General features: G+C 64.2%; 51 protein-coding genes. 19 read left to right on the top strand and 32 right to left on the bottom strand.

Annotation, left to right across the window (positions count from 1 at the left end):
• The 5 genes from JaAD80_RS13200 to JaAD80_RS13220 form a co-directional block, all read right to left on the bottom strand.
• On the bottom strand, positions 1 to 540 hold a 540-nt coding region (locus JaAD80_RS13200), incomplete at its 3' end, for an HlyD family secretion protein (protein WP_146012381.1).
• Complete coding sequence (locus JaAD80_RS13205; RefSeq protein WP_102294689.1) at positions 537 to 2033, bottom strand: efflux transporter outer membrane subunit; 1497 nt, start codon at positions 2031 to 2033, stop codon at positions 537 to 539. The genes JaAD80_RS13205 and JaAD80_RS13200, both read right to left, overlap by 4 nt.
• 16 nt (positions 2034 to 2049) lie before the next feature.
• Entirely contained in the window at positions 2050 to 2811 is a 762-nt protein-coding gene (fabI, locus tag JaAD80_RS13210) for an enoyl-ACP reductase FabI (protein ID WP_219726823.1), read from the bottom strand.
• Between the two features lie 20 nt (positions 2812 to 2831).
• Complete coding sequence (locus JaAD80_RS13215; RefSeq protein WP_102294623.1) at positions 2832 to 3017, bottom strand: hypothetical protein; 186 nt, start codon at positions 3015 to 3017, stop codon at positions 2832 to 2834.
• 427 nt (positions 3018 to 3444) lie between these two features.
• Complete coding sequence (locus JaAD80_RS13220) at positions 3445 to 4893, bottom strand: IgA Peptidase M64 (protein WP_102294625.1); 1449 nt, start codon at positions 4891 to 4893, stop codon at positions 3445 to 3447.
• A gap of 208 nt (positions 4894 to 5101) precedes the next feature.
• Between JaAD80_RS13220 and JaAD80_RS13225 the strand changes: the two genes are divergently transcribed.
• Positions 5102 to 5704: a TetR/AcrR family transcriptional regulator gene (locus JaAD80_RS13225; RefSeq protein WP_102294627.1), complete on the top strand. Its 603-nt coding sequence runs from the start codon at positions 5102 to 5104 to the stop codon at positions 5702 to 5704.
• Positions 5705 to 5712: 8 nt separating this feature from the next.
• Entirely contained in the window at positions 5713 to 6894 is a 1182-nt protein-coding gene (locus JaAD80_RS13230) for a DUF418 domain-containing protein (protein ID WP_102294695.1), read from the top strand.
• An 8-nt stretch (positions 6895 to 6902) separates the two neighbouring features.
• On the opposite strand, the gene JaAD80_RS13235 is transcribed toward JaAD80_RS13230, so the two are convergent.
• The 3 genes from JaAD80_RS13235 to JaAD80_RS13245 form a co-directional block, all read right to left on the bottom strand.
• Positions 6903 to 8156 (bottom strand): cyanophycinase, encoded by a 1254-nt coding sequence (locus JaAD80_RS13235; RefSeq protein WP_102294693.1) that lies wholly within the window; start codon positions 8154 to 8156, stop codon positions 6903 to 6905.
• A 159-nt stretch (positions 8157 to 8315) separates the two neighbouring features.
• On the bottom strand, positions 8316 to 11111 hold the full coding sequence (locus JaAD80_RS13240) for a TonB-dependent receptor (protein WP_102294629.1): 2796 nt from the start codon (positions 11109 to 11111) through the stop codon (positions 8316 to 8318).
• 33 nt (positions 11112 to 11144) lie between these two features.
• Positions 11145 to 12164: a MurR/RpiR family transcriptional regulator gene (locus JaAD80_RS13245; RefSeq protein WP_258002974.1), complete on the bottom strand. Its 1020-nt coding sequence runs from the start codon at positions 12162 to 12164 to the stop codon at positions 11145 to 11147.
• Positions 12165 to 12363: 199 nt separating this feature from the next.
• Between JaAD80_RS13245 and JaAD80_RS13250 the strand changes: the two genes are divergently transcribed.
• Both JaAD80_RS13250 and JaAD80_RS13255 read left to right on the top strand, forming a co-directional pair.
• The gene (locus tag JaAD80_RS13250) at positions 12364 to 13500 is read left to right on the top strand and encodes a succinylglutamate desuccinylase/aspartoacylase family protein (protein ID WP_102294630.1); all 1137 of its coding nucleotides are present in this window, start codon (positions 12364 to 12366) and stop codon (positions 13498 to 13500) included.
• 14 nt (positions 13501 to 13514) lie between these two features.
• A complete protein-coding gene (locus JaAD80_RS13255) occupies positions 13515 to 14903 on the top strand; it encodes a YfcC family protein (RefSeq protein WP_102294632.1) in 1389 nt (462 codons plus the stop codon).
• Between the two features lie 390 nt (positions 14904 to 15293).
• On the opposite strand, the gene JaAD80_RS13260 is transcribed toward JaAD80_RS13255, so the two are convergent.
• Positions 15294 to 15500, bottom strand: coding sequence for a hypothetical protein (locus JaAD80_RS13260; protein ID WP_102294634.1), 207 nt, complete (start codon positions 15498 to 15500; stop codon positions 15294 to 15296).
• A 265-nt stretch (positions 15501 to 15765) separates the two neighbouring features.
• Here JaAD80_RS13260 and argH point away from each other — a divergent pair, with 265 nt between their 5' ends.
• Positions 15766 to 17163 carry an argininosuccinate lyase gene (gene argH / locus JaAD80_RS13265; RefSeq protein WP_102294635.1) on the top strand — a complete coding sequence of 466 codons (1398 nt, stop codon included), beginning with the start codon at positions 15766 to 15768 and terminating at the stop codon, positions 17161 to 17163.
• Positions 17164 to 17215: 52 nt separating this feature from the next.
• On the opposite strand, the gene JaAD80_RS13270 is transcribed toward argH, so the two are convergent.
• Positions 17216 to 17851, bottom strand: coding sequence for a hypothetical protein (locus JaAD80_RS13270; RefSeq protein WP_258002975.1), 636 nt, complete (start codon positions 17849 to 17851; stop codon positions 17216 to 17218).
• A 694-nt stretch (positions 17852 to 18545) separates the two neighbouring features.
• Between JaAD80_RS13270 and JaAD80_RS13275 the strand changes: the two genes are divergently transcribed.
• The 12 genes from JaAD80_RS13275 (at position 18546) to JaAD80_RS13330 (ending at position 31268) form a co-directional block, all read left to right on the top strand.
• A complete protein-coding gene (locus JaAD80_RS13275) occupies positions 18546 to 21077 on the top strand; it encodes a M4 family metallopeptidase (protein ID WP_102294638.1) in 2532 nt (843 codons plus the stop codon).
• Positions 21078 to 21330: 253 nt separating this feature from the next.
• Positions 21331 to 22524 carry a type II secretion system F family protein gene (locus JaAD80_RS13280; RefSeq protein WP_102294640.1) on the top strand — a complete coding sequence of 398 codons (1194 nt, stop codon included), beginning with the start codon at positions 21331 to 21333 and terminating at the stop codon, positions 22522 to 22524.
• Between the two features lie 25 nt (positions 22525 to 22549).
• On the top strand, positions 22550 to 24247 hold the full coding sequence (locus JaAD80_RS13285; protein WP_102294642.1) for a GspE/PulE family protein: 1698 nt from the start codon (positions 22550 to 22552) through the stop codon (positions 24245 to 24247).
• The gene (locus tag JaAD80_RS13290) at positions 24234 to 25022 is read left to right on the top strand and encodes a hypothetical protein (protein WP_146012382.1); all 789 of its coding nucleotides are present in this window, start codon (positions 24234 to 24236) and stop codon (positions 25020 to 25022) included. Before JaAD80_RS13285 ends, JaAD80_RS13290 begins: the two co-directional genes overlap by 14 nt.
• Positions 25013 to 25561: a hypothetical protein gene (locus JaAD80_RS13295; RefSeq protein ID WP_102294645.1), complete on the top strand. Its 549-nt coding sequence runs from the start codon at positions 25013 to 25015 to the stop codon at positions 25559 to 25561. Before JaAD80_RS13290 ends, JaAD80_RS13295 begins: the two co-directional genes overlap by 10 nt.
• Positions 25549 to 26169, top strand: coding sequence for a type 4a pilus biogenesis protein PilO (pilO, locus tag JaAD80_RS13300; RefSeq protein ID WP_102294646.1), 621 nt, complete (start codon positions 25549 to 25551; stop codon positions 26167 to 26169). Before JaAD80_RS13295 ends, pilO begins: the two co-directional genes overlap by 13 nt.
• Entirely contained in the window at positions 26166 to 26705 is a 540-nt protein-coding gene (locus tag JaAD80_RS13305; protein ID WP_102294648.1) for a hypothetical protein, read from the top strand. Before pilO ends, JaAD80_RS13305 begins: the two co-directional genes overlap by 4 nt.
• Before the next feature lie 17 nt (positions 26706 to 26722).
• Positions 26723 to 28621, top strand: a complete 1899-nt coding sequence (locus JaAD80_RS13310) for a secretin and TonB N-terminal domain-containing protein (RefSeq protein ID WP_102294649.1) — start codon at positions 26723 to 26725, stop codon at positions 28619 to 28621.
• Complete coding sequence (locus tag JaAD80_RS13315) at positions 28618 to 29088, top strand: type II secretion system protein (protein WP_102294651.1); 471 nt, start codon at positions 28618 to 28620, stop codon at positions 29086 to 29088. Before JaAD80_RS13310 ends, JaAD80_RS13315 begins: the two co-directional genes overlap by 4 nt.
• Positions 29088 to 29477, top strand: coding sequence for a prepilin-type N-terminal cleavage/methylation domain-containing protein (locus JaAD80_RS13320; RefSeq protein ID WP_102294698.1), 390 nt, complete (start codon positions 29088 to 29090; stop codon positions 29475 to 29477). The genes JaAD80_RS13315 and JaAD80_RS13320 overlap by 1 nt, the downstream gene beginning before the upstream one ends.
• Positions 29464 to 30000 carry a type II secretion system protein gene (locus JaAD80_RS13325; protein WP_258002976.1) on the top strand — a complete coding sequence of 179 codons (537 nt, stop codon included), beginning with the start codon at positions 29464 to 29466 and terminating at the stop codon, positions 29998 to 30000. The genes JaAD80_RS13320 and JaAD80_RS13325 overlap by 14 nt, the downstream gene beginning before the upstream one ends.
• Positions 30001 to 30044: 44 nt before the next feature.
• A complete protein-coding gene (locus JaAD80_RS13330; RefSeq protein WP_102294653.1) occupies positions 30045 to 31268 on the top strand; it encodes a Xaa-Pro peptidase family protein in 1224 nt (407 codons plus the stop codon).
• 237 nt (positions 31269 to 31505) lie between these two features.
• On the opposite strand, the gene JaAD80_RS13335 is transcribed toward JaAD80_RS13330, so the two are convergent.
• From JaAD80_RS13335 to paaA, 20 genes are all read right to left on the bottom strand, one after another.
• The gene (locus tag JaAD80_RS13335; RefSeq protein ID WP_102294654.1) at positions 31506 to 33080 is read right to left on the bottom strand and encodes a methyl-accepting chemotaxis protein; all 1575 of its coding nucleotides are present in this window, start codon (positions 33078 to 33080) and stop codon (positions 31506 to 31508) included.
• Positions 33081 to 33138: 58 nt separating this feature from the next.
• Entirely contained in the window at positions 33139 to 33543 is a 405-nt protein-coding gene (locus tag JaAD80_RS13340; RefSeq protein ID WP_102294656.1) for a hypothetical protein, read from the bottom strand.
• A gap of 10 nt (positions 33544 to 33553) precedes the next feature.
• Positions 33554 to 34816, bottom strand: a complete 1263-nt coding sequence (locus JaAD80_RS13345) for a hypothetical protein (protein WP_102294657.1) — start codon at positions 34814 to 34816, stop codon at positions 33554 to 33556.
• A gap of 416 nt (positions 34817 to 35232) precedes the next feature.
• A complete protein-coding gene (gene paaZ / locus JaAD80_RS13350; RefSeq protein WP_102294701.1) occupies positions 35233 to 37284 on the bottom strand; it encodes a phenylacetic acid degradation bifunctional protein PaaZ in 2052 nt (683 codons plus the stop codon).
• Between the two features lie 82 nt (positions 37285 to 37366).
• Positions 37367 to 37981: a phenylacetic acid degradation protein PaaY gene (gene paaY / locus JaAD80_RS13355; RefSeq protein ID WP_102294659.1), complete on the bottom strand. Its 615-nt coding sequence runs from the start codon at positions 37979 to 37981 to the stop codon at positions 37367 to 37369.
• Between the two features lie 129 nt (positions 37982 to 38110).
• The gene (locus JaAD80_RS13360; protein ID WP_102294702.1) at positions 38111 to 38842 is read right to left on the bottom strand and encodes an ABC transporter ATP-binding protein; all 732 of its coding nucleotides are present in this window, start codon (positions 38840 to 38842) and stop codon (positions 38111 to 38113) included.
• Positions 38842 to 39597, bottom strand: a complete 756-nt coding sequence (locus tag JaAD80_RS13365) for an ABC transporter ATP-binding protein (protein WP_102294660.1) — start codon at positions 39595 to 39597, stop codon at positions 38842 to 38844. Before JaAD80_RS13365 ends, JaAD80_RS13360 begins: the two co-directional genes overlap by 1 nt.
• A 1-nt stretch (position 39598) precedes the next feature.
• Positions 39599 to 40603 (bottom strand): branched-chain amino acid ABC transporter permease, encoded by a 1005-nt coding sequence (locus JaAD80_RS13370; RefSeq protein ID WP_102294662.1) that lies wholly within the window; start codon positions 40601 to 40603, stop codon positions 39599 to 39601.
• Complete coding sequence (locus JaAD80_RS13375) at positions 40600 to 41478, bottom strand: branched-chain amino acid ABC transporter permease (protein ID WP_102294663.1); 879 nt, start codon at positions 41476 to 41478, stop codon at positions 40600 to 40602. Before JaAD80_RS13375 ends, JaAD80_RS13370 begins: the two co-directional genes overlap by 4 nt.
• Positions 41479 to 41551: 73 nt before the next feature.
• Entirely contained in the window at positions 41552 to 42703 is a 1152-nt protein-coding gene (locus JaAD80_RS13380; RefSeq protein WP_102294665.1) for an ABC transporter substrate-binding protein, read from the bottom strand.
• Between the two features lie 76 nt (positions 42704 to 42779).
• Positions 42780 to 43985, bottom strand: coding sequence for a 3-oxoadipyl-CoA thiolase (gene pcaF / locus JaAD80_RS13385; protein WP_102294667.1), 1206 nt, complete (start codon positions 43983 to 43985; stop codon positions 42780 to 42782).
• Between the two features lie 22 nt (positions 43986 to 44007).
• Positions 44008 to 45336, bottom strand: a complete 1329-nt coding sequence (gene paaK, locus JaAD80_RS13390; RefSeq protein WP_102294669.1) for a phenylacetate--CoA ligase PaaK — start codon at positions 45334 to 45336, stop codon at positions 44008 to 44010.
• A gap of 68 nt (positions 45337 to 45404) precedes the next feature.
• Positions 45405 to 45851: a hydroxyphenylacetyl-CoA thioesterase PaaI gene (paaI, locus tag JaAD80_RS13395; RefSeq protein ID WP_258002977.1), complete on the bottom strand. Its 447-nt coding sequence runs from the start codon at positions 45849 to 45851 to the stop codon at positions 45405 to 45407.
• A gap of 1 nt (position 45852) precedes the next feature.
• Entirely contained in the window at positions 45853 to 47421 is a 1569-nt protein-coding gene (gene paaH / locus JaAD80_RS13400; RefSeq protein WP_102294673.1) for a 3-hydroxyacyl-CoA dehydrogenase PaaH, read from the bottom strand.
• A gap of 1 nt (position 47422) precedes the next feature.
• Positions 47423 to 48214 carry a 2-(1,2-epoxy-1,2-dihydrophenyl)acetyl-CoA isomerase PaaG gene (gene paaG / locus JaAD80_RS13405; protein WP_102294674.1) on the bottom strand — a complete coding sequence of 264 codons (792 nt, stop codon included), beginning with the start codon at positions 48212 to 48214 and terminating at the stop codon, positions 47423 to 47425.
• A gap of 126 nt (positions 48215 to 48340) precedes the next feature.
• Positions 48341 to 49420, bottom strand: a complete 1080-nt coding sequence (gene paaE / locus JaAD80_RS13410; RefSeq protein ID WP_102294676.1) for a 1,2-phenylacetyl-CoA epoxidase subunit PaaE — start codon at positions 49418 to 49420, stop codon at positions 48341 to 48343.
• Between the two features lie 40 nt (positions 49421 to 49460).
• Positions 49461 to 50006, bottom strand: coding sequence for a 1,2-phenylacetyl-CoA epoxidase subunit PaaD (paaD, locus tag JaAD80_RS13415; RefSeq protein ID WP_102294677.1), 546 nt, complete (start codon positions 50004 to 50006; stop codon positions 49461 to 49463).
• A complete protein-coding gene (gene paaC, locus JaAD80_RS13420) occupies positions 50006 to 50758 on the bottom strand; it encodes a 1,2-phenylacetyl-CoA epoxidase subunit PaaC (RefSeq protein ID WP_102294679.1) in 753 nt (250 codons plus the stop codon). Before paaC ends, paaD begins: the two co-directional genes overlap by 1 nt.
• Positions 50759 to 50772: 14 nt before the next feature.
• On the bottom strand, positions 50773 to 51057 hold the full coding sequence (paaB, locus tag JaAD80_RS13425; RefSeq protein ID WP_034746356.1) for a 1,2-phenylacetyl-CoA epoxidase subunit PaaB: 285 nt from the start codon (positions 51055 to 51057) through the stop codon (positions 50773 to 50775).
• A gap of 29 nt (positions 51058 to 51086) precedes the next feature.
• Positions 51087 to 52076: a 1,2-phenylacetyl-CoA epoxidase subunit PaaA gene (paaA, locus tag JaAD80_RS13430; RefSeq protein WP_102294681.1), complete on the bottom strand. Its 990-nt coding sequence runs from the start codon at positions 52074 to 52076 to the stop codon at positions 51087 to 51089.
• 266 nt (positions 52077 to 52342) lie between these two features.
• On the opposite strand from paaA, the gene paaX reads away from it, so the two are divergent.
• Positions 52343 to 53272, top strand: coding sequence for a phenylacetic acid degradation operon negative regulatory protein PaaX (paaX, locus tag JaAD80_RS13435; protein WP_102294683.1), 930 nt, complete (start codon positions 52343 to 52345; stop codon positions 53270 to 53272).
• Positions 53273 to 53369: 97 nt separating this feature from the next.
• Here the strand turns inward: paaX and JaAD80_RS13440 are convergent, their stop codons facing one another.
• Positions 53370 to 53624, bottom strand: a complete 255-nt coding sequence (locus JaAD80_RS13440; RefSeq protein ID WP_102294684.1) for a hypothetical protein — start codon at positions 53622 to 53624, stop codon at positions 53370 to 53372.
• Between the two features lie 141 nt (positions 53625 to 53765).
• Here JaAD80_RS13440 and JaAD80_RS13445 point away from each other — a divergent pair, with 141 nt between their 5' ends.
• Positions 53766 to 54890 (top strand): M14-type cytosolic carboxypeptidase, encoded by a 1125-nt coding sequence (locus JaAD80_RS13445; protein ID WP_102294686.1) that lies wholly within the window; start codon positions 53766 to 53768, stop codon positions 54888 to 54890.
• A gap of 93 nt (positions 54891 to 54983) precedes the next feature.
• Here JaAD80_RS13445 and JaAD80_RS13450 read toward each other — a convergent pair.
• On the bottom strand, positions 54984 to 56222 hold a 1239-nt coding region (locus JaAD80_RS13450), incomplete at its 5' end, for an aminotransferase class V-fold PLP-dependent enzyme (protein ID WP_219726822.1).

Raw genomic sequence — 56222 nt, forward strand, 5'->3', positions numbered from 1 at the left:
CTGCGCCGCCGTCACTTGCGCCTTGGCCGCGTTCAGGGCGGCGGCCACGCTGCGCACGCGGGCGCGGTCGTCGTCGAGTTCCTGCACCGAGGAAGCGCCCTCTTTCGACAGGGTTTCGGAACGGGCCAGCCGGCGGCGCGCCGCATCGAGTTCGCTTTCGCGCTGCGCCACCATGGCCAGCGCGGCCGCCTTGTCGCTTTCGCGCACGGCCACCTGCGCTTGTGCGCCCACCACCGCGTCGGACGCCTGCTGCTGGCGCGCGCGCGCTTCGTCGCGCTGGGCCGTCAGCGAATCGACCTGCATGCTGGCCAGCGGCTGGCCTGCCTTGACGAAGTCGCCCTCGCGCACGAGGATTTCCTTCACGCGGCCGGCCAGCTTGGTGGCGACATCGATCTCCGTCGCCTCGATGCGGCCATTGCCGCTAACGAAGCCTTCGCCGGGACCCGTGGGACGCATTTTTTGCCAGGCCACATAGCCCAGCACGAGGACGGCCACGACCAGCGCGGCGGGAATGATTTTTTTCTTCAGTTGTGGAGTCATGGTGTCGGCGATCGCAATGAATTGGTGGACGTGGCGGCGGTGGCGGCAGTGTTGGCAGGCGCGCTGGCAGGGGCGCCGCCGCCCAGGGCCGCATACAGGCTGACCTGGCTGGACAGCAGCGCGCGGCGCGTCTGCACCAGTTGCTGTTCCACCGTCAGCAAGTCGCGCTGTGCGTCGAGCACTTCTAGGTAGGGCGCGGCGCCATTGTCATAGCGCAGTTTGGCCAGGCGCGCGCGTTCGCTCTGCGCGGCCAGGGTCGTCTTGCCGATATCGACCTGCAGCGCCAGCCAGCGCCGATTCGACAACGCATCGGCCACTTCGCGGAAAGCGCCCTGCACGCTTTTTTCATAATTGGCCACGGCCACGTCGCGGCGCACCTCGACCAGGTCCATATTGGCGCGCAGGCGGCCCGCGTCAAAGATCGGCAGCACCAGGCGCGGGGCGAAATTCCACGCGCCGCTGCCCGCATCGAACAAGCCGCCCAGCTCCGCGCTGGCCGTGCCATAGGCGGCCGTCAGGGAAATGGTGGGAAAAAAGGCGGCGCGCGCGGCGCCGATATTCGCCTGCGCGGCGCGCAGCTGATGCTCGGCCGCCACCAGGTCGGGGCGCTGCGTGAGCAAGGCCGATGGCAGGCCCGCATGCAGCGGCTGCAGCACGCTGGCGTCGTCGAAGCGGCGCAGCTCACCAGCCACCGGTGCCAGGTCGACAGGGCCGCCCACCAGCTGCGACAAGGCGTGCGCCTGCACGGCGCGCGCCTGTTCCAGCTGTGCCGACAGCGACAGTGCCTGGCTGAGCAGGGTTTCCACCTGCGTCAGGTCCAGCTTGGAAATCGCCCCCACTTCAAAGCGGCGCGTGAAGATGCGCAGCGATTCGGCGCGGCTGTCGACCGTGGCGCGCGCCAGCGCCACCCTTTCATCGAGTTCGCGCAAGCCCAGGTAGCCATTCGCCACCTGCGCCACCAGGGCCACGCCGACGGCGCGGCGCGCCTCGTCGCTGGCCAGCAGGGTTTGCAGCGCGCTGTCCTTCAGGCTGCGCACCCGTCCCCAGAAATCAAGTTCCCAGGCGCTCACGTTCAAGCCCACCTGGTACTGCGCGCTCGTCATGGGACGGCCCGTCAGGCTCAAGTCGCCGGGCACGCGCGTGCGGCTGCCTTCCGCGCCCAGTCCCACGGTGGGGAACTGTTCCGCGCGCTGGATGCCATACGCGGCGCGCGCCTCTTCAACGCGCAGGGCGGCGATGCGGATATCGCGGTTGCCGGCCAGCGCCTGCGCGATCATGGCCTGCAGGCGCGCATCGGTGTAGTAGCTTTGCCAGGCGATAGCGGCAGCCTGGGCGCCGGCGGGATCGTTTTCCGGATACTGCGTCGCCACGGGCAGCGGCGGCGGCGCGTACGGCGGCGCCATCGAGGCGCAGCCGGCCAGCAGCACAGCGGAGGCCACGGCAGCGGCCAGGGCGGCCACCCTGGCGCGCGGGAAAAAAACGGGAACAGCCATGGTCATCATCTTCCAGTCAGTTCAGAATGTTGTAGCCGCCATCGACATACAGGGTGCCGCCCGTGATGGCGCACGCGCCGTCGCCGGCGAGGAAGGCGCACAGCGCGCCCACGTCCTCGATCGTGGCCAGGCGCCGCAAGGGCGAGCGTTCGATGGCGTCGGCCATCAGGCGGTCGAAATGGGCGATGCCGGAAGCGGCCCGTGTCTCGAGCGGCCCCGGCGAAATGGCGTTGACCCGGATGCCGGCAGGGCCCAGCTCCGCCGCCAGGTAGCGCACGGACGCTTCCAGCGCCGCCTTGACGGGACCCATCATGCCGTAATCGGCAATGACTTCCTCGGCGCCCAGATAACTCATGGTCATCAAGCTGCCGCCATGCGGCATCAGGGGTTCGGCCAGCTTGGCCATGCGCATGAAGGAGTGGCAGGAAATGTCCATCGCCTGCGCGAAACCGTCGGCGGAGCTGTCCGTGACGCGGCCATGCAAGTCCTGCTTCGGCGCATAGGCGATCGAATGGACGACAAAATCAAGCCGCCCCCACTGCCGTTCGATCTGCGCGAATACGGCTTCCAGCTGGCCCGGCACGGACACATCGAGCGGCGCCATGATGGCCGCCTGCACTTGCAGGGCCAGCGGTTCCACGTGCGGGCGCGCCTTGTCATTGAGCCAGGTGACGGCCAGCTCGGCGCCGGCCGCGCGCAACGCGCTGGCGCAGCCCCAGGCGATGCTTTGCGCATTGGCGATGCCGACCACCAGCCCCCGTTTTCCTTGCAAGGGCAGCGACTGCGGCAAGGGCGCGCTCACGGCTTGCTCGGACGCAGCGCCGGCCACGGCGTGGCGGCATTCACGCATTGCACGGCGCCGGCGCACACGGAAGCGGCACAGGTGGCCAGGGTGACGCCGCCGGCGCGCGCATACGGCAGTACGATGGGCGTGTGGGGATGGAGGGTGCTGCATGCGTCAGGCGCGGGGATATGCATCTTCATGGATCTGGCTTCCGTCACTGAAATTCGAGGCCGGCACCACGCCGTGTAGCGGCTGGTACGGGGCGAAAATTACTCTACAGCATTTAGACGCGAGATTTACAAGAAGTCCGATCCGCATGCAGAAGGCTTTGAGCGAGGTCAACTATAAGTGCGATTGCGGCGATGCAACATTGATGTACATCAAATTCTACCTCAATAGTATTTAAATGAAACAAATTGTAAGCAATCGAATCGCGGTATTTATTTAATAACTATTGTAGTCCGGCGAGAAGGAAAATTGCTCGCGCCACGCAAAGTGGTATTGCCGGATAAATGGGGGAAGAAATGGTATTGCAGGAGAAAAATTGTGCGGAGGAAATGAAAATGGGTGCCATGCTATTGCAACGCAACATGGCATCCCATTGATTACTGCAGGAACTATTCTCGCTTAGCGCACGGTGGCCGGACGCGTATACAGGTCGATGATGGTGCTGATGCCATCCTGGCACACGGAGCAGAACGTCTCGCTGCGGTCGAACATGATGCATTGCATTTCGGGCCGGTAGTAGCCGGACGATTCATAATTCGCGCCCTCGAAGGCGCCCACCGCATGGCGCTGCGGCGCCTTGGAAAACAGCTGCTGCGTGTACGCCAGGTCGGCCTTGAACAGCGCACTCATTTCGCTTTCCGGACGATTGGCAGCGCGCAGGGCGGCGCGCTGCTGCTGGTACTCGCGCGCATGGCTGTCGTAGGCTTCCTTCGGCCATGGCGTCGGCAGCGGCGTGCCGGCCTTCACGTGGCTTTTCCATTTCAGCCTGGCCGGATCGCGCAAGGCCGTGGCGTTCGGCTCCCATGGTTCCTGGCGTTCGCCATTCGACTGGTAGGCCACGGGCGAGGTGTAGTACTCGTCCGCCAGGCCGGCGAAATGGTGGCCGAATTCATGCACGAACAGGTAGTCGGCCCAGTCGCTGTTGGCTGCGGCCGTGCTGAACTGGCCGAAGATGCCGCCACCGCCGTAGGTATCGTTGTTGACGAGGATTTCGATGAATTCGTAGGGCGCGTACTGCGCCAGGTCGCGCAGGGCGCGGTTGTCCGTCGTCAGCACATAGCGCTCGCTGCCAAAGATGTCGTAGCGCGTGCCCAGCGGCGAAGCGTGGTGCACGCCCGTCGATGGGCGCGACACGCCCGATTCCTGCGTCGGCGCGGCCATGGCCCACACGTTGAAATCCTTGGCGCGCTCGCGGAATGGCGAGACGGTAAACAGGTGCTCGGCCAATTTGCGCGCCGTCGCCTCGAACTTGCCCATTTCGGCCGCCGTGTAGCCATCGCCCATGATCAGGAGATCGACCTTGTCGGGCGACGGTCCACTGATGCGGATGGGGATCGGCTTGACGGGCGCGGGCGGCTGCTTGCGGATCACGTCCTGCGCGGCCGGGTCGACATCCGTGCTCCACACAATGGAAAACAGGCCGCGCTCGTCGCGCTTGAGGATACGCACGCGCACGGGCTGCTGCGGCTGCGGGAAGCGCACCGATTCCTGGAAGGCGCGCGTGGTGGTCTTGGCTTCATCGGTGCTGGCCCATTCGCCGAAGATGGTGGAAAAACCGCGCGAGTACAGCACCTTGCCCGACTTGATGTCAACCACTTCCAGCAGGTTGTTGCCACGGTTGCTGTCATCGATGGTGCGCGCCATGTTGCCAGGCCATGGCAGCGGTTCGACCAGCACGCGCTCGACCGCATAATGTTCGCCCAGCGCATTGCCGCTGTGCTGGTAGTCGAGGCGCATGGTGGCCGGCTGCGCCGCATTGGCAGCCCCATTGGCAGCCTGCGCAAGGGGTGTCATACCCGCGGCCAGCGCCAGCGCGCAGAGGAAGGATCGGATCGGTGTCAGCTGCATGGCATTCCTAAAACGGTAGAAAAACAGGTGAAGGGAGCGGTTTCCCGAACAATCGGCGGCCCTGCCGGCGGGCCTGCGAAAAACCGCTGCGGCACATTGTAGCGACAGCTTGGAGGCCTGCAAAGCCTCCATTGCAGCAGATGTCCTTGACCTCCCGGCAAGGCCGGATTATATTAGATTGACCAGTCTACTAATGGAGTAAAGCAGCATGCGCACCATCGATCCCGACAAGCACGCCGCGCGCCGCGCCGCCATCCTGGCGGCGGCGCGCCACTGCTTCGCCCGCAAGGGCTTTCACCAGACCAGCACGGCCGCCATTTGCGCGCAGGCGGGCATGAGCCCGGGCAACCTGTTCCACTATTTCGCCACCAAGCAAGCCATCATCGCCGCCATCGTCGAGCAGGAAGGCAGCGAGACGGCCGCGTATTTCGACGAACGCCAAGGCGGCGCCGACGCCTACGGCGCCCTGCTCGACTTCGTGGACGTGGTACTGGCGCTGGCGGCCGACGGCGACTTTGCCGGCCTGGCACTGGAGATTGCCGCCGAAGCGCTGCGCGACGCGGATATCGCCATCCGCGTGGCGCGCAACGACGCCACCTTGCGCGCCGGCGTGCAAGCCTTGCTGGAAAACGCGGTCGCGCAAGGCCAGGCCGATGCCACGCTCGACATGGCGCAAACGGCCAGCTGGATCGCCGCGCTGGTCGACGGCATCTTCAACCGCGTCGCCGTCGACCCGCATTACGCGCCGCTGGCGCAGCGCGACAGCCTGCACGTACTGCTGGCGCGCTTCCTGCGCCCTGCCCTGGCATGAGCGCCGCCATGACGGCCGCACCGGTGCGCATCGCCGACGTCGACGCCCTGCGCGGCTGCGCCCTGTTCGGCATCCTGGTCGTGAATATCTGCGCCTTCGCCACGCCGTGGTTCGGCCTGGGCCTGACCGACCCGGCCTTTCACGGCGGCGTGGACCGCGTCACGCATTTCCTCGTCGCGCTGCTGTTCGAGACCAAGTTCTACCTGCTGTTCTCCTTTTTATTCGGCTACAGTTTTACCCTGCAGATGCAGGCGGCCGCGCGTGCCGGCGCACCGTTCGCGCCGCGCATGCTGCGCCGCCAGACGGGCCTGTGGCTGATCGGCATCCTGCACGCCATCGTCCTGTTTCATGGCGACATACTCACCACCTACGCCGTGCTGGGCATCGTGCTGCTGGCGCTGCACCGCTGCGGCGAGCGGGCCGCCCTGGGCCTGGCCCTGATGCTGGTGGGCGCCTGCGTGGCATTCTGGGCGGCGCTGGCCTGGCTGCAAGGCTTGCAACCGGCGGACGGCGCGGAACATGCCCTGGCGATGGCGCAAAAAGCGGCGGCCGCGCTGGCGGCCTACCGTGGCACGCCGGCCAGCGTGATGGCGCAGCATGTGCGCGAACTCGGTGAAATCTGGATTGTGCTGCTGCTGGTACAGGCGCCATGCGCGCTGGCCATGTTCCTGTGCGGCCTGGCCGCCGGCAAGCGCGAACTGCTGCTGCATGCCGCTGACTATCTGCCGCTGCGCCGCCGCCTGCAGTGGGCAGGCGCGCTGGCAGGGCTGCCTGGCGCCGCGTTTTATGCATGGACATCCGTGTATGGCGACAGCCAGGCATGGCAGGTGGCAGGGCTGGCCGTGGGCCTGGCGACGGCGCCACTGCTGGCCGGCGCCTACGTGGCCATCGCACTGGCCCTGTTCGAGCGCCTGCGCGATGGCGGGCTGTATGCCCTGCTGGCCGACACGGGCCGCATGGCCCTGTCGAACTACCTGCTGCAGTCGACCGTCTGCGCCTGGCTCTTCCTCGCGTATGGCGCCAGGCTGATGGGCAGCGTCTCGCCGCTCGGCGCGCTGGCGCTGGCCGCCGCCATCTTTTGCCTGCAACTGCCACTGAGCCGCTGGTGGCTGCGCCGCAATGCTTATGGCCCCGTCGAATGGCTGCTCAGGGCCTTGACGATCGCCGCCTGGCCGCGCTGGCGGCGGTAAGCTGCCGCTTACTTGTAGCGGTACAGCGGCTGGCGCAGCTGGATCGGGCGGATATCCAGGCGCAGCTTCAGCACGGAATACGCTTCCGCCTCGGTGGAGCTGTAGCCGACGCTGTTGACCGTTTTACTGAAGCGGAACTCGAAGCCCAGGTCCGGATACGGATCGCGCGGGTTGCCGAAAGCGATGCCGATGGCTTCCTGCTGCGCGTTGTCGATCAGGTTGCCCATCAGGTCGAGCACGGCATTATTGCCGAGGATATCGTTGGTAAACACGGGTTCGCGCATGTCCGGCTGATTCGGATCGAGCTTGTTGTCGGCCTTGTCCGGCGACGGCGTAAACACGCGCGTGACGAGGTTGAATTTGTCGCCCCGGTCCAGGTAGCTGATGGCGGCATTGCTGATATTGAAATTTTTCACGCCACGGTCGCTGATGGCGCCCGACAGGTCGATCAGCAGGGCGCCGCTGTAGCCGATGACTTCCACGTCACGCATGGCGTCGACCACCATGGCGCTGTTTTCATCGATACCCAGTCCCAGGTGATAGCCCTTCTTCAGCATCACGGGAATCATGCGGGCGAAGCGGCCTCGCACCAGCAGATGCTGGTCGACGAAGACATCGCTGCCGATGAAGCCCAGGCCAGGCGCGATTTCGCGGCCGTCCGTGACGCCCATCTTGAGCATGTCGAGCACCGGCTTGGCATCGTAGAACATGGTAGTGCTCATGATGGCGGCGCCCGCGCTGGAACCGGCGATCACGCCGCCATTGCGGTAGACCGACCAGATGGCTTCCAGCGCGGCCGTGCGGCTGCCGTCCTGGCGCAGCAAGGCTTGCGTAATGCGCCCCTGGTCGCCGCCAGCGAAATAAATGCCGGTGGCCGACTTGATCTGCGTGACGATGGACGGGTCCTCGGCCGCCTTGCGGTAATCGCTATTCGGCAGTTTCACGGCCAGCGGCACGAAAAACGCATCGGCGCCGTACTGATTGAGCTTCCTGATGATGCTTTCACCGGATTTCTCCGGGTTCATCGCGGCCGAGGCCAGCACGGCGATGCGCGCGCCCTTGCCGCCAGAGAGGGCGACGATGCGCTGCCAGACTTCGGCATTGTCGGCCCGCAGGCCGCCGCCGATGATGACGAGGGTGCCCTGCGGCGCCGTGCCGATGGCACTGCCGGCGGGCGCCGCCACGGCGGGGATACTGCAACACGCCAGCGCGAACAGCAACGCGGCACAGAGTTGTTGATACAGGCTTGCGGATGATTTCATGGTGCCTTTCGAATACAAGGAAAGTGGCGCATGCTGATTGATGCAGGCACGCGCCATTGCTGCCGATACTGCTGCTTGCAACCCAACTCCATCGAACTACGATACTACTTGCCGCACACGGCAGCGTTATTGCGGTATCTCCCGACTTGATGAAACATCCTACTTGAAACTGTAATTGGCGCTGGCATAGAAGCGCCGGCCGCGCGGGTCCGTGTAGGTCGGGTCATAGCCGGAAAGGAAAAAGTACGCCTGGTTCGAAAATGGCGGGCTGGTATTGAACAGGTTCTGTATGCCCGCGCGCAGCTTGAACTGCTTGCTGACGGCGTAGGCGCCCGACATGTCCCAGATCGTGTAGGCCTTCACCCGGTTCTGCTTGACGACGCTGCCGTCGTCGACGTTGATGGCCGAATTCTGGTCGTCGTAGCCGCTTGAATAGGTGTTCGACAGGCTGGCCGAATACGGGCCGTTGTCCCAGTCCAGCGTGATCGTGTGGCGCCAGCGCTGCACCACGCCATCCGTGACGAACTTGTTCAAATTGCTGATAAAGCTATCGCCAGGACTGGTCTGGATCTTCGAGTCGAGCACATAGGTGCCGCTCAGGTGGCCGCCGAAACGTCCCCACGCCGTTTTCACGCCATGCAGGTCGGCCGTGATGTCGATGCCCGCCGCTTTTTGCGCGCCGCGGTTTTCCTTGCGCAGCTCGATATAATCGATCAAGCCGTCTTCATCGCGGTGTACCAGGTCGCCATATTTGGACAGGTTGGCGAGGATGATGTCGTCACCGATTTCACTGATCAAATTCGTGCGCTTGATGTTCCAGTAGTCAGCACTGAGGGTCCAGTGCTGACTCGGTTCGAGTACCAGGCCGGCCGTGAACTGGCGGCTGCGTTCCGGTTTCAGCTTGTCGTTGCTGTAGCGGCGCGTATCCCAGTTGTCGGCGCAGACGGAGTAATCATTGTTCTCGCTGGCGCAATACACGGGATCGGGCAAGGTCGCCGTGCTGCTGTAGGCAGTGGGCCGGTGCAGGTCGGACATCGATGGCGCGCGGAAGCCCTTGCCGGCCGAAGCGCGCAGCAGCACCTGCTTGCTGGGCATGTAGGTCAGGCCGATCTTCGGACTCAGGGCGCCGCCCACTTGCTGGTAATGATCGTAACGGCCGGACAACTGCGCCTGCCACTGTTTGCTGAACGGCAGCAGCAATTCGCTGTAGATCGCTTGCACATTGCGGCTGTCGCTGGTGGCCACGCCGCCCTCGGGCGCCGCGTCGTTGTTGATGTTGTCGCTCATCAGCAAGGCCGATGGGCGGAACTCCGTGCGCTCGCGGCGCACTTCGCCGCCCACGGCCAGCGCCATGTCGCCGCCACCCAGCGCCATCAGCGCGCGCGATGCCTTGAAATCCAGCGAGTCCATGGTGCCGCGCGCATGGCGAACCTCATCGTTCACCTGGATGCTGTCGAGCAGCGCCTTGCCTTCCGCGCCCGATGGGCCGAAGGGATTGATGCGGCCATCGGCGATGCCTTCCAACAGCTTGTCATACAGGACATAGCCATGCGTATCCTTGTCCTTCACCACATTGACGCTGTGGTTCAGGCCCACGTCATAATCCCAGCCCGCGAGCGTGCCGGTGGCGCCCACCACGAAACGCTGGCTCTCGCTGGTCAGCTGGCTGGTGCGCATGCCCGCCTCATTCAGGCGCATGCGCAGTTCCAGTTCGCGCCCAACCGGTTCGCCATCCTCATCGAGCGCCGTATCGAAGCCCGCATTGGCCAGCTGCGGCACCTTGCTGTAATCGAGATAGCCGATGACGCGCGCCGAAGAACCCACGTAGTAACTGCGCGAGCGGCTCAACGCCACCTCCGCATACAGCTGGTGCTCGTTATTCAGTTTCAGCACGCCGCGCGTGAGCAGGTTCTGCTTGTCCGTCTTCGGATACAGCTCCGTGTCTCCCATGTAGTCGTAGGTACAGGCATCGACGCCGCCCGTCCCCGCCGGCAGGTACAGATTGGCCGGCGGCGCGCAGTTCGGGATCGAAAAATTGATCTGCCGGTTGGTGATCGGCTGGCCGTTGAGCTGGAAATCGTTGTCCTGCAAGTGCGTGCGCTGGGCGCCGCTGAGGCGGATATTCGCCGGACTGGTAAAGCTCGACAGCAAATGCCCGAGGCGCTGCGGTATCTGCAGCTTCGGAATGAACTTACGCTGCGAGGAACTGAGGCGGTCGGTTTGCTGCAGGTCGACGACGGCAAAGATATTGTAGCCATCGGCGGCCAGGTCGCCCGTGCCTGCCGTGATGCTGGCAGTGCGCTTGCCGGCGCCGCCTTCCTGCGTGCCGCTGCCATACAGATTCAGTTCCACGCCCTGGTAATCCTTGCGCGTGATGAAATTGATCACGCCGCCGATGGCGTCCGTGCCGTACAGGGCTGAAGCGCCGTCGAGCAGCACTTCCACGCGCTGCAGGGCGGCGGCGGGGATATTGTTCAAGTCCACGCCCGCGTCGTCGCCGGGCGAAGCAAAGTTGGCCATGCGCCGGCCATTGAGCAGCACCAGGGTCGACGAGGTGCCCACGCCGCGCAGATTGGCGCTGTTGAAGCCGCGCTGGTCGCCGCCCACGTTGATGCTGGCGCCATCGGTCAGGCCGCCCACGTTGGCCGAGACGCGCGCCATCAGTTCGGCCGCCGTCGTCACGCCCGCCTTTTCGATGTCGGCGCGCGAGATGATTTGCACCGGCAGCGCCGTCTCGGACTCCAGCCGCTTGATGGCCGAACCCGTGATTTCCACGCGCTGCATTTTTTTCTGTACCGGTTCCGCATCCGTGCCTTGTTCCTGCGCCAGCGCACCATTGCCCAGCATGCCCAGCGCCGCCGTCACGCTCAAGGCGGCCACTGCCAGGCGCACCGCATGTGCCAGTACCGCTTCGCGTGGCAGTGCGCGGCGGCCGTGTTGTTTTTCCCTATGCATTGCAACTCTCCCGATGATGTTAACCCTGATTTTTTATAGTGACTGCTTTTTATGCACTGCCTTGCGCTGCTTGACTGCTGTTTTCCGGGGGCCCTGCATGCCATGCTCGCCGCCATACAGGTAAGCGGCGATCACCTCGCTCAGGCGGGCGGCCTTGTCGACGTTGTCCTTGTTCGACACCATCAGCGCCACGGCCAGCGCCTCGATCATGGCCAGTGCCGTGCTGGCGCTGCTGGGCAGGACGGGATGCGTGCTTTGCGCGTACAGCGCGTGGTCGGCCAGTTCGGCCAAGGGGGATGCGGGTGAGTCGGTGAGCGCCACGATGCAGGCGCCGCGGTCGCGCGCGAAGCTGGCCAGGCCGATGCAGTCGAGCGTGTAGCGGGGAAACGAGATCACCACCAGTACGTCGTGCGCCGTCAGGTTGACCAGGTGGCCAGCCGCCACTTCCGAGCCGCCGATGCCCACCACTTCCACCACGTGCGGGCAAAATGGCTGCAGATGCTGCACCAGCATGCCGGCCAGGTTGGCCGACAGGCCAAAGCCCATCACATACACCACCCTGGCCCGCGTCAGCCGGCGCACCACGGCGTGCATCTCCGGCAGCGACAGGGCGCCGGAGGTGGCGGCGATATTCGCGGCCGCATATTCCAGGCTTTGCGTGATGGGCGAGGTGGCGCGCGCGCGCCGCTCTATCGTATGGCGCAATTTGTCGACCGGCTGCAATAGTGACTGCAGGGTTTCCGCCATGGCGCTGCGCATGGCGGAATAATTTTTCTGGCCGATGTCGCGCGCGAAGCGGCTGATGGTCGCCGTCGACACCTGGCAGCTGTCGGCCAGCTCCTCGATGCCCAGCGCGGTGACGCGCATCTGGTTGCGCAGCAGGTAGTCGGCGATCTGCCGCTGCGACGCCGAGCCGCCACCCAGTACATGCATCAAGGCCTGCCCCAGCGGCGACTGCGCAAACGCGGCGTCGGGCGACGCCAGCGCGCCGGACAGCGCCGGCGTGCGTGGCGTGCGCTTGATGCTGCGGGCAGGACTGGCGGATGCTTTCATATCACTGGCGGCCTGTGCTTGTCTGTGCGGCGCAGCGGTGCCGCTGCATAAAAAATGGATACTGGAACTCACTGTACGCATATCAAAAAGAAAACTCAACAAATTTTTGTAAATGGATTTTCATTGATTTACTTAGTGAAAATAATGCGACATAATCGACCGAAATCCACCAACCATGCACCTTTCCGGGGCACTCACCATGCAAGTACAACAGCATCCGATCTCCACGCCGCACGCCAGCGTGTCCTGCCAACTGAGCAGCTTTCACTTCGGCGGCGCGGCGGCCGACAGCCGCAGCGGCAAGAAAGTGTATATCCAGGCGGCGCTGCATGCGGACGAGGTACCGGGCATGCTGGTGTCGCAATTCCTGCGCCGCGAACTGCTGGCGCTGGAAGCGGCGGGCAAGGTGCATGGCGAAATCATCCTGGTGCCGGCCGCCAATCCGCTCGGCCTGGCGCAAGCCATCCATGGCGCGCCGTTCGGCCGCTTCGACCTGACCACGGGCATCAATTTCAACCGCGCCTACCGCCACGTGGCCGATGAATTGAAAACCACGCTCGCTGGCAAGCTGGGACAGGATGCGCAAGCCAACGTGGCCCTGATACGCGAACACGCGCGCGACGCCGTCGCCGCCTGGCGGCCCGGCACGGACGCGGAAACGCTGAAGAAAACCTTGCTGGGCATGGCCATCGATGCCGACATCGTGCTCGATCTGCATTGCGATAACGAGGCGGCCCTGCACATTTACACGGGCACGCCGCTGGCGGCGCAGATCGCGCCCCTCTCCGCGCTACTTGGCGCGCGCGCCGTGCTGCTGGAACTGGCGGCCGGCGAAGAACCATTCGATGAAGCGTGCAGCCGCCTGTGGTGGGATCTCGACGCGCACTTTGGCGGCCGCTTCCCGATTCCCGCCGCCTGCCTGTCGACCACCGTCGAGTTGCGCGGCGAAGTGGAAGTGAGCTACGCCCTGGCAGAACGCGACGCCACCGCCCTGCTGCGCTTCCTCGCCATCGAAGGCGTGCTGGAAATCGCCGGCGCCGGCGACGGCCTGCCCGCGCCGCAATGCGAGCCGACGCCGCTGGCCGGTGTGGAGCCTATCCTCGCGCCGCATCACGGCGTGCTGGTGTACCTGCGCGAAATGGGCGACGTGCTGGCCGCCGGCGATGCGCTGGCCGACCTGATCGACCCGGTCAGCGGCGAAACGACGACGTTGCGCTGCACCGTCGCTGGTGTATTCTTCGCGCGCAGCGCCCACCGCCACGTCCTGCGCGGCATGAATGTCGGCAAGGTCGCCGGTGCCGTCGCCTTCCGCGGCGGCAGCCTGCTCAGCCAATAAAGAACCCAGGCACCATGAGAAAATTCAAGCTCCCCAATACCTTCGTCCTGCTCTGCGGCATCCTGGCCATGATCGCGCTGGCCACCTGGCTGGTACCCGGCGGCAAATTCGACACCCAGCTGGTGAACGGCAAGCAGCTGATCATTCCCGGCACCTTCCACTATGTCGAGAACAAGCCGCAAGGCCTGGCCGCCCTGATGATGGCGCCCATCAAGGGCTTCGTCGACGCCAGCCTGATCATCGGCTTCGTGCTGATCGTCGGCGGCGCCTTCGCCGTGCTGCAAAAAACCGAAGCCTTCGATTCGCTGATCAAGGCCATCGCCAAGGCGCACACCAGCTCGCGCTTCGTGCGCGCCGCCATCATCCCCGTCTTCTTCACCATGTTTTCGCTGGGCGGCGCCACCTTCGGCATGAACGAGGAGGCCATTCCCTTCATCCTGATCTTCGTGCCGCTGGCCCTGGCCCTGGGCTATGACACCATCACCGGCGTGTCGATTCCCTTCATCGGCTCGCAAGTGGGTTTTTCCGCCGCCTTTTTGAACCCGTTCAACGTCGGCATCGCGCAAGGCATCGCCGGCGTGCCGATCTTTTCCGGCATCGGCTACCGCCTGATCGTCTGGGCCATCGCCACGGCCGTCAGCATCCTGTTCCTGATGTGGTACGCAGCGCGCATCAAGCGCCACCCGGAAAAAAGCCCGACCTACCTGCTCGACATCGAAAAGCGCAGCGAACACACGCTGGACCTGGACAGCTTCGCCGGCATGACGCGCACGCACCGCGCCGTGCTGTGGATCTTCCTGGGCACCTTGCTGACCATGGTCGTCGGCGTCGTCAAGTACGACTGGTTCATCGATGAAATCGCCGCCCTGTTTCTGGTGATGGCCATCGTCGTCGGCCTGGTCGGCCGCCTCGACATGGACAGCCTGGTGGCCGCTTTCGTGCAGGGCGCGCGCGACATGGTCAGCGTGGCGCTGGTCATCGCCCTGGCGCGCGGCACCATGATCCTGGCGCGCGACGCGCAGATCATCGACACCATGCTGCACGCATTGACGCCGCTGGTGGCGTCGTCGAGCCCCGTCTTCGCCGCGCAAAAGATGTTCTTCATGCAGTCGGTGATCAACTTCTTCATCCACTCGGGCAGCGGCCAGGCGGCGCTCACCATGCCGATCATGGCGCCGCTGGCCGACCTGGTGGGCGTGACGCGCCAGACGGCCATCCTGGCCTTCCAGTTCGGCGAATTCACCACGCCGATGATCCCCACCTCCGGCATCACCGTGGGCGTACTGGCGCTGGCGCGCGTACCCTGGATCACCTGGGCCAAGTGGATGATCCCGCTGCAGCTGATCTACCTGGTGCTGGCGCTGCTGCTTCTGATTCCTCCCTGCCTGATGCACTGGCAGTAAAAAACGCCACGGCGAGCCATGCTCCCCGTGGCGTTTTTTCTTACCGAGATTTTCCGGGTGCGCCGGCAAGCGCGGAAACTGGCAGGATCGTGGCGCGGCCGCCAGGCCTGAATCAATGGACAGGTAGTACGGATGGGCGGAAAAAACTTGCACGATGGGGGAAAATAATGGCGATGCCGGGCAACTGCCGAAACAAGGTGTGCGTGCCGCCGGGCCGGCGTGTGCTTGCCAGGGAATGCATGCGTGGTGGCTGGCATGAACCGGGGGCGCCGCCCGTCCTGACTGCCGATGATGCCGTTTGGCTGGAGCTGATGCTGTGACTGATGCTGCTTGCTGCTTGCTGACTACTGCTTGATGACTACTGGTCCTGCTGGCATGCCATAACCGCGCTTACAGCGCGGCTTTTTCCGCGGCGCTCAAGCGCTTGGCGCTCACATACACGGTGTGCATGGTGACGTTATCGGCGCTGGCCATGAGGGCGGCAGGGGCGGCTGGCGCGGCGCGGAACTTCGGCACGGCGGCCGTGGCCAGGCTGGTGGCAGCGGCGATGGCGATGATGGCGACGAAGATGGCTTCCATGTTTTTGGCGATGTTCATGATGTTTTCCTTTAGGTGGCTGGTTGTGTGCTGCGATGATTGAACTGTAGGCCGATCGTCCCTGCACTGCCACCGGATTGCGACAAAACGCACGATTGGCGGGACAGAATACAAAAGCGCGCGATGGAAGGCGGATGGCCCCCAGCCGCGCCCATCTGACGCCTGCAAGCCCCATTGCGCGCCATTTCCCCGCCTTGCGCGCCCCTAAAAGTCCTACCGCGGGCCAACCTTGTTTATAATCGCCCTACACTAAAGGACTTCTTTCATGACTGATCAATTCTCCAAAAAGGGCGAAGCCTGGTCGGCCCGGTTTTCCGAACCGGTCTCGGACCTCGTCAAGCGCTACACCGCCTCTGTATTTTTTGACAAGCGCCTGGCGCTGTTCGATATCGAGGGTTCGCTGGCCCATGCGGAAATGCTGCATGCGCAAGCCATCATCAGCCCGGCCGACTACGCTGAAATCCAGCGCGGCATGGCGCAAATTTCGCAGGAAATCGCCAGCGGCCAGTTCGAATGGCTGCTGGACTTGGAAGACGTCCACCTGAATATTGAAAAACGCCTGACGGAACTGGTCGGTGATGCGGGCAAGCGCCTGCATACGGGCCGTTCGCGCAACGACCAGGTAGCGACCGACATCCGCCTGTACGTGCGTGCCGCCATCGACGACATCACGACCCTGCTGGCGACCTTCCGCAGCGCGCTGACGGACCTGGCCGAGCAGCATGCCGACACCATCATGCCGGGCTTTACCCACATGCAGGTGGCGCAGCCGATCACCTTTGGCCACCACATGCTGGCGTATGTCGAGATGTTCGGCCGCGACGCCGAGCGCATGGCCGACTGCCGCAAGCGCGTCAACCGCCTGCCGCTGGGCGCCGCCGCGCTGGCCGGTACCACCTTCCCCATCGACCGCCTGCGCGTGGCCAAGACCCTGGGTTTCGACGACGTCTGCCATAACTCGCTCGACGCCGTCTCGGACCGCGATTTCGCCATCGAATTTTGCGCCGCCGCCGCCGTGCTGATGATGCACGTGTCGCGCATGGCCGAAGAACTGGTGATCTGGATGAGCCCACGCATCGGCTTCATCGACATCGCCGACCGCTTCTGCACCGGCTCGTCGATCATGCCGCAAAAGAAAAACCCCGACGTGCCGGAACTGGCGCGTGGCAAGACAGGCCGTGTCTACGGCCACCTGACTGGCCTCCTGACCCTGATGAAAGGCCAGCCGCTGGCCTATAACAAGGACAACCAGGAAGACAAGGAACCGCTGTTCGACACCGTCGACACCGTCATCGACACCCTGCGCATCTTCGCCGACATGGCCGGCGGCATCACGGTGAAACCGGAAGCCATGCGCGCGGCCGCCCTGCAAGGCTACGCTACGGCGACCGACCTGGCCGACTACCTGGTCAAGAAAGGCTTGCCCTTCCGCGATGCGCATGAAGCCGTGGCCCTGGCCGTGCGCGCCTGCGTCGACGCGGGCTGCGACCTGGCCGACCTGTCTTTGGAGCAGCTGCGCGCCTTCTCGCCACTGACGGGCGAAGACGTGTTCGAAGTGCTGACCCTGGAAGGCTCCGTGGCCGCGCGCGACCACGTGGGCGGCACCGCGCCTAAGCAGGTGCGCGCCGCGATTGCCCGCGTGCGCACGCAGCTGGCAAAGTAAGACCGGCTCACGCCTGAAAGCGCCCCGCTGCAGCACTGCAGCGGGGCGCTTTTCATTGCGCGGCGATTTTCGACAGCACGGAAAACGCCGCCCCCGTCTGCGATGCCTCCAGCAGCAAGGTCAGCTCCGTGTAGGTGCAGATGATGTTGATCAGGTTGATGCGGTCCCACGCCAGGCGCCGCAGGATGGCGTGGTACACGCCCGGCGTGTAGCAGGTTTCCGGCGCCAGGTGCAGGGTCACGGCCGTCACCCGTTCCAGGCGCGCCAGTTCCTGCTCGCTGCCGAAGACTTCCTCCACCAGCGCGTGCAGGGTGCGGCTGCAGATCACCATCACCTCGTTGACGCCGCGCGTGATGGTGATGAAAGTGCCCCGCTGCGGTGCTGCCAGCGCCAGCAGCTGCCGCTGGCAGGCATAGGTCTGGTCGGAATAGCGGTAAGTAAACACCATCAATTCGCTGCGCGTGGAGAGTTCTCCCGCGCGGTGCGCCAGCACGATCTCGCCGCTTTTCTGCGGCGGCATCCGTTCTGCCAGGCGGCGCAGCGCCATGACCACGGCGGCCTGTCCCACGGGCTTCCATAAATCCGTCTCCAACTGCGGCTGCAGCTGGCGCGCCAGTTCCGACAGGTTGAGCAAGCCCCGTCCCAGTCCCTCGCTGAGAAAGGCCGATTCCATCACGATCTGTTCCACTTTAGTCGCTATCGAAAGCATAGTTCCGCGGGCCGGCGATTCCGGTGCACGCACCAGGAGCCGGCAACCCTTCCTTAAAAAAAAAGACGCACTACTCCCGCGGCCACGCCTGGAAGCGGGGCCGCACAGCTGGACAAACACCCTTGCGGGCGCCGGGTCAGGTGATGGCGGCTAGGAAGGCGGATGCAGCATCAGCGCCGCTCCAGAGGGGAAATGGCTGAAACCAACTGCAGAGAACAGTACTGACGTCATGGAAGACTCCCGATTTTTTTCCCGATGCGCTACCTGAACGCGGTCATTGCCGCGTGCGCTTTTTTTGTCGTCGCCTTGCCCGCTGGGGGCAATGCGACGACCTAGTGTAGATCGCAACATTTAAAAAACGCAACAGTGTTTTGCCAACAGAACGGCCCAATAGAGGGAGTAGTCCAAAACAAAAGTTACGGCTTGCGACAGATCAAACCTTCGCTGCATAAATCGCGGATAAATGTTCAATTCTTAACAAATAAACGCCCCGTGACCCATTTTTTGAATTTTTTGACATGGCGATATCGACAAGTTTAGTGTCGCTCTACCCGGCGCCATCCCATTACAACAACGGCAGGCTATCCGCCCGCCGCCAGGCACGCCGGGGTGGCCATCAGACAATCGCGGCCAGTTCATTCACCATTTTCCTAACCGATACCCTGGAGCAGAAATGAATTTACGTTTGACGATAGTTGCCGCATCCATCGCCGCCCTGCCGCTGATGGCCACCACGGCGCATGCCGCCATGCCGCTGCCATCTACCCTGATGGCCGCCCCGGTCAGCCTGGCGTCGCCACAAGAGACTGCCAGCCTGGTCAATAAACTGGCGGCACAGGCACGCAGCCGCGGCCTGAACACCGAGCATGGCTTTGCCGTGGGCGCCCAGCATCCTGGCGTGAGCGGCACGCGCGTGAGCCGCGTGCAGCACACCTACAAGGGCTTGCCCGTCTTCGGTTCCGAAACAGTCGTGGTCAGCAACAGCGCCGGCGACATCGTCAGCGAATCGGTGTCGGACCGCGCTTCCGGCCTCGGTAGCGGCGGCGTCAATTCCGTCACCCGCAGCGCCACCACCGATATCGACACCACGCCTGCCATCAGCGCGGCCGCCGCCATCGCCGCCGCCGTCGACAACATCGGCGTGCGCGCCGTCGACCATGTGCCGCCACAGGCGCAGCTGCTGATCTACCCCGTCATGAAAACCGTGCGCGTGGCCGGCGCCGAAAACAAATCGGAAGCGGCCCTGAACGCCCTCGACGTGCAGGACGTCGTCGACCATTACGAACTGGCCTATCTGGTGCAGACGCGCATGATCAGCGGCAACAAGCCGATCTACTACGATACCGTCGTCAGCGCCAAGGATGGCCGCATCTTGCGCCAATGGAAAGCCCTGAAAACCGTGGCCGGCATCGGCAACAGCCAGTACAACGGCCAGGTGCCGCTCAACACCACGCTGACCGGCAGCACCTACACCATGAAAGACCCGAGCCGCGGCACCGGCGGCAGTTTCGGCGGCATGGCCATCACCAACGCCAACCACGGCACCTCCTCGGGCAGCGTGTACAGCAGCACCAGCAATACCTGGGGCGATGGCCAGCAGTACATCAACGGCGGCAGCACCACCAACGCCAATGGTCAGACGGCGGCAGTCAACGCCATGTGGGGCCTGATGAACACCTACGACACGCACAAGAATGTGCTGGGCTGGTCCAGCCTGGACGGCAACAACACGGCCACCCACATCGCCGCCCACGTCAACACGGCCTACGACAATGCCTACTACGACAGCAGCTGCAAGTGCATGTACATCGGCGACGGCGGCAGCTCGTTCAACAACCTCGGTTCCATCGACGTGATCGGCCATGAAATGGGCCACGGCATCACGGACGCCACCTCGGGCCTAATCTACTCGCAGGAGTCGGGCGGCTTGAATGAATCGAGCTCCGACATCGCCGGTGAAATGGTGGAAGCGTATGCGCGCGCGGGCGGCACGGGCACCAGCATCCCCAACACGGGCAACGATTGGATGACGGGCAAGGAAATCGCCAAGAATGGCCAGCCTCTGCGCTGGCTGTACAAGCCTAGCAAGGATGGCAGCAGCCCGAATGCGTGGAGCAGCACCATCAAGAACCTCGACGTCCACTACAGCAGCGGCCCGAACAACCGCATGTTCTACTTCCTGTCGCAAGGTTCGAACTCCACTTCCAGCAGCGACTACTACAGCTCCTACCTGAACAAAAGCCCGCTGGCCATGACCGGTATCGGCAGCGACAAGGCTTACCGCATCTGGTTCAAGGCGGCCACCACCAAGTTCACCTCGTCGACCAACTACGCCGACGCACGCAACAAGGTGCTGCAGTCAGCCGAGGAACTGTATGGCGTGGGCAGCGCCGAAGCGACCGCCGTCAAGCGCGCGTATGCGGCCATCAACGTGGGCACCGACGTCGATGAATCGACCACGGGCGGCGCGGTCACCATCACCAGCCAGCCGGCCAGCATCACGGTCGCGCCGGGCGCCAGCGCTTCGTTCGCCGTCGGCGCCGGTGGCGGCACGGCACCGTACACCTACAAGTGGTTCCGCAACGGCGCCGTGATCAGCGGCGCCACCTCGCCGACCTACAGCTTCACGACCGTGGCGGCCGACAGCGGCGCCGTCTTCAAGGCCACGGTGACGGATTCCTCGTCGCCCGCCGTGACGGCAACGTCGAACAACGCCACCCTGACCGTGGGCACCAGTTCGGCCACGGAACGAGTGACGAACGGCGGCTTCGAGTCCGGCGCCACGGGCTGGAGCGGCACCACCGGCGCCATCGGCACCTTCACGGGGCAAACCGCGTATGAAGGCACGAAGTACGCCTGGCTGGGCGGCAATGGCACCACGGCCAGCGAATCGCTGACGCAAAGCGTGGCCATTCCGGCCGCCGCCACCGCCGCCAGCTTGACGTTCGCGCTGCATATCGACACGGCCGAAACGGGCAACACCGTGTACGACAAGCTGGTGGTGACGGTGAAGAACAGCGCCGGCACCGTGCTGGGCACCCTGGCCACGTACTCGAACGTGAACAAGGCGGCCGGCTACCAGATCCGCACCTTTGACCTGATCGCCTACAAGGGCCAGACGGTGCAGCTGTCGTTTGCCGCGACCGAAGACGCCTCGCTGCAAACTTCGTTCGTGATCGACAAGGTCAGCCTGGTCACGCAGTAAGCGCTTGAAGATGCGGGCAAGCCGTCGATACAAGGCTTGCCCGCACCGCACGATTGATTTTCTGGCAATTCCAGTCTACCCTGAGGCAGTGATTGCACTTTTGCTGCCGGTACCCGCGACGCATTGAACTTTTTTTTTTTTTTGGATTGTTCCTGACCGATGCCTACTTCGACCTTGTCCGCACGCGCTTTCGCCTTTTCATCTCACCCCGTTTTCACGCCCAAGGCCCTCACCATGCTCGCCTGAGCCGACGATGCAGTTCCACCTCCAGGTGCAGGGCCCGGCGGGCAGCCAGGCGCTGGCCATCGACGCCGCCAGCGAGGCCGAGGCGATCCGCGCGGCCGTGCGCGGCGGCTGGCGCGTGCTGGCCGTCGATGACAGCACTGCCCTGGACACGGGCAACGTGGCGCGGCCGGGCAAGCAGGGCCTGCCCCTGCTGCAATTCAGCCAGGAGCTGCTGGCCCTGCTCGAAGCGGGCCTGAACCTGGGCGAGGCCATGGCCACCCTGCACAACAAGGAAACGCGCGCCGGCGCCAAGGCGACCCTGGCCGCCATCGTGCTCACCCTGCAGCAAGGGCAAAGCTTTTCCGACACCCTGGCCGGTTTCCCCGACATCTTCCCCGACATTTACATCGCCACCGTGCATGCGGCCGAACGCTCGGGCAACCTGCCCGAGGCGCTGGCGCGCTTCGTCGGCTATCAGCTGCAGTTCGACGCCATCCGCAAAAAACTCATTTCCGCCGCCATCTACCCGTGCATGCTGCTCGTCGTCGGCGGCCTGGTGACCCTGTTCCTGCTCGGCTACGTGGTGCCGAAGTTCAGCGTCGTGTATGAAAGCTCGGGCCGCGACATTCCGTGGATGTCGCAAATGCTGCTGGGCTTTGGCCAGACCCTGGCCGCGCATCCGCTGCTGTGCGCCAGCGCCCTGGCCGGCGTGGTGGCCGCCGTGCTGTTCGGCGCTGGCAATGCCGGCGCGCGCCAGGCACTGGTGCTGCGCCTGTTGCGCCTGCCCGTGCTGGCGGAGAAGGCGGCCGAGTTTCGCCTGGCGCGTTTCTACCGCGCCCTGAGCCTGCTGCTGCATGCGGGCATCCCGCTGCACAAGGCGCTGGCCATGGTCGCGCCCATGCTGCTGCCGGCGCAGCAGGAGCAGCTGGCGCAGGCGCGCCGCGCGGTACAGGAAGGCATGCCGTTTTCCACCGCGCTGGAGCAGGCCGGGATGGCCACGCCGGTGGCGCAGTCGCTGCTGAAAGTGGGCGAGAACACGGGCCGCCTGGGCGACATGCTGGAACGTTCGGCCAAATTCCACGACGAGGAATTCGCCCGCTGGGTGGACTGGGCCTCGCGCCTGCTCGAACCGCTGTTGATGACCATCATCGGCGTCGTCATCGGCGGCGTGGTGGTACTGATGTATATGCCGATCTTTGAACTGGCCGGGAGTTTATCTTGAGGGTCTTGACCATACGGTGCCTGCCATGAACGCGCGCGAAGAAGAACGGGCCGTGCTCGATGCGGCCATGCTGCGCCAGGCCCACGCCAGCGCGCTGGCACAGGGCCGCCCGCAGATGGCCGTGCTGCAGGAAACGGCAGCCCTGCCACCCGACGTCTTCCTGCGCCAGCTGGCCGCCCTGTTCCGCTACCCGGCGTGGACGATGGCCGAGCTGCAGGCCAGCCTGCCCGCCTTTGGCCTGCTGCCCTACACCGATTGCGCACAGCGCGATTGCGTGCTGCTGCAAGCCGGTGTCCCGGACGCGCCGCCCGTGCTCATCATCGGCAACCCGTTTGCCGAAGACCTGCTGCAGTGGGCCGACTTCGCCCTGTCCACGCCATTCACGGTGGCGCTGGCGCACCCGGACGACCTGGCCGCCTATCTGCTGCAGCAGGAAAGCGTACAACAGGCGATGCAGGAAATGCAGCACGGTGATGATGTGCCGGGGCTCGACCAGAGCATCGAGGATATCTCGCTGATCCGCATCAGCGAGGACAGCAGCCCGGTGGTCAAACTGGTGAACTCCACCATCTACGACGCCCTGAAATTCCAGGCCAGCGACATCCACCTCGAATGCGACGTGGCCAGCCTGGTCATCAAATACCGCGTCGACGGCGTGCTGGTGCAGGCGGGCCAGGTGCAGGGGCTGCAGATGGCCGAACAGATCATCTCGCGCATCAAGGTCATGGCCGACCTCGACATCGCCGAGCGGCGCATCCCCCAGGACGGCCGCTTCAAGGTGCGCGTGAAAGGGGCGGAGATCGATTTCCGCGTCTCCATCATGCCGAATATCTTTGGCGAGGACGCCGTGCTGCGCCTGCTGGACCGGCGCGCGCTGACGGAAGCGGCGCAGGCGCTGCGCCTGGAAAGCCTGGGCCTGAACGAGGACGCCATCGAACAGATACGCCGCCTGGCCGCCAAGCCGCACGGCATGCTGCTGGTGACGGGTCCCACGGGTTCCGGCAAGACCACCACCCTGTACGCGGCCATCACGGAAATCAACACGGGACGCGACAAGATCGTCACCATCGAAGACCCCGTCGAATACCGGCTGCCGCGCGTGCTGCAGATACCCGTCAATGAAAAGAAGGGACTGACCTTTGCGCGCGGCCTGCGCTCCATCCTGCGCCACGATCCCGACAAGATCATGATCGGCGAAATCCGCGACGACGAGACGGCGCAGATCGCCGTGCAGGCTGCGCTCACGGGCCACCTGGTGTTTACCACGGTGCATGCGAATAATGTCTTCGACGTGGTGGGACGCTTCCTGCACATGGGCGTGGACGCCTACAGCTTTACGGCGGCCCTGAACGGCATCGTGGCGCAGCGCCTGCTGCGCCTCAATTGCGCCCATTGCGCCATCGACGCCAGCGCCGAGGTGCTGGCCGATGCACAGCAACTGCGCGATAGCGGCCTGGCCCTGCATCAGGTACAGGACTGGCAATTCATGGCCGGCAAGGGCTGCGGCCATTGCCGCGGCACCGGCTACAAGGGCCGCAAGGCCGTGGCCGAAGTGCTGATGCTCAGCGACGCGATGCGCGAACTGATCTGCACGCGCGCGCCCCTGAGCCAGATGAAGGAAGAAGCGGCGCGCAACGGTTTCAGGCTGGCGCGCGAAGCGGGCCTGGACCTGGTGCGGCGCGGTGAAACCACGTTAGCGGAGCTCAATCGTGTCACTTATTGAACGCCTTGCCCGCACCACCGTGTGCCTGCACCTGGCGCCGCACGCGCTCCACGGCGTGCAGCGCCGCGCCGGCCATCCCGTGGCCGGCAGCGCTTTCCACCTGTCCATCGTGAACCCCGGCGCCAGCTGGGAAGTGGCGCTGGCCGCCCTGTGCGGCTGGCTGGAGCAAGACAGCGGCAAAAAGCTCCCGCTGGCCGTCAGCCTGGCCAGCCGCTGGTGCGCCATGCTGATCGTGCCGTGGAGCGGCGCCCTGCTCGACCGAAGCAGCGCACAGCGCTTCCTGCATGGCCAGTTCGCTGCCGTCTACGGCGACAGTGCGCGCGCCTGGCGCCTGACCGCCGACGACGCCCCCTTTGGCCAGCCGCGCCTGGCCTGCGGCATCGATGCGGCCCTGCTGCAAGGCGTGCAGGACGCAGCCGGCGCGCAAGGCCGGCGCTGCCTGTCCGTCGAACCCATCGTGGGTCCGGCCTGGCGCAGCATCGCCGCTGGCAAACCCGCCGCCTTCGCCCTGGTGGAAGCGGGACGGCTGCTGCTGGCGACGAGCGGCGGCGGGCGCATCACGGCCCTGCACAGCCAGTCCTGCGACGCGGCCTGGGGCGCTGAACTGGAACGGGCATGGCGGCGCTGGAACTTGCGCGCGCCGCAGCTCGACACGATCGAGCACGTGGCGCTGCTGGACCTGAGCGGCGTACCGCAGCCGGACCTGCCGGCGCGCTTCCAGGCCATGCCCGTGGCCAGCGCCGCGCACCTGATGCGGGAGGCCGCATGGGCCTGAGCCGCATCGACTTCCTGCCCGCCAGCGCGGCGCAGACCTTCAGTGGCTGGCGCCTGATCCTGTGCCTGGCGGGTGCATTGACGCTGCTGCCGGCCGCCGTGTACTGGCTGGTGCAGGCGCAGGAAACGCGGCGCCTGGAAGCGCAGCTGGCGCAGCTGCAACCGGCGCGCACCGTGCGCGCACCGCTGTCCGCCAGCGCCCAGCGCGAACGCGACATCGAACTGAAACAGGTCGCCGTCGCCGTGCGCCAGCTCAACCTGCCCGTCACGCGCCTGGTCAGGACGGTGCAGGCGCCGCGCGACGTGCGCGTGGCCCTGCTGGGACTGGACCTGAACGCGCAGCAGGGCCAGGATGGCGCCAGCGCCCTCAAGATCGCCGCCGAAGCGGCCACGCCACAGGACATGCTCAACTACCTGGCCTTTTTGAACCAGCAACCCATGTTCAGTTCCGTGTATCTGCTCAAGCACGAGATGAGCAGCAACGCGGACGCCCCGGAACATCCGTACCGTTTTCAGCTGGAGGCACAATGGCGGCAATAAAACCCGTGTTGACAGTGCAAGCGCGCCCGGCGCGGTCGCGGCTGCAACTGCGCATGCCACCGCGCCTGCGGTGGGAAGCGCAGCGCCTGTGGCGCCAGCTGGGCTGGCCCTGCGCCATCGGTGCCGCCAGCCTGGCGCTGGCAGTCGTCGCCGTGCAGCAGGGCGAGGCGCTGGCGCTGCGCCAGCAACAACTGACGGCGCAGCTGGCGGCAGCGGCAAGGCAGTCTGCCATGCCATCCACCGCCTCCACGCTCGATGCGGACGCCGATAGCCTGGCCGCCTTCCACGCCTATCTGCCCCAGCATGACAGCATTCCCGAGCAGCTGAAAACCTTGCTGGAGGTGGCACAAAAAAGCGGCGTCACCCTGGCCAAGGCCGACTACAAGCCGCAGGAAGACGGCAACGCCGCCTTTTTGCGCTATCAGATCACACTGCCCGTAAAGGCCGAATACGCACAGCTGCAAGCCTTCATCGTCGACGCCCTGCAGGAACTGCCCACCCTGACGCTCGACTCCGTGCTGTTCAAGCGCGAACAGATCGAGGCCGGCGAGATCGATGCGCGCATCCAGTTCATCCTGCTGGTGAAAAAGCCGGAGGTGCGTCCATGAAAAAAGCCGTGCTGGCGGCGGCGGCCGTGGCGACCCTGCTGGCCGCCCTCTTCGCGCCCGAGGACGAAGGCAGCATCGTCGGCCCGGCCACTGCCACGCCGCGCCAGGCGGACCGCGTGGCGCTAGCGGCCCTCGTCACGCCGGCCAGCGCCCCGCCTGCCCGTGCGGGGCTGGTCATCGAGCGGCGCCGGGCGCTCGACGATGATGAGGCGGCGACCCTGTTTGCCAAGCACAGCTGGCAGCCCGAGACGCCGAAAAAAATCATGCTCGACCAGCAGGCGGCCCAGGCCAGCCGCACTGTCGCCGCCATCGACGCGAACGCGCCGCCACCGCTGCCCTTTCAATTCCTCGGCCGCTTCGTCGACGAAGGCAAGGCCGCCTACTTCCTGCAGGCGGGCGAACGCAACGTGGTGGCGCGGCCCGGCGACATGCTGGAAGAGCGCTACCGCTTCGACGGCGTGGTGCAGGGTTCCCTGCAATTTACCTATCTGCCGCTCAACCTGAAACAGACACTCGCCGTAGGGGACCTCAATTGAAACGACGCGCCGCACGTATGCCTCGCAATCTCATCACCCTGCCGCTGCTGCTGTCCCTGCTGGCCGCCTGCGCCGGCAACCAGGCCTACAACGATGGCCAGGCCATGCTGGGCGCGGGCCGCACGGAACAGGGACTGGCCCTGCTGGAACAGGCGGCGCAGGCGGAACCGACGAATGCCAAGTACCGCATCGCCGTCACCAACGGCAAGATGCGCGCGCTGAACAGCCTGAATGGCCGCGCGGAAGCGCTGCGCCAGCAAGGCAGCCTGGCCGAAGCGCAAACGCTGTACCGGCAAGCGCTGGCCATCGACGCCAGCGACGACGTGGCGCAGCGGGGTCTGGCCAGCGTGGCGCAGGATGAGCGGCACCGCAAGCTGGTGCAGGAAGCGCAGGCCAGCTACCAGCGCGGCGGCGAAGCGAATGTGGCGCAGGCGCAGGACGCCTTGCGCCAGGTACTGCAGGAGCGTCCCGCGCAGCGCGAGGCGCTGGCCTTGAAGAGCCGCATCGGCGACGAGCAGGCCAAGGCCAGGCCGGCCGGCGGCAAGCTGGCGGCCGCCTACCGCAAACCCGTCACCCTGGAATTTCGCGACGCGCCGCTGCGCTCCGTGTTCGATTTCATCAGCAAGGTCTCGGGCCTGAACTTCGTCTTCGACAAGGAAGTCGATCCCGCCCTGCGCGCCACGATCTCCGTGCGCGACACCAGCATCGAGGAAGCTATCGCCATGCTGCTGGGGGCGAACCAGCTGGAGCAAAGCGTCACCAGCGACAAGTCGATCACGATTTACCCGAACACGCCGCAAAAGGTAAAGGATTACCAGCAGCTGGTGGTGCGCACCTTCTTCCTCGCCAATGCGGACGTCAAGACGGTGGCGTTTTCCATCAAGACCCTGCTCAAGGCCAAGGATGTCGTCACCGATGAACGCCTGGGCATCATCATGCTGCGCGATACGCCGGAAATGGTGCGCATGGCCGAACGCATCATCAACGTGCAGGACCTGGCCGACCCGGAAGTGATGCTGGAAGTGGAGGTGCTGGAAGTCAAGCGCACGCGCCTGATGGAACTGGGCATCCGCTGGCCCGACCAGGCCAGCCTGACCCTGGCCGGCAGCGGCACGGGCCTGGGCGGCCTGAAAGTGGCCGACCTGCGCCGCATCAATGGCGAGAATATCAACCTGGGCATCGGCGGCGTGACCCTGAACGCCAACAAGACCGATAGCGACAGCAATATCCTGGCCAACCCGCGCATCCGCGTGCGCAACAAGGAAAAGGCCAAGATCCTCATCGGCGACCGCGTGCCCGTGATTACCGTCACGACCAACAATGGCGTCAGTTCCGACAGCGTCAATTACATCGACGTGGGCCTGAAACTCGACGTCGAACCGAACGTGTACCTGGACGATGAAGTGGCCATCAAGATCAACCTGGAAGTGTCGAACGTCGTCAAGGAAGTCATCAGCAAGACGGGCACGCAGGCTTACCAGATCGGTACGCGCAGCGCGTCGACCGTGCTGCGCCTGAAGGATGGCGAGACGCAGGTGCTGGCGGGCCTGATCAGCGATGAGGACCGGGGCACGGCCAACAAGGTGCCAGGCGTGGGCGAATTGCCCGTGCTGAACCGCCTGTTCGGCAGCCAGAAGGACGACGCCATGCGCAGCGAGATCGTGCTGTCGATCACGCCGCGCCTGCTGCGCAGCATCCGCCGCCCCGACCTGATGACGGCCGAATTCAATTCCGGCACCGAGGCGGCCGTGGGCGGGCGTGGCAGCGTAGGCGGCGCGCCCGAAGCCATCGCCGCGCCGGAGCAGGCCCCGCCGCGCGCCGGTTCGCCGATGACGGGCGGCGACGAAGCACCCGCCGCTGGCGACAAGCCTGCCGCCACGCCCACCGCCACCGCCACCGTCAAGGGTGGCCAATGAGGCAGCAGGGATTTACCTTCATCGAGCTGATGATTACGCTGGCGATCATGGCGACCCTGGCCACGGTGGCCGTGCCGATGGCCCAGGTAGCCTTGCAACGCGCGAAGGAACATGAACTGCGCAGCACCCTGATCGAGATCCGCGAAGCCATCGATGGCTACAAGCGCGCCTCGGACAATGGCCGCATCAAGCTGTCGCTGGGAGGCTCCGGCTATCCGAAAAAGCTCGATGAACTGGTCGAGGGCGTGCCCGACCAGCGCAGTCCATCCAAACAGAACATCTATTTTTTGCGCCGCCTGCCGCGCGACCCGTTCCAGCCCAGGGAAGAAGGCAGCGCGGCCGACAGCTGGAGCAAGCGCGCCTACGCCTCGCCACCTGACAATCCCAGTGAAGGCGAAGACGTGTTCGACGTCGCCTCGCGCGCAACCAGGGCGGGCCTGAACGGCGTGCCGCTCAACCAATGGTGATGCCCATGCATTCAACTGCCCTGCGGCGCGGCTTTACCCTGGTCGAACTGCTGGTGGTGCTGGCGATTATTTCGCTGCTGCTGACGATCGCCATTCCCCGCTATTTCGGCTCGGTGGAAAAATCAAAGGAAGTGGCCCTGAAGGAAAACCTGCAAGTGCTCAGGAGCGGCCTCGATCAATACTATGCCGACAAGGGCGAGTATCCGGCCGCGCTGGCCGACCTGGTCACCCACCATTACTTCCGCAGCGTGCCGCTCGACCCCGTCACGGAGTCCAGCGCCACGTGGCGGCTGGTGCCGTCGCCGAATGGCGAAATCAGCGGCGTGGCCGACGTGCGCAGCGGCGCCAAGGGCAAGACGCGCGAGGGCATCCCCTTTGAGCAGCTCTAGCTATCAATACCGCGCGCGGGGCTTCGCCTACATCTGGACCCTGCTGCTGGTGGCCTTCATGGGCGTGGGCCTGGTCGTGGCCAGCGAACTGTTTGCCACGGCCGCGCGGCGCGACAAGGAGCGCGAACTGCTGTTCATCGGCCATGAATTCCGCAATGCGCTGGGGCGCTACTATGACAGCACGCCGGCCGACGGCCGCCCGCGCTATCCATTGACCCTGCAGGAACTGCTGAAAGATCCCCGCTTCGCCAACGCCCGGCGGCATTTGCGCCGCGTGTATGCCGACCCCGTCACGGGCAAGGCGGAATGGGGCCTGCTGCGGCAGGAGGGACGCATCGTCGGCATTCATTCGCTGTCGCCGCAGCTGCCCATCAAGCAGGACAATTTTCTCGATGAAGACGCCAGCCTGCGCCGCAAGCAGCGCTACGCGGACTGGCAATTTACCTATCCGCACGACCTGGTGCTGGCGCCGCCCGATGCGGCAGGCGGCACGCCTGGCCTCAAGCCGAAAGGCGCAAACTGATATCATGCGTCTTTCATCGGCACGCACAGGACAAAGGAACAGGCATGAGCATAGGCGGCACTTCCATCGAACAGGCATTGGCATCGCTGTCGGACATGACGTCCGGCATGGTCGCCATCGGCAAGGACGAACACGCGCAACGCATCGCAAAGGCGCAGGCCTTCATGCGCCAGCAGGGCATCGCCGCGATCTACCTGAACGCGGGCGCCAACCTCACCTATTTCACGGGCACAAAATGGTATGCCAGCGAACGCATGGTCGGCGCCATCCTGCCAGCCAGCGGCGACATCGAATACATCGCGCCCGCCTTCGAAGAAAGTACCCTGACAGGTTTCATGGTCATAGCAGGCAAGGTCAATTGCTGGGAGGAGCACGAAAGTCCGTACCAGCTGTTCGTCGACGTGCTGGCGCGCATGGGCGTCGTCCAGGATGAAGCTACGCCGCCGCGCGTGGGCATCTGCGAAAGCGCCGCCTTCTTCATCTACGACGGCATCAAGCCGCTGGCGCCCGGCTACGCGCTGGAAAATGCGCGCACCGTCACCGCGTATTGCCGCAGCCGCAAGTCAGCCGCGGAAATCGCCCTGATGCAGCGCGTCATGGACATGACCCTGGCCGTGCACGTGGCCACGGCCAGCATGCTGCATGAAGGCATCACGACGGTGGAAGTGGAAGAATTCATCCAGCGCGCGCACCGCAAGGTGGGAGCGCCCCGCTCGTATTTCTGCATCGTGCTGTTCGGCGAGGCGACGGCGTATCCGCACGGCGTGAATTACGTGCAGACCCTGAAGGCGGGCGACACGGTGCTGATCGACACGGGCTGCCAGGTGATGAACTACATCTCCGACATCACGCGCACCTATGTGTTTGGCGCCATCAGCGAGCGACAGCGCAGCGTGTGGAACAGCGAAAAGGCGGCGCAGGCCGCGGCGTTTGCCGCCGCCCGGCTGGGCGTGCCCTGCGGCGACGTGGACCGCGCCGCCCGCGTCTCGCTGGAAGCGGACGGCTTCGGCCCCGGCTACAAGCTGCCAGGCCTGCCGCACCGCACCGGCCACGGCATCGGCCTCGATATCCACGAATGGCCTTACCTGGTCGGCAATGACACCACGCCGCTCGACGTGGGCATGTGCTTCTCGAACGAACCGATGATCTGCATCCCTGGCGAATTCGGCATCCGCCACGAAGACCATTTCTACATGACGGAAAACGGTCCGCGCTGGTTCACGCAGCCGGCGCACAGCATCGACGATCCGTTCGGCTTGCAGGCTTAGGCCGAGTGTTGGATTACGCTGCGCTAATCCAACCTGCCGCTAGCTTGATGTCCCTCTGTTGGATTACGCTGCGCTAATCCAACCTACCGCTAGCTAGCTTGATGTCCCTTCGTTGGATTACGCTGCGCTAATCCAATCAACCGTAATGTCAGGTAGGTCGGATTAGCGCGTAGCGCGTAATCCGACATCACCGCAATGCCGGACAAGCCGCAGGAGCGCCTTGCGCGCAATCCGACATCACCGCAACGCCAGGTAAGCCGCAGGTGCGCTGCGCGCGTAATCCGTCACCACCGCGCCCTGCGCCAGCTTGAACACGGCCAGCGCCGTGCCCAGTTGCACGGCTTGCTCCTGCAGCGATTCGGCCGCCGCCGACGCTTCTTCCACCAGCGCGGAATTTTGCTGCGTCATCTGGTCCATGCTGCCGATGGCCACGCCGATGTCGCCGATGCCGGCGCTCTGCGCCTGGCTGGCGGCGCTGATGTCGGCCATGATGTCGGCCACCTTTTTCACGGAATCGACGATCTGGCCCATGGTCAGCCCCGCCTCGTCGACCAGCTTCGAGCCCGCGTTGACCTTGGCCACCGAGTCGCCGATCAGTTGCTTGATCTCGCGCGCCGCTGCCGCGCTGCGCTGCGCCAGGTTGCGTACTTCGGATGCCACCACGGCAAAGCCGCGTCCCTGCTCGCCCGCGCGCGCCGCTTCCACGGCCGCATTCAAGGCCAGGATGTTCGTCTGGAAAGCGATGCCGTCGATGACGCCAATGATATCGACGATGCGTTTCGATGAATCGTTGATCTCGCCCATGGTGGTGACCACCTGGCTGACCACCTGCCCGCCCTTCACGGCCACCGACGACGCGGACACCACCAGCTCATGCGCCTGGCCCGCATTGGCGGCGTTGTCGCGCACGGTGGAAGTCAGGCTGTCCATGCTGCGCGCCGTCTGGTCCAGGCTGCCCGCCTGCGATTCCGTGCGCGCGGCCAGGTCCGCATTGCCCTGGGCGATTTCCGCGCTGGCCACCTGGATGGTTTCGGCCGAAGCCTTGATGCCGGATACCATGCCGGCCAGCCGGCCACGCATCTCCTTCAGCGCCGCCAGCAGGCTGGCCTGGTCGCCCGCCTCGGTGGCGATCTCCATCGAGAGGTCGCCGTCGGCCACGGCGCGCGCGATCTGGCGTGCATATTCGGGCTCGCCACCGAGCTGCTGCCAGATGGCGCGCACGACGAAATGCGACACGGCCACCAGGCAGACGATGACGGCCAGCGCCACGGCAATGCTGGTATTGAGGGCATTGCGCACGTTCGCGGCGCTGCGCTCGATGCCCTGCTTGAACTGCAATTGCGCCTGCTCGTTGGTCTTCGCCAGGTCCGTATTGAGCACGGCCAGCGCAGCCTGCATGCGCGTCACCGTCGCTTGCGGATCGCCTTCCTCCATCTCCAGCATGATGCGCGCCGCACCCAGGGCAGGCGCATAGTAGGCATCGAATTCCTTGGCCAGGCGCGCGCCGTGCTCGCGCTGACCGGGGATGGCCGCAAAGGCGGCCAGTTTTTCGCGCAGCTTGACGGCCTGGCCATCGACCTGGCCGATGCGCTCCTTGTCGCCTTCGCTGACGGCATCGCGCAAGGCGTCGCCGACGGCGGCCACGTCGAGGGTCAGCGACTTGGCCAGGTCGAGCACCGGATAGTCGGCGCTTTCGGTGGCGTGGATGGAATTGAGCGTGGCCGTCGACAGATAGGCGCTGACGGCCAGGCCCAGTCCGAAAATCACGGCCGAGACGACAGGCAGCGCCCATATCTTGCGTTTGATGCTCATTGCTGTCTCCTGATCTATTTGTATCGGGCCGCGGCAGGGCGCGCGGCCCGGGACGGCGTTATGGCGCCGTCAGCACCACTTTGACGCTGCCGTCGACAGCGCTCTTCTCGATGTAGCCGATGGCTTTCGGATCGGCGGCGACGGCCTTCTTCACATCGGCGCTATTTGCCACCTCTTTCGGCAAGGTGGCCTTGCCCGTGAAGACCAGCTTGGACCACAGGGCCTTGGCCTGCGATGGCTCCTTGTCCGCCACCTTCTTGTAGAACTCGGCGCGCACGGGAGCGCTTTCCGGCTGGTCGATCGGCGTCATGGCCGTCGATTTACCGAGGAAGAATTGCGCCACCTGTTCATTCGTCATGGCGCCGGCGGCGCTCTTCAGATTGACCACCACGACCACTTCGGCCATGGCAGGAACGGCGCTCGACAGGGCCAGCAAGGCAGCCGCAAAAATAATAGGTTTCATGCGGCGCTCCTTAGAAAACAAAATCGATGGCGGCGGCAGCCACCGTGACGGGACCATGGAAGCCCGGCTTGGCTTGCACGAACAGGCCAGGGCCATTCTTCGGCTTGATGCGGTCGATCTGCACTTTCAGCGCAGCCGAACGATGGAAGTCCCAGCGCACGCCGATGCTGTTCGTCGATTGTTCCAGCTGGTTGCGCGTATAAGCCAGGGTGTCGACGCCGGCCGACAGGGCACGCAGGGTCGGCGTGCAGGCGGCCGGATAGCCGGCAGGGCAGGATGCGGGCACGGTGTTGTTCACGCGGCCATCGGCCTTCAGGCTGGCGTGGCTGTAGTAGGGCAAAAAGGCGCCCATGCGGTAGCCGCCCATCACGTACCACGAGGTGCTGTCGCTGACATAGCTGTCCGTCTTGCGCTTCGCATATTCGGACTGCACCAGCACATTGTTCCAGTCCAGGCCCAGGCCGACGGAGGTAAACGACGCCTTCTTGTCCTTCACTTCCAGCGCATCGGCCAGGGCGCCCAGCTGGGCGATCCGGTAGCCGCTGCCAGCCGCGCGCAAGCCGCCCATCAGGGTATTCAGGCTGGGCGAATCGTTGATGCTCAACTTGGTCTCGGCGCGGCCGAAGCGCAGCGTCACGGGGCCGTGTTCAGCCACCACGTTGAGGGCGACGATGGACTTGCCTTCCACATGCACGGTCGAATCGGGGCCCGTGGCCAGGGTAGCCTTGGTGCGGCCCAGCGCCAGCTGCGTGGTCACGCTGGTGTCGCCCGCGCTGAACTGGTAGGTGCCGTCGATGCCGTCGATGCTGTTCAGCGGCACCTGCGAATACATCTCGCCGGGAGGACGCAGCATGGTGTTCGCATAGCCCACATTGCGGTAGTCGGAAATCATGAAGACGGGCAGGCCCATGCGGCCGACGCGCACGCTGAAGCTGTCCGACACCTTGGCCTTGGCAAAGGCCCACGCCAGTTCGGCGCCGAAGTCGTTTTCGCCATCCTTGCGCGCCAGGCCCTGTACCGTCGCCGACAGCCAGGGATTGAGGGTGACGTTGGCCTGCAGGCCCACATTGGAATCGACGCCCGTGCGCGCGGTGCGACCGGCGCCGCTGGCCTGGTTCGGACGCGCAAACTGTGCATTGTCTGTGTCAGCCATGGTCAGCGCGGCCGTGCCGTAACCGCTGATCTTGATCGCGGGGCCATCGACTTCTTCGGCATAGGCATGGCTGATGGCCAGGGGCATGGCCAGCAGTAAAATCAGGACGTGTTTATTCATAGTAATTAAATACCCGTAGCGGTGAACGATAATCGTGGAATTGGACTCGAGGTCGGTGGTTCACCGGCTGTGGCAGGCCGGGTCCGTTTTTCGCGCCGCCATCGCCCCTGGAGGCGTGCATGGCGTGTGACCAGTGAGTCAAACCATGCTACAGAGAAAAGGTTTTGCTTAGGAAAGTTTTCTTGATGCAATGAGAGATTTCCCCCATTTTCCAGGAAAAAGCCCGCGTTCTAGAGGGGTTTATCTAAATAGCACGCGGTGCAAAACCACACTTTCGCTATATTTTTCATACACTTATGGATAATTCAAGACAAAATGAACTGACCGGCACCTGGCTGCCGTTCGGCCATGAAAAACGCCGCCCGCGCGTAACAGATCGCGGGCGGCGCCAGTGCTGGCAGTGCTGTGGATAATGCTTATTCGCGCTTCGAGACCAGGGTCAGGATGTCATAGCTGGCCACCAGTTCCTCGTTCTGGTTCGTCACCTGCACGTCCCACGCGACCACGCCCTGGCCCACGCCAAAGACGTCCTTGCGGTTGCGGTCGACCTTGCGCTTGCATGTGAGGCGCGCGCGGATGGTGTCGCCAATCGCCACCGGCGCGACAAAGCGCAGATTGTCCAGGCCATAGTTGGCCAGCACGGGGCCGACGCCAGGCGAGACGAACAGGCCGGCGGCGGCCGACAGCACGAAGTAGCCGTGGGCGATGCGCTTGCCGAACTGCGATTCCTTGGCGGCGATTTCGTCGAAGTGCATGTAGAAGAAGTCGCCGGAGATGCCGCCAAAGGCGACGATGTCCGCTTCGCTGACGGTGCGGCGGTGTGTCAGCAGCGAGTCGCCCGTCTTCAAGTCCTCGAAGTGCTTGCGGAACGGGTGGATCGGGCTTTCATTGACGTCCGCGCCGCGCACGTATTCGCCCGTGATGGCCGCCAGCATGGTGGGCGAGCCTTGCACGGCCGCCCGCTGCAGGTAATGGCGCACCGCGCGCACGCCGCCCAGCTCCTCGCCGCCGCCCGCGCGGCCAGGGCCGCCGTGCTTCAGTTGCGGCAGGGGCGAGCCATGGCCCGTCGAATCGACGGATGCCACGCGTTCGAGCACGTGCACGCGGCCATGCGTGGCGGCCACTTGCGGCACCACGCGCGCGGCGATCTTCGGATCGCGCGTCACCAGGGTGCTTACCAGGCTGCCCTTGCCACGCGCGGCCAGGGCCAGCGCCTCGTCGATGTCCTTGTAGCCCATCATGGTGCTGACAGGGCCGAATGCTTCCACGTCGTGCACGGCGTCGTTGCCGAACGCGTCGCGGCACAGCAGCAGGGTCGGCGAGAAGAAGCTGCCGTCATGGGCGCCATCGCCCAAAGGACTGAAACCGTCGGCCGCGCCGAACACCACTTCATTACCCTGCGACAGGGTGGCGACACGCTCGGCCACGTCGTTCTGCTGCTCTTTCGAGGCCAGCGCGCCCATGCGCACGCCCTCGATGGACGGGTCGCCCACCACCACCTTGGCCAGGCGTTCGCGCAGGCACGTGCCAACGGCATCCATCAGATGCTCCGGCACGATGATGCGGCGGATCGCCGTACATTTCTGCCCCGACTTGCCCGTCATTTCACGCACCACTTCCTTGACGAACAGATCGAATTCCACGTCGTCGGGCGTGACGTCCGGCGCCAGGATGGCGCAGTTGAGCGAATCGGCTTCGCCGTTGAAAGGCACGGACTGGGCGATCAGGTTCGGATTCGTGCGCAGCTTGGCGGCGGTGGCGGCCGACCCTGTAAACGTGACGAAATCCTGGCCATTCAAGCGGTCCAGCAAGTCGCCCGTGGAGCCGATCACCAGCTGCAGACTGCCGGCCGGCAGCAGGCCCGATTCATGCATCATGCGCACGACGGCCTGTGTCAGGTAGCTCGTCGCCGTGGCCGGCTTGGCGATGCAGGGCATGGCCGCCAGGAAGCTCGGCGCGAACTTTTCCAGCAAGCCCCAGATGGGGAAGTTGAAGGCGTTGATGTGCACGGCCAGGCCGCCGCGCGGCACCAGGATGTGCGTGCCGGCGAAACCGCCTTTTTTGCCCAGCGCGATGGCCGGTCCTTCGTGCAGCACGTTCGACGACGGCAGCTCGTGGCTGCCCATGCTGGCATAGGCGAACAGGGTGCCCGTGCCGCCTTCGATATCGACCCAGCTGTCGGCGCGCGTGGCGCCCGACAGGTGCGAGATCGCATACAGTTCTTCCTTGCGCTCGACCAGGTACAGGGCCAGCGCCTTGAGGCGCGCGGCGCGCTGCTGGAAGTCCAGCGCCATCAGGCCCGGCACGCCCGTGCTGCGCGCATACGTCACCGCTTCGTCGAAGTCGATCTTTTCCGCGTGCGTGTGATAGATGACGCGGTTATTCAAGGCGCTGTGCAGTGGCACGGCGGCGCTGTCGCCCAGCCAGCGGCCGGCGATCAGGCTTTGCAGGGTTGAAACATGAGCCATTTTTTTCTCCATAAATGATGTTGGCGGTGGCGTCGGATTACGCGGGGCTTGGCCCCGCTAATCCGACCTACGCCCATATTGCTTATTGCGCGGCGGCGTTCTTGTGCAAATGCAGCGGCAATGCGGATTCAAAATTCAGGCGCTGGCGGTTTGCCTCGACTTCCGTCAGGGCTTCCACCTCGCGCATCGTCTGCATCGAGCGCACGGCCAGTTCGTGGTACTGGCCCGTGCCCGAGCTTTTCCATTGGATTTCATCGTCGGTCAGCGCGCGGATGATTTTCGCCGGCGTGCCGACCACCATGCTGCGCGGCGCGACGATCATGCCTGCCTTCACAAAACTCATGGCGGCGACGATGGATTCCTCGCCGATGATGGCGTTGTCCATCACCACGGCATTCATGCCGACGAGCGCATTGCGGCCGATGCGGCAGCCATGCAGCACGGCGCCATGGCCCACATGGCCATCGACTTCGACCACCGTGTCGCAGCCGGGGAAACCGTGCATGACGCAGGTGTCCTGCAGGTTCGCGCCTTCTTCCAGGATCAAGCGGCCGAAGTCGCCGCGGATCGACGCCAGCGGCCCGATATAGCAGCGCGGCCCGATGATCACGTCGCCGATCAGCACGGCCGACGGATGCACGTAGGCGCTGGGGTGGACGACGGGGGTGACGCCGTTGATTTCGTAGACTTTGACCATGGTGTTTTCCTTTTAACTATCGTGCCATGTGCGTAGGTCGGATTAGCCGGAACGGCGTAATCCGACAAACACCTGTAGCGCCAACAATGTTGTCGGATTACGCGCTACGCGCTAATCCGACCTACGTCCTTACATGCCCAGGTAGGCGCTCTGCACCTGCTCGTTATGCAGCAATTCAGGCCCCGGCCCGGACAGGGTGATGGCGCCCGTCTCGATCACGTAACCCACGTCGGCGATCGACAGGGCCGCGTGGGCGTTTTGCTCGACGAGGAAGATGGTGATGCCCTGGTCGCGCAGTTCGGCCACGATGCGGAAGATTTCCGCGATCAGGAGCGGCGCCAGGCCCATGCTCGGCTCATCGAGCAGCAGCAGTTGCGGGCGGCCCATCAGCGCGCGCGCCATGGCCAGCATCTGCTGCTGTCCGCCCGATAAAGTCCCGGCCAGCAGCAAGCGCTTTTCCTTCAGAATCGGGAACAGGCCGTACATGCGCTCCATGTCGCCCGCCACGTCTTGCGGCGGGCGCGTAAAGGCGCCCAGGCGCAGGTTGTCTTCTACCGTCATGGGTCCGAACACCTGGCGGCCCTCCGGCACCTGGCAGATGCCGCTGCGCACGCGCTTGTCTGCGCTCATGCGGCTGACGTCCTGGCCGGCGAAAGCGATGCTGCCGGCGCTGATCGGCTGCACGCCCGAGATGGCACGCAGCAGGGTCGTCTTGCCGGCGCCGTTGGCGCCCACCAGCGCCACCAGTTGGCCCTGGCGCACCTGCAGGTCGATGCCGTGCAGGGCCTGGATGCGGCCATAGTGGCTGGTCAATCCCTGGATGTCGAGCACCAGCGGTGTCTGAGGTTTTTCCATCTTCATCATGCCGCCACTCCCAGATACGCCGCCACCACGTCGGGATTCGCGCGCACTTCGGCGGCGGTCCCTTCGGCCAGCTTCTTGCCATAGTCGAGCACCAGGATATGGTCCGACAGATTCATCACCAGTTTCATGTCATGTTCAACCAGCACCACCGTCACGCCCGACTGCGCCACCTTGCGGATCAGCGCTTCAATCTCGCCCGTCTCCGTGTGGTTCAGGCCCGCCGCCGGTTCATCGAGCAGCAGCACTTTCGGCTTGGCTGCCAGCGCGCGCGCGATTTCCAGGCGTTTCAAGGCGCCATACGACATCTGCCCCGCCTCGTCGCCGATGTGCCGGCCCACGCCGACAAACTCCATCAGGCCCGCCGCCTCGTCGCGGCAGGCCGCATCGGCGCGGCGCACGGACGGCAGGCGCAGCATGGAGGCGAACAGGTTCTGGTTCAGGCGCAGATGCGCACCCACCATCACATTGTCGATGGCCGTCATGTTCATGCACACTTGCAGGTTCTGGAAGGTGCGGCTCATGCCGCGCCGCGCCAGCGCATCGGGCGGCATGGCGGCCACGTTCTCGCCATTGAGCAAAATCTCGCCCTTGCTCGGCGTGTACACGCCCGTGATCAGGTTGAACAGGGTCGTCTTGCCGGCCCCGTTCGGCCCGATCACGGAATGGATATTGCCTTCCTTGACCGTGAAGCTGACATCCTGCACCGCGTGCACGCCGCCAAAGCTCTTGCTCAGATTATTAATCGTCAGCATCTCACACCTCCTGTGCCGGTGGTTTTGCCGCGCCTTCAGGGGCTTTGGGTGCCTGCGGCAGCCCTGCCCGCTTGCGCGAACGGCTGGCCAGGCTCGGCACCAGGCCCTTGGGCATGAAGATCATGGTGGCCATCAGGATCACGCCAAACACCACCGTTTCCCAGCCTTCAAAACTGGACAGCAGTTGCGGCAGAATCGTCAGCAGGGCCGCGCCGATGATGGAACCGAAGATCGACGCCATGCCGCCCACCACCACCATCGTCACCAGCTCGATCGAGTGGAAGAAGCCGGCCAGGTTGGGCGTGATGAAACCGATGTAATGGGCGCTGATGCTGCCCGCGATGCTGGCAATGACGGCCGACAGCACGAACACGCGCACCTTGAAGCGGGTCGTGTCGACACCGACCACGCGGGCCGCCACTTCCGAACCGTGGATGGCCTGCAGCGCGCGGCCGACAGGCGAATCGATCAGGTTCAGGGCCAGCCACGTGACCAGTAACAGCAGCACGGCGCACACCAGGTACCAGGATTTTTCACCGGCGATTTCCAGCCCGCCCAAGGTGAAGGCGGACACGCCGATACCGTCCGGGCCGCCCGTCCACTGTGTCTCGTTGTTGATGACGATGGAAATGATGATGCCCAGGCCCAGGGTCGCCATGGCCAGGGTATGGCCCTTGAGTTTCAGCACCGGACGGGCGAGCAGCAGCGCCAGCAGACCGGTGGCGACGGCGCCTGCGGCCAGCGCGGCCAGCGGCGGCCAGCCGTAGTGCGTGGTCAGCACGGCCGACGCATACGCGCCCAGGCCATAGAAACCGGCGTGGCCCAGGCTGATCTGGCCCGTGTAGCCCATCAAAAGATTGAGGCCGATGACGACGATGGCGTTCAGGGCGATGCGGATCGCCACGTCATAGTAGAACGCGTTGCTGAGGAACAGGGGCAGGATGGCCAGGATCAGCGCCAGCAGTATCAAGCCGCCGTGGCGCGAACGTGTCAAAAAGTTGCTCATACACGCTCCGAATTTTTAGCGCCAAACAGGCCTTGCGGCAGGAAGAACAGGATCAACAAGATCAGCACGAACGGCACCGCGTCCTTGTAGGCGGACGAGATGTAGCCGGCCGTCATGGCTTCGGCGATGCCGAGGATCAGGCCACCGGCGATTGCGCCGGCGCCGCCACCGAGGCCGCCAAGGACGGCGGCGACAAAGCCTTTCAGGCCCAGCATGATGCCCGCGTCATACGAGGTATACGTGATGGGCGCGACCAGAATGCCGCCCGCCGCGCCCAGCAGGGCCGACAGGCCGAACGAGAACAGCAGCACCTTGCGCGTGTTGATACCCACCAGTTGCGCGGCCAGCTTGTTGTGCGAGGTGGCCAGCATGGCCTTGCCCATCAGGGTGCGGCCGAAGAACCAGCCCAGCACCAGCACGATGACGACCGTCACGCCCAGCACCCACAGGCTTTGCGGCAGCAGGCTGGCGCCAAGGAATTCGATCGGCGCGTCGCCGGAAAAAGCTGGCAGCGAATGCGTATCCTTGCCCAGCCAGATTTGCACCAGGCCGCGCAGCACGAGCGAGGCGCCGATGGTGATGATCAGCAGAGTGATGACCTGCGCGTTCTGCGCCGGTTCGATCACGGTTTTTTCCATCAAGAGGCCCACGATGCCGGTGGCGATGACGGCCAGGATGACGGCCAGCGGCAGCGGCACGCCGGCGGCCGACATCACGGCGGCCAGCATCCCGCCCAGCATGATGAACTCGCCCTGGGCGAAATTGATCACGCCGCTGGTGTTGTAGATGATGGTAAAGCCCAGCGCCGCCAGCGCGTAGGCGGAACCGACCGTCATCCCGGAATACAAAAATTGCAGAAATTGAGCGACTTCCATGGTGTCTCCATTATGTTCGGCTACGCGCGGGCCGCCTTCGAGGGCGGCCTCGCGCAGGTACTTCCGGCTTACATCATTTCGACAATTGCCATTCGCCGTTCTTCACTTCGACCATTCGGAAGGCCGACAGGTCCAGGCCCATGTGGTCTTTTGCCGACATGTTGAAGACGCCCGTCGTGCCGACAAATCCCTTGGTCGACTCCAGCGCCGCGCGCACTTTTTCGCGGTCCGTGCCGCCGGCGCGCTTGATGGCGTCGACCGACAGGTTCAGGGCGTCGAGCGCATAGCCGCCAAAGGTCGACGGATCGATCTTGTAGCGCTCTTTATACGTCTTGTCGTAGCCGACAACGACGGCCTTTTGCGCGTCGCTGTCCGGCAGCATGGCGCCAATCAGCAGGGCTGGCGTCGGCAGGCGCACGCCTTCGGCGGACTTGCCCGACAGCTTCAGATACTCGTCCGACGCCACGCCATGCGACTGGTACAGCGGCAGCGCTGCCATGCCCAGCTGGCCGTAGTTCTTGGTCACTACCGCCGGGCCCTGGCCCAGGCCGAAGACGAAGACGGCTTGCACGCCCTTGGTATTCTTGATGCGCGTCAGCTGCGCCGTGATGTCCGTGTCCTTCGGACCGTAGGTTTCATCGGCCACCAGGGTGATGCCGTATTTGGCGGCGACGATCTGCGATTCCTTGCGGCCCGACGCGCCGAAGCCGCTCGTTTCCGACAGCAGGCCCACCTTGCTGATGCCGCGCTTCTTCATGTCCTCGAACACCTTCTCGGCCGCCATGCGGTCCGTATGCGGCGTCTTGAAGACCCATTTCTTGACCGGGTCGATGATCACCACGGCGCCCGCCAGCGAAATGAAGGGCATGCTGGCGCGGTCGACCAATGGCGCCATGGCCATCGTCGCGCCGGTGGTGGTGCCGCCGATCAGCACGTCGACCTTGTCCGACTCGATCAGGCGCTTGGTAAAGCCGTTGGCCTTGGCCGCATCGCTGCCGTCGTCGTAATGCACCAGTTCCAGCTTGCGTCCCAGGACGCCGCCGGCCGCGTTGATCTTCTCGATGTACAGCTGCAGGGTTTTCAGTTCCGGGTCGCCCAGGAAGGCGGCCGGGCCCGTGACAGACAGCACGGAACCGATCTTGATGTTATCGGCCGCACACGCGCCCGCGGCGGACATGGCCAGCACGCCGGCGATCAGGGTTTTCTTGAAGATATTGGCAATCATTATGGTCTCCACCAGGTTGGCACTACGGTCAATTATGGTCGGCGCTTTTTTACAAGCCTGCGCCTTTTTTTCATTTTTATACGCGTTCAATTACTACAGCAATACCCTGCCCCACGCCGATGCACATGGTGCACAGCGCATAGCGCCCGCCAGTCCGTTCCAGCTGGTTCAACGCGGCCATCACCAGGCGCGCGCCCGATGCGCCCAGCGGGTGGCCGATGGCGATCGCGCCGCCATTCGGATTCACGTGGGCCGCATCGTCAGCCAGACCCAGGTCGCGCGTGACGGCAAGGGCCTGCGCCGCAAACGCCTCATTGAGTTCGATGACATCCATCTGCGCGATGGTGAGTCCCGTCTGCGCCAGCACCTTGCGCGACGCTGGCGACGGTCCAAAACCCATGATGCGCGGCGCCAGGCCAGCCGTGGCCATGCCCAGCACTTTTGCGCGCGGCGTCAGCTTGTATTTGTCGACGGCGGCGGCGGACGCCAGCAGGATGGCGCAGGCACCATCGTTCAAGCCCGAAGCATTGCCGGCCGTGACGGTGCCATCCGCTTTCACCACACCCTTGAGTTTCGCCAGCATCTCGATCGAGGTGTCCGGGCGCGGATGTTCGTCGCTGATGACCATTTTCGGATCACCCTTTTTTTGCGGCACGGCGACGGGCACGATCTCGCGCTCGAACACGCCAGCGGCGTGGGCGGCGGCCCAGCGCTGCTGGCTGCGCAAGGCCAGCGCATCCTGATCGGCGCGGCTGATGCCAAATTCCACGGCCACGTTTTCCGCCGTTTCCGGCATGGTGTCGATGCCGTACTGCGTTTTCATCTTGCCATTGACGAAGCGCCAGCCCAGGGTCGTGTCTTCGATTTTCGCCGCGCGCGAAAATGCGCTGTCGGCCTTGCCCATGACGAACGGCGCGCGCGTCATGCTTTCCACGCCGCCGGCGATGATCAGTTCCGCTTCGCCTGCCTTGATGGAGCGGGCCGCCATGCCGACGGCGTCCAGGCTGGAGCCGCACAGGCGGTTGATGGTGTTGCCCGGCACGGCCGCCGGCAAGCCGGCCAGCAGCGCGGCCATGCGGCCCACGTTGCGGTTGTCCTCGCCCGCCTGGTTGGCGCAACCATAAAACACGTCATCAATGGCGGACCAGTCGACGGACGGGTTGCGGGCGATCAGCGCGGCGATCGGCAGCGCGCCCAGGTCATCGGCGCGCACGCTGGACAGCGCGCCGCCATAGCGGCCAAACGGTGTGCGTACGGCGTCACAAATAAAGGCTTCGTTCATGTCTGCTTCCTTGTTCGAGCTATCAGGAGAAAATTTTCGGGCGCTGGTCGATCACGCGGCGGGCCTTGCCCGTCAGGGTGCGTTCGATGCCGGAAGCGGCCACCAGGCGCACGCGCGTGCTCACGCCCACGTGCGTCTTGATGCGGTGTTCCAGTTCGCGCGCCAGGGCATCCGTTTCGCTGGCCGAGATGGTGGCGGTCAGGTCGATGCGCAGTTCGGCCACCACTTCTAGCTTGTCCAGATGGCCGTCACGCGTGACCACCAGCTGGTATTGCGGCGACAGGCGCGGCATCTTGAGGATCAGTTCCTCGATCTGCGTGGGGAAGACGTTCACGCCGCGGATGATCAGCATGTCGTCGGAACGGCCCGTGATCTTGCCGATGCGGCGCATCGAGCGCGAGGTGGCCGGCAACAAGCGGGTCAGGTCGCGCGTGCGGTAGCGAATGATGGGCAGCGCCTCTTTCGACAGCGAGGTAAACACCAGTTCGCCCTCTTCGCCGTCCGGCAGCACTTCGCCCGTTTCAGGGTCGATGATCTCCGGGTAAAAATGGTCTTCCCAGATAACGGGACCGTCCTTGCTCTCGATGCATTCGGAGGCCACGCCAGGGCCCATCACTTCCGACAAGCCGTAGATATCGACGGCGTCGATGCCGGCACGCGCTTCGATTTCCGAGCGCATGGCGTCCGTCCACGGCTCGGCGCCGAAGATGCCCACCTTCAGCGACGATTCCGCCGGGTCCAGGCCCTGGCGCGTGAATTCCTCGATGATGTTGAGCATGTAGGACGGCGTGACCATGATGATCGATGGCTTGAAATCCTGGATCAATTGCACCTGCTTTTCCGTCTGGCCGCCGGACATCGGAATGACCGTGCAACCGAGACGCTCGGCGCCGTAATGCGCGCCCAGGCCGCCCGTGAACAGGCCGTAGCCGTAGGAGATGTGCACCATGTCGCCCGCGCGGCCACCGCCGGCGCGGATCGAACGCGCCACCACATTGGCCCAGGTATCGATATCGTTCTGCGTGTAGCCAACCACCGTGGCCTTGCCCGTGGTGCCGCTCGACGCGTGGATGCGCACCACTTGCTCGCGCGGCACGGCGAACAGGCCGAACGGATAATTGTCGCGCAAGACTTTTTTATCGGTGAACGGAAATTTGGCCAGGTCGGACAGCGATTTGAGGTCGTCCGGATGCACGCCCGCTTCGTCAAAAGCGGCGCGGTAATGGGGCACGTTGTCATAGGCGTGCTTGAGCGACCATTTCATGCGTTCGAGCTGCAGCGCCTGCAGTTCATCCTTGCTGGCGCGCTCGATCGGCTCGAGGTCATTCGGTGCTGGGGTTCTCTGGACCATCTCTGTCTCCTGAATCGGTTCTTTAACTATGTAATTCGTTGCGGCAGTTCAAGCCTGCTCTTGTCACTTCAATTGCTGATGACTTCACCCGCCACGCGGATCGACTTGCCGCGAAAGAGCGCGATGGCGCGGCCTTCCTGGTTGCTGACCTTGACGTCATAGACGCCGCTCTTGCCGGCCAGCGCCTGTTCGACGGCGTGCGCCGTCAGCACGTCGCCTTCGCGGCCCGGCGCCAGGTAGTCGATGGTGCAGCCGGCGCCCACGGTATTCATGTTGTAGCTGTTGCAGGCAAACGCGAAGGCGCTGTCGGCCAGGGCAAAGATGAAGCCGCCGTGGCAGGTCTGGTGGCCATTGAGCATGTCGGCGCGCACCGTCATGGTCATGCGCGCATGGCCCGGGCCCACGTCGGCCAGGGCGATGCCCATGGCGGCGGTGGCGTTATCGCGCGACAGCATGGAGGCGGCGGCCGCTTCGGCCAGCGCTTGCGCGCTCAGGCTGTGGTTCTTGTCTGACATATCATTCGGCATGAAAGCGGGCTCCATTGGCAAGTTTGCGGCGCAGCAGCGGCGAGACGCGATAGCGGTCTTCGCCATAGCCCAGCGCCAGGTGCTGCAATACGGTCACGATGTGCTGGACGCCGACGGCATCGGCCCAGGCCAGCGGTCCGCGCGGATAGTTGACGCCCTTCTGCATGGCGATATCCACGGCGGCCACGGTACACACACCCTGGTTGACGGCGTCGGCTGCCTCGTTGGCCAGCATGGCGACCGTGCGCATGACGGCCAGGCCGGGCACGTCGTCCAGGCGCGTGACGGTGAAACCGGCCGCCTGGAACAGGCCGACGACGGCCGAGTAGGCGGCATCGCTGCACTGGTCGGCGCGCGCCACGGCGATGCGTTTGGCACCGGCATAGTCGAGTGCCAGGTCGAACAGCACCGTATCGGGGTGCTGGTTGTCGTGCGCGCGCTGGGTGGCGCTGCGGCCATCGCTCAGGTAAATCGCGGCGCCGTTGCAATGCAGGGCCGGCGCCTCGTCATGCGCCTGGCCTTCCTGCATGACGCGGCGGCTGACGGTGATGCCGGCCTGCTCCAGGCGCTGCACCAGACTGTGAATGATGCCGCTGTGGCCACGGCCATCGCCGCCGATGGCCGCCGCCAGGGCGACAAATTCCGGGGTCGCCTGTGCGCTTTCCGCCTGTGCCACAGGAGCGCTCGCGCCTTCGCCGTACAGGTAAAAACCACGGCCCGATTTGCGGCCGAGGAAACCGGCATTGACCATTTCCTGCTGCAGCACGGAAGGCGTGAAGCGCGGGTCGTTGAAATAAGCGCCAAACACGGATTGGGTGACGGAGAAATTCACGTCGTGGCCGATCAGGTCCATCAGTTCGAAAGGCCCCATGCGGAAACCGCCCGCTTCGCGCAGCACGGCATCGATGGTGGCGGCGTCGCCCGCCTGTTCGTTCAGCAAGCGCCAGCCTTCCGCATAGAACGGACGGGCGACGCGGTTGACGATGAAGCCCGGCGTCGATTTCGCATGCACGGGATTCTTGCCCCAGGCGATCGAGGTGTCGTACACGGTAGCGGCCACTTGCGCGCTGGTAGCCAGGCCACTGATCACTTCGACCAGCGCCATCAGGGGCACGGGATTAAAGAAGTGCATGCCGACCAGGCGTTCCGGGCGGCGCAGCTTGGCGGCGATCGCCGTGACGGAAATCGACGACGTGTTTGTCGCCAGGATGCAGTCGTCGCCGACCAGCGCTTCCAGTTCGGCGAACAGGCCGCGCTTGACGTCGAGGTTTTCCACGATGGCTTCCACCACCAAGGCAGCATCGCTCACATCGGCCAGGCTGCCGGCCGCCTGCAGGCGCGCCGTGGCGGCCGTGGCTTCGTCGGCCGTCATGCGGCCCTTTTCGGCCAGCTTCGCATACATCTTGCCAATGTCGGCCAGCGCCTTGCTGACGGCTTCCGCCCGCGTATCGTACAGTTTGACGCGGTAGCCGGCGGCGGCCGCCACCTGCGCGATGCCCGCGCCCATGGCGCCGCTGCCGATAACGGCGACGATGCTGTTGTTGTCCAGAGCTGCCATATCAGTGTCCCTTGAATTGCGGTGCGCGCTTTTCCATGAAAGCGGCGACGCCTTCGCGGTAATCGTCGCTGTTACCGAGATCGCTCATCATGCGCGCTTCCAGCGCCAGCTGCTGCGGCAGGGTGTTGGCGCCGCTGGCGGCCAATGCCTGCTTGGTGTAGGCCAGGCCCTTGGTCGGCGCGGTGGAAAAGTGCACGGCCAGCTTGCGCGTTTCTTCCGCCAGATGGGCATCGTCGACGCATTTCCAGATCAGGCCCCAGTCTTCGGCTTTTTCCGCCGTCAGTTTTTCGCCCAGTATGGCCAGGCCCATGGCGCGCGCCGAACCGATCAGGCGTGGCAGGAAAAAGGTGCCGCCCGTGTCCGGGATGAGGCCCAGCTTGCAGAACACTTCGACGAAGCTGGCCGATTTGCCGGCGATGACGATGTCGCAGGCCAGCGCCAGGTTGGCGCCCGCACCGGCCGCCACGCCATTGACGGCGCAGATCACCGGCATCGGCAGGGCTTTCAGGGCCAGCACCAGCGGCGCATAGTTCTTTTCCACCGATTCGCCCAGGTCCACGCCCTTGGAACCCGGTTCCACGGCGCGGTCGGACAGATCCTGGCCCGCGCAAAAGCCGCGGCCCGCACCCGTCAGCACGAAGACGCGCACGGAATTGTCCGCGTTGACCTTGGCAATCGCATCGCGCACTTCCTCGTGCATGGCCTGGGTGAAGCTATTCAGTTTGTCGGGGCGGTTCAGGGTCAGGGTGGCGATGCCCTGTTCGATGGTGAAGAGGATATTTTGGTAGGTCATGGCGTGTCTCGGTTTTTAGTTTTCAACCCAAGGATCAGAAAGGTCGGTCCTGCGGAATCGTTATTCGGCCCACTGGGCCGAATACCCCCTTAAGGTCCGACCCCAGTCTTCGCTTGGGGTCTGATGTTATTCAGCCTGGTCGAAATCGACCACCACCTTGTCGGTCAGCGGAAAACTCTGGCAACTGAGGACGAAGCCGCGCGCCACTTCGTAGTCTTCCAGCGCGTAGTTGACGTCCATTTCCACTTTGCCGTCGAGGATCTTGCAGCGGCAGGTCGAGCATACGCCGCCCTTGCATGAGTAGCGCATGTCCAGCCCGGCGCGCAGGCCGGCGTCGAGGAGGGATTCCTTGTCCTTGTCCATCGTGAAGGTGGTGTGGTTGCCATCCATGATGACGGTCACTTCCGTTTCCTGCACGGCGTCCGCAGCCATCTGGGCGCGCGGCTTATGAAGGTTTTTCGGGATGCTGGCGGCGAACAGTTCGATCTTGATATTCTGCTTGGGCATGCCGGCCGCCTGCAGGGCGGCGGAGACGCCCAGCATCATGTCTTCCGGGCCGCAGATGAAGGCGTTGTCGTAGTCTTCGACCTTGATCCAGTGCTGCAGGAACTGTTCACATTTTTCCTGCGTGATACGGCCGTTGAACAATTCGATATCCTGCTGCTCGCGGCTCATCACGTATACCAGGTTCAGGCGCTCCAGATACACGTCCTTCAAGTCCGTCAATTCTTCCTTGAAGATGACGGAGGACGAGGCGCGGTTACCGTAGAACAGCGTGAAGCGGCTCAGGGGTTCCGTCAGCAGGGTGGTCTTGATGATGGAAAGGATGGGCGTGATGCCGCTGCCGGCCGCGAATGCCAGGTAATGCTTGCGGTTGACGCAGTCGAGCGGCACGTTGAAGTGGCCCATGGGCGGCATCACGTCGATGGTGGCGCCGGCTTTCAGGGTGTCATTCGCCCAGGTGGAAAAGGCGCCGCCGGGCGTGCGCTTGATGGCCACGCGCAGGCTGCCGTCCTGCACCGCGGAACAGATGGAATACGAGCGGCGCACGTCTTCCGCGTTGATATTGGCGCGCAGGGTCAGGTGCTGGCCCTGCTGGAAGCGGAACTGCTGCTGCAGTTCCGCCGGCACGTCGAACGTGACGGCGATGGTGTCGCGCGTTTCGTTGCGCACGTTGGCCACGCACAGCGGATAAAATTTACTCATGCTTCATCTCCAGTTTCTTCGGAACGTGTGCCTGGTTTTTTTAGTGGCACTTGAAGTAATCAAACGGTTCGCGGCAATCGATGCATTTGTACAGCGCCTTGCACGGCGTGGAGCCGAACTGGCTGGTCAGCTGCGTATGCGTCGAGCCGCAGTTCGGGCAGATCACGTCCAGCTTCGGCATGGGCTGGCGCTTGACGCCACCCGCTGTTCCGCTACGCAGGCCGCTGATGTCGATCACCTGCTGCTGCGGCGGGGCGATGCCATAGCCTTTCAGCTTGGCCTTGCCCGCTTCGCTCATCCAGTCCGTGGTCCAGGCGGGCGACAGCTGGTTCACCAGGGTCACCTTGTCCACGCCATGGCTGCGCAAGGCCTCGGTGACGGCATCGGCGATCACCTGCATGGCCGGGCAGCCCGAATACGTGGGCGTGATCGTCACGATGCACTCTTCGCTGCTGACCACGTCGACGGCGCGCACGATGCCCAGGTCCACCACCGAAATGACGGGAATTTCCGGGTCCGGCACGTCGCCGAGCCAGGCCCAGACCTGGGCGGCATCCAGCGTCGCGGCGCCAGCGGCCGTATGCATTACCACTCCGCCCCGGGATAGGCGCGCTGCAGGAACTGCATCTCCGCCAGAATAAAACCCAGGTGTTCCGTGTGCGTGCCCTGCTTGCCGCCCTTTTGCATCCAGGCGTCGGGCGCCGGCATGGTCAAGGTGGCTTCAGCGAAGATCTCGGCCACGTGTTCGAGGAAGGCCTGGCGCAGGATGTCCGATGGCGGCGCGATGCCGGCAGCGACCATGGCCTGGTCGACGGCATCGTACGTGAACATCTCGCCCGTGTACATCCACAGCTTGTCGGCGGCGGCTTGCGTTTTCGCGTGGCTGTCCGCCGTGCCATCGCCCAGGCGCACGATCAGGTCGCCGCTGCGGCGCAGGTGGTACGTGACTTCCTTGATCGACTTTTGCGCCACTTCGACGATGCGGCCATCCGTCGATTTCAGCAGCTCCAGCAGCTGGAAGTAATGCCAGCTGTCGAAGAAGAACTGGCGCATCATGGTGTCGGCGTAATTGCCGTTCGGCTGTTCGACCAGCAGGCAGTTCTTGAAATCATGGGCGTCGCGCAAAAAGGCGATATCGTCCTCGTCGCGACCCGCGTTTTCCAGTTCCGCCGCATAGCTGAACCACAAGCGCGTCTGGCCCAGCAAGTCCAGCGCCACGTTGGTCAGCGCCATGTCTTCTTCCAGCGCCGGACCCTTGCCGCACAGCTGCGACAGCTGCTGGCTGAGGATCAGGGCGTTGTCGCCCAGGCGAAAAAGATAATTGACCTTGTCATCCATTACAGGCGCTCCCATCACAGGTTCTTGACTTCTTCCGGCATCGGGAAGAAGGTGGGATGGCGGTACACCTTGCTGTTCGACGGTTCGAACAGGGCACCCTTGTCGCCGGGACTGCTGGCGACGATATCGGCCGCGCGCACCACCCAGATGCTCACGCCTTCATTGCGGCGCGTGTAGACATCGCGCGCGTGGTTGACCGCCATGGTGGCGTCGGACGCGTGCAGGCTGCCCACATGCTTGTGCGCCAGGCCGTGCTGGCTGCGGATGAAAACTTCCCACAATGGCCATTCTTTGCTCATGTTGCTATCCCCTATCTGTGTATTTATATTCAGGCTGCCGCTTTGCTAGCGGCTTGCTTGTCTGCATACGCGACCAAGGCATCGCGGAACCATGCGCCATCTTCATACGCTTTCACGCGCGTTTGCAGGCGCTCGCGGTTGCACGGGCCGTTGCCCTTCAGGACGTTGTTGAACTCGGACCAGTCGATCTCGCCGAATTCATAGTGGCCCGTTTCGGCATTGAATTTCAGGTCGGGATCGGGCACGGTCAAGCCCAGGTATTCAATTTGCGGCACGGTCTGGTCGACCATGCGCTGGCGCAATTCGTCGTTCGAGAACAGCTTGATGCGCCATTGCGCCGACTGGGCGCTGTTGACGGAAGCGGCGTCGGACGGGCCGAACATCATCAGCGACGGCCACCACCAGCGGTTCAGGGCATCTTGCGCCATGGCTTTCTGTGCCGGCGTGCCCTTGCACAGCGACATCATGATGTCGTAGCCCTGGCGCGCATGGAACGATTCTTCCTTGCAGACACGGATCATGGCGCGCGCATACGGGCCATACGAGCAGCGGCACAGGGGAATCTGGTTGATGATGGCGGAACCGTCGACCAGCCAGCCGATGGCGCCCATGTCGGCCCACGACAGGGTGGGGTAGTTAAAGATGCTGGAATATTTGGCTTTGCCCGAGTGCAAGGCGGCCAGCAGATCGTCGCGCGACACGCCCAGGGTTTCCGCAGCGCTATACAGGTACAGGCCGTGGCCCGCTTCATCCTGGATCTTTGCCAGCAGGATGGACTTGCGTTTCAGGGTCGGGGCGCGCGTGACCCAGTTACCTTCAGGCAACTGACCGACGATTTCCGAGTGCGCGTGCTGCGAAATCTGGCGAATCAAGGTCTTGCGGTAGGCGTCCGGCATCCAGTCCTTGGCTTCGATCTTGATGCCTTCGTCGATGCGCGCCTGGAAAGCGCGTTCTTCCTGCCCCATGTCATCGATGGAGCGGACATTTTTGAGGCCGGTTTCAACCATTTGTGCGTACATGATGTGTCTCCCATGTCTTGATGTTGCGCAGCAGCGCAGCGCGATGAAGCAATAATACGATACAAAAAACGATTTGCATACACTTGATGTGAATCATTTTAAAAAATCGTATCTTGTGCAGCTTTTTTGTGCGTATGATATTGCTTATGAGAAAACACTCCGGAGCACTACCAGCGCGCCCGGCAAATTATTGACGCGCTACCCGCGCAGCCAAGTAAACTGCTGCTTTTATTGAATCGACCGCAACACGGCCAGACCGGAACCACATGAAGAACACCCGCTGCACGGCATGGATAGCCGATTTCCTGGAAAGCGACCCACCGCGCTCGAAGTCCCTGGTGATGACGATTTTTGGCGACGCCATCGTGCCGCGCGGCGGCGCCATCTGGCTGGGCAGTCTGATCGACCTGCTGGCGCCGTTCGGCGTGAATGACCGGCTATTGCGCACCAGCGTGTTCCGCCTGGCGCAGGAAGGCTGGCTCAGCTCGCAAAGGGATGGCCGCCGCAGCGCCTACACGATACGTCCGGACGCGCTGGCCCGCTTCGAGCGCGCCTACCGCCGCATCTATGCGCCATTGGTAGTGCACTGGGATGGCAGCTGGACTCTGGTGATCGGCCCGGCCGGCAGCATCGGCGCCGCGGAACGGGGCGCACTGCGCAAGGAATTATTGTGGGCCGGCTATGGTTTGATTTCCCCCGGCATCTTTGGCCACCCGGCCAGCAATGCGGAAGCGCTGGAAGACATTCTTGTGCGCAACGAGGTCCAAGGCAAGCTGTATGTCTGCCACACCACGGAATTGCCGGGCGTGAGCGCGCGCCCCCTACGCGACATGGTGGGTGAATGCTGGGATCTGTCGGAAGTGATGGCCGGCTACGCAAAATTCATTGCCAGCTTCCAGCCGCTGCTGACCGTGTTGCAGCAAGAACCCGTGTTCGATGCGGAGCAGGCGTTCGTCATCCGCTCGCTGCTGACGCACGCCTACCGCCGCGTGCAATTGCACGACCCGCAACTGCCCGTCGAACTGCTGCCCGAACCGTGGCCCGGCACGCAAGCCTACGCGCTGGCCCGCGACCTGTACCGCATCACATATGCGCCGGCCGAGGAACATATCCTGGCGACATTGCGGCGCGAGGATGAGCATGCCCCCGACGTCGAGCCGTGGTTTTTTGAACGTTTTGGCGGCCTGACTACTTGAACGTCTGAAAAATGTTCAGGGCCAGGCGCGTGGCCGCAGGCAGTACGACTAGTACGCCAAGGCAACGCAACGCCGCCATGGACATTTTCTCAGGCGTTCACTGCTTCACCACCACTTGCTTGGCCCCTGCCAGCAAATCCTGCCCCAGCTTTTCCAGCGCATTGGCCTGCACCAGCATGGTGTCGAGGATGGCCGCGTTGAAGGTGAACTCGGCCGGTGTCGTGTAGCCGGGAAAACGCAGGATGCGCAGCAATTCCTGCAAGGTGGTGCCCTTGCCCAGATGCGCCAGGGCGTCGCTGAGGGCGCTGACTTTCTTTTCCAGCTCGCGGATGTGGTTGCCGTTGTCGTCCATGATGCTCTCCCCATGTTGGAGCTATCACCTTAGCAAAGCATGCACTACGCCGTTTGCGCCAGCACAAAGGCGCGGCTAAAACGGGTATCATCGCGCCATTGCACACGATGCAAAACCCATACGTTTTTATCAGGAACACACATGACCATTAAAATCAGCCAGCAATTCGATGCCGGCGCGATCGAGGTGCTGCGCGCCGACGATGCCCAATCCATCGAGCTGAATATCCGCAAGGATTCCCACGCCGACATCACGCAGTGGTTTTACTTCCGCCTGCAAGGCGCGCAGGGCGAGGCGTGCACGATCCGCTTCATGAATGCGGGCAAGTCGGCCTACCCGGACGGCTGGAAAGACTACCAGGCTGTCGCCAGCTACGACCGCGAAACGTGGTTCCGCGTGCCGACCAGCTATGACGGCACGGTGATGACCATCGAACACACGCCGGAAGAAGAAAGCGTGTACTACGCCTACTTCGAGCCGTATCCATGGGACCGCCACCTGGCCCTGATCGACAGCGCCCAAGCGTCGCCGCTGGTGCGCTTGATCGACCTGGGCAGCACTGTCGAAGGCCGCGACATGAATCTGCTGGTGGTGGGCGATGCCGATGCCGAGACGAAAGTCTGGGTCATCGCGCGCCAGCACCCCGGTGAAACGATGGCTGAATGGTTTGTCGAAGGCATGCTCGAAGCATTGCTGGACCAGGCCAATCCGTTTGCCCGCCAATGCCTGCAAGACGCCGTCTTCTACGTGGTGCCGAACATGAATCCGGACGGTTCCGTGCATGGCAACCTGCGCACCAACGCGGCTGGCGCCAACCTGAACCGTGAATGGATGACGCCGACGATGGAGCGCAGCCCGGAAGTGTTCCTGGTGAAGCAGAAGATGCATGAAATCGGCTGCGACCTGTTCCTCGACGTGCATGGCGACGAAGGTTTGCCTTACGTATTCGTGGCCGGCAGCGATGCGCTGGAGAATTTCACGCCGGCGCAAAAAGCCGAGCAAGACCGCTTCATCGCCGATTTCAAGGTGGCCAGCCCCGACTTCCAGGATGTGTACGGCTATGAAGACGGCCCGTTCACGCCGGAAGTGCTGACCATGGGTTCGCCCCACATCACGCACGCCTTCGGCTGCCTGGCCCTGACCCTGGAACTGCCGTTCAAGGACAATGCCAACGATCCCGACCCGCAAACGGGCTGGAGCGGTGCCCGCAGCGCCGCCCTGGGTGCTGCCGTACTGCAACCGATCCTGGCGACCCTGCGCGCTTGATCGCTGTATTCGCAGCGTTGATGCATTAACAGCGTCGCCATCACGCGGCCCGCCTGTCGCAGGCGGGCCGCGTTCCCTGCGTTTCCCTCTTCATCAGCCCTTGGCTACCTTGCGCAGTGCCGCCACCAGCTTGTCCAGATGCGACTCCGGCGTAAAGATGCCCGGCGTCACGCGCACGCACGCGCCGTTGGCCAGGCCATCGCGCGGCACGGCAAAGATACCGTGCTCCTGCACCAGTTTTTTCGACAGGGCAAAATTATCGGCCACGCTCGTCTTGCGTTTCAAGCGGAACGACGCGATAGCGCTCGTCAGGCGTGGATCGGCTGACGCCAGCACCTCGATGCCGTCGATGCCGCGCGCCGCCTCCACCCAGCGGTTGCGCAGCAGCCGCAGCCGCGCCTGCTTGTTGGCCACGCCGATGTGCGCATGCAAGTCCAGCGCCGTGGGCAGGCTCAGGTAGGCGGCGAAATTCACCGTGCCCGTGTGCACGCGGGTGCGGATGTCGTCGCCCGCAGTCTCGTCCCGCACTTCGCCCATAAAGGGGTCAATGTCGGCCACCCTGCCCCGCTTGATGTAGATGGCGCCCACGCCCACGGGCGCACCGATCCACTTGTGCAGGTTGATACCGGCAAAGTCCGCCTGCAGGTCGGGTATCGTCATGTCCAGCTGGCCAAAGCCGTGCGCCGTGTCGACGATGACATCGATGCCCCGCTCGCGCGCCAGGCGGCTGATCTCGGCCACGGGCAAGACCATGCCATTGCGGTGATTCACATGCGTGAGCAGCATCAGTTTCAGCTTCGGATGGCGCTCCATGGCGGCAACATACGCGGCCACGACGCTATCGTGCGTAAATGGTTCCGGGATGGCGATCGACACCACCTCGGCGCCGCGCCGCTGCCGCAGCCAGCGCGTGACGGTGATCATATTGTCGTAATCGATGTCCGCGTAGAGCACGGTATCGCCGGGACGCAAGCGGTTATAGCCGGCGATCAAGACTTGCAGCGCTTCCGTCGCGCCCCGCGTCAGCACGATTTCATCGATGCCCACGCCCAGCGCCCTGGCGGCTGCCGCGCGCGCCGCCTCGAAGTCCGCAGGAAAGCGCATGCGCGCATACCAGGCATTGTCGCGGTTGACCATGCTCAGCTGCTGCTCGTAATGCGACAGCACGGGTCTGGCCATCGAACCCCAGAAAGCATTGTCGAGCTGAATCACCGCGTCCGTCGTGTCGTATTGCGCGGCCACCGCCTGCCAGTAGGCCTGGTGCGTGGCCAGCATGTCCGGTGTCATGCCGGCCGGCACGGCTGGCAGCGGCGGCAAGGCGGCGGCCGGCGG

The sequence above is a fragment of the Janthinobacterium sp. AD80 genome (assembly GCF_002878455.1).
Classification (GTDB): domain Bacteria; phylum Pseudomonadota; class Gammaproteobacteria; order Burkholderiales; family Burkholderiaceae_D; genus Janthinobacterium.

Excerpts from the sequence above, each read along its gene's own strand:
- JaAD80_RS13205 (WP_102294689.1), bottom strand. The coding sequence starts at position 2,033 with ATGGCTGTTCCCGTTTTTTTCCCGCGCGCCAGGGTGGCCGCCCTGGCC.
- JaAD80_RS13215 (WP_102294623.1), bottom strand. The coding sequence starts at position 3,017 with ATGAAGATGCATATCCCCGCGCCTGACGCATGCAGCACCCTCCATCCC.
- JaAD80_RS13220 (WP_102294625.1), bottom strand. The coding sequence starts at position 4,893 with ATGCAGCTGACACCGATCCGATCCTTCCTCTGCGCGCTGGCGCTGGCC.
- JaAD80_RS13225 (WP_102294627.1), top strand. The coding sequence starts at position 5,102 with ATGCGCACCATCGATCCCGACAAGCACGCCGCGCGCCGCGCCGCCATC.
- JaAD80_RS13230 (WP_102294695.1), top strand. The coding sequence starts at position 5,713 with ATGACGGCCGCACCGGTGCGCATCGCCGACGTCGACGCCCTGCGCGGC.
- JaAD80_RS13235 (WP_102294693.1), bottom strand. The coding sequence starts at position 8,156 with ATGAAATCATCCGCAAGCCTGTATCAACAACTCTGTGCCGCGTTGCTG.
- JaAD80_RS13240 (WP_102294629.1), bottom strand. The coding sequence starts at position 11,111 with ATGCATAGGGAAAAACAACACGGCCGCCGCGCACTGCCACGCGAAGCG.
- JaAD80_RS13245 (WP_258002974.1), bottom strand. The coding sequence starts at position 12,164 with ATGAAAGCATCCGCCAGTCCTGCCCGCAGCATCAAGCGCACGCCACGC.
- JaAD80_RS13250 (WP_102294630.1), top strand. The coding sequence starts at position 12,364 with ATGCAAGTACAACAGCATCCGATCTCCACGCCGCACGCCAGCGTGTCC.
- JaAD80_RS13255 (WP_102294632.1), top strand. The coding sequence starts at position 13,515 with ATGAGAAAATTCAAGCTCCCCAATACCTTCGTCCTGCTCTGCGGCATC.
- JaAD80_RS13260 (WP_102294634.1), bottom strand. The coding sequence starts at position 15,500 with ATGAACATCGCCAAAAACATGGAAGCCATCTTCGTCGCCATCATCGCC.
- argH (WP_102294635.1), top strand. The coding sequence starts at position 15,766 with ATGACTGATCAATTCTCCAAAAAGGGCGAAGCCTGGTCGGCCCGGTTT.
- JaAD80_RS13275 (WP_102294638.1), top strand. The coding sequence starts at position 18,546 with ATGAATTTACGTTTGACGATAGTTGCCGCATCCATCGCCGCCCTGCCG.
- JaAD80_RS13280 (WP_102294640.1), top strand. The coding sequence starts at position 21,331 with ATGCAGTTCCACCTCCAGGTGCAGGGCCCGGCGGGCAGCCAGGCGCTG.
- JaAD80_RS13285 (WP_102294642.1), top strand. The coding sequence starts at position 22,550 with ATGAACGCGCGCGAAGAAGAACGGGCCGTGCTCGATGCGGCCATGCTG.
- JaAD80_RS13295 (WP_102294645.1), top strand. The coding sequence starts at position 25,013 with ATGGGCCTGAGCCGCATCGACTTCCTGCCCGCCAGCGCGGCGCAGACC.
- pilO (WP_102294646.1), top strand. The coding sequence starts at position 25,549 with ATGGCGGCAATAAAACCCGTGTTGACAGTGCAAGCGCGCCCGGCGCGG.
- JaAD80_RS13305 (WP_102294648.1), top strand. The coding sequence starts at position 26,166 with ATGAAAAAAGCCGTGCTGGCGGCGGCGGCCGTGGCGACCCTGCTGGCC.
- JaAD80_RS13310 (WP_102294649.1), top strand. The coding sequence starts at position 26,723 with ATGCCTCGCAATCTCATCACCCTGCCGCTGCTGCTGTCCCTGCTGGCC.
- JaAD80_RS13315 (WP_102294651.1), top strand. The coding sequence starts at position 28,618 with ATGAGGCAGCAGGGATTTACCTTCATCGAGCTGATGATTACGCTGGCG.
- JaAD80_RS13320 (WP_102294698.1), top strand. The coding sequence starts at position 29,088 with ATGCCCATGCATTCAACTGCCCTGCGGCGCGGCTTTACCCTGGTCGAA.
- JaAD80_RS13330 (WP_102294653.1), top strand. The coding sequence starts at position 30,045 with ATGAGCATAGGCGGCACTTCCATCGAACAGGCATTGGCATCGCTGTCG.
- JaAD80_RS13335 (WP_102294654.1), bottom strand. The coding sequence starts at position 33,080 with ATGAGCATCAAACGCAAGATATGGGCGCTGCCTGTCGTCTCGGCCGTG.
- JaAD80_RS13340 (WP_102294656.1), bottom strand. The coding sequence starts at position 33,543 with ATGAAACCTATTATTTTTGCGGCTGCCTTGCTGGCCCTGTCGAGCGCC.
- JaAD80_RS13345 (WP_102294657.1), bottom strand. The coding sequence starts at position 34,816 with ATGAATAAACACGTCCTGATTTTACTGCTGGCCATGCCCCTGGCCATC.
- paaZ (WP_102294701.1), bottom strand. The coding sequence starts at position 37,284 with ATGGCTCATGTTTCAACCCTGCAAAGCCTGATCGCCGGCCGCTGGCTG.
- paaY (WP_102294659.1), bottom strand. The coding sequence starts at position 37,981 with ATGGTCAAAGTCTACGAAATCAACGGCGTCACCCCCGTCGTCCACCCC.
- JaAD80_RS13360 (WP_102294702.1), bottom strand. The coding sequence starts at position 38,842 with ATGAAGATGGAAAAACCTCAGACACCGCTGGTGCTCGACATCCAGGGA.
- JaAD80_RS13365 (WP_102294660.1), bottom strand. The coding sequence starts at position 39,597 with ATGCTGACGATTAATAATCTGAGCAAGAGCTTTGGCGGCGTGCACGCG.
- JaAD80_RS13370 (WP_102294662.1), bottom strand. The coding sequence starts at position 40,603 with ATGAGCAACTTTTTGACACGTTCGCGCCACGGCGGCTTGATACTGCTG.
- JaAD80_RS13375 (WP_102294663.1), bottom strand. The coding sequence starts at position 41,478 with ATGGAAGTCGCTCAATTTCTGCAATTTTTGTATTCCGGGATGACGGTC.
- JaAD80_RS13380 (WP_102294665.1), bottom strand. The coding sequence starts at position 42,703 with ATGATTGCCAATATCTTCAAGAAAACCCTGATCGCCGGCGTGCTGGCC.
- pcaF (WP_102294667.1), bottom strand. The coding sequence starts at position 43,985 with ATGAACGAAGCCTTTATTTGTGACGCCGTACGCACACCGTTTGGCCGC.
- paaK (WP_102294669.1), bottom strand. The coding sequence starts at position 45,336 with ATGGTCCAGAGAACCCCAGCACCGAATGACCTCGAGCCGATCGAGCGC.
- paaI (WP_258002977.1), bottom strand. The coding sequence starts at position 45,851 with ATGTCAGACAAGAACCACAGCCTGAGCGCGCAAGCGCTGGCCGAAGCG.
- paaH (WP_102294673.1), bottom strand. The coding sequence starts at position 47,421 with ATGGCAGCTCTGGACAACAACAGCATCGTCGCCGTTATCGGCAGCGGC.
- paaG (WP_102294674.1), bottom strand. The coding sequence starts at position 48,214 with ATGACCTACCAAAATATCCTCTTCACCATCGAACAGGGCATCGCCACC.
- paaE (WP_102294676.1), bottom strand. The coding sequence starts at position 49,420 with ATGAGTAAATTTTATCCGCTGTGCGTGGCCAACGTGCGCAACGAAACG.
- paaD (WP_102294677.1), bottom strand. The coding sequence starts at position 50,006 with ATGCATACGGCCGCTGGCGCCGCGACGCTGGATGCCGCCCAGGTCTGG.
- paaC (WP_102294679.1), bottom strand. The coding sequence starts at position 50,758 with ATGGATGACAAGGTCAATTATCTTTTTCGCCTGGGCGACAACGCCCTG.
- paaB (WP_034746356.1), bottom strand. The coding sequence starts at position 51,057 with ATGAGCAAAGAATGGCCATTGTGGGAAGTTTTCATCCGCAGCCAGCAC.
- paaA (WP_102294681.1), bottom strand. The coding sequence starts at position 52,076 with ATGTACGCACAAATGGTTGAAACCGGCCTCAAAAATGTCCGCTCCATC.
- paaX (WP_102294683.1), top strand. The coding sequence starts at position 52,343 with ATGAAGAACACCCGCTGCACGGCATGGATAGCCGATTTCCTGGAAAGC.
- JaAD80_RS13440 (WP_102294684.1), bottom strand. The coding sequence starts at position 53,624 with ATGGACGACAACGGCAACCACATCCGCGAGCTGGAAAAGAAAGTCAGC.
- JaAD80_RS13445 (WP_102294686.1), top strand. The coding sequence starts at position 53,766 with ATGACCATTAAAATCAGCCAGCAATTCGATGCCGGCGCGATCGAGGTG.